The organism is Pseudomonas sp. H3(2019), assembly GCF_007713465.1.
In the GTDB taxonomy this organism is placed as follows: domain Bacteria; phylum Pseudomonadota; class Gammaproteobacteria; order Pseudomonadales; family Pseudomonadaceae; genus Aquipseudomonas.
Window position 1 is genome coordinate 114,709 of record NZ_VMSG01000004.1, and the last position, 56,039, is coordinate 170,747.

Sequence of the window (56,039 nt, forward strand, 5' to 3'; positions counted from 1 at the left end):
TATCAGCGATCACTTTCATTTCCTGAGTTGACTCTTCCAACGCCTTGAGTTGTCCAGCAATGCGCCCAAATGCCAGATGGTCGCGCTCGATATCCTTGACCCGTTGGTGGATCGGTGCCTCAGTCTCCAGCAAGGCCTGCCGGATAAGCTCTTCATTTTCATGGTGGTGCCGTTCTGCTTCACCGTGCAAGGCTTCCAGTACCTGAAATAACTGCTTGCGATCATCCGCACCAGCGGACTCATGCCTGATTTTTCCCAGTAATACTTTGATCTCGGTAATTCTGAGCGCCACCTCATGATGATAGGTGTGCAGTTCATTCAACAGGTTGTTCATATAAAGTCCTCTCTGCTACACCAAGGCATCATGGAAGATTGTTATTAATTACCAACTTTCAGGGTGGCCATATATATAAGATTCATCACTTCCAATGCCTCCATCCAGCGCATTCATCTGCACGCACTAAACCCCTTTTAGTATAGTCGGGCGCCAAACCCTCACCCCGGGAAACGTGCCGCCCTTGGATGAATTTGAAATATCAGGTCAGTGTTGATATGCGCTATTTGATCTGCTGAAGGAGACGCTGCAAATAACAGGGGACGGGATTGTTGGTTTTGGAGGGGGAAGAAGGGGAGGCGTTATCAAGCAGAGCATGAGGTTGCCCCTTGGCCGGTCTTCACAAACCAAGGGGCAAACCCAATGGATCAGGTGAACCTAAGCTTCCCAGCCCGCGCCACTGACCGCTGATTGCACCAGTGGGTGCAAGTCTGCGCCCTGATGCGCTGTCTGCCAGGCCAGCAACTCCTTGCGCATGCCGGGCGTCCAGTACATTTTCAGGTGATTACGCACGTCGAGCACGGCCTGTTGCTGGTCCGGTTCGCTGGCGAAGTACTGGGCGATCTGGTTAGCCATTTTGATCAGGTTGGCGGTGCTCATCGGCGTACCTCGGCTTTTGCTCCGGCGGCGCGTGCCTGGCGGCGTTCGTCGAGCAGGCGTTGTTGTTCGTCGCTGAATTCCTGGTAGCGTTTTTGCCACTCGGAAGGGTGGTAGACGCGGCTGACTTCCACGGCGGTGACCTTGTACTCCGGACAGTTGGTGGCCCAGTCGGAGTTGTCGGTGGTGATGACGTTGGCCCCCGATTCAGGGAAATGGAAGGTGGTGTACACCACGCCCGGGGCGACCCGTTCGGTGATCCGCGCGCGCAGGACGGTCTGTCCGGCGCGGCTGCCGATGCCGACCCAGTCCCCTTCGTTGATGCCACGGCTCTCGGCGTCGGTCGGGTGGATTTCCAGGCGGTCTTCGTCGTGCCAGGCGACGTTTTCGGTACGCCGGGTCTGGGCGCCGACGTTGTACTGGCTGAGGATGCGCCCGGTGGTCAGCAGCAGCGGATAGCGGCTGTTGACCTTTTCCTCGGTGGGCACGTAGCCGGTGAGCATGAAGCGCCCCTTGCCGCGCACGAACTCCTCGATGTGCATGGTCGGCGTGCCGTCCGGTGCTGCGGCGTTGCACGGCCATTGCAGGCTGCCGTGGCGCTCCAGCGAGGCGTAGCTGACGTTGGTGAAGGTCGGCGTCAGGCTGGCGATTTCATCCATGATTTCCGACGGATGCTGGTAGTGCATCGGGTAACCGAGGGCGTTAGCCAGGGCCACGGTGCCTTCCCAGTCGGCCTTGCCGCCCAGCGGTTCCATGACTTTGCGCACCCGGGAGATGCGTCGCTCGGCGTTGGTGAAGGTGCCGTCTTTTTCCAGGAACGAGCTGCCCGGCAGGAACACGTGGGCGAACTTGGCGGTTTCGTTGAGGAAAATGTCCTGCACCACGATGCACTCCATGGCTGACAGGGCCGCGGTGACGTGCTGGGTGTTGGGGTCGCTCTGGGCGATGTCTTCGCCCTGGCAATACAAGCCCTTGAAGCTGCCGCCCAGGGCGGCTTCGAACATGTTGGGAATACGCAGGCCCGGATCGGGTTGCAGCGTAACGTTCCAGGCCTGTTCGAACTGCGCGCGTACCACCTCGTTGGAGATGTGCCGGTAGCCGGGCAACTCGTGCGGGAAGGAGCCCATGTCGCAGGAGCCCTGAACGTTGTTCTGCCCACGCAGCGGGTTCACGCCCACGCCTTCGCGGCCGATGTTGCCTGTGACCATGGCCAGGTTGGCGATGCCCATGACCGCGGTGCTGCCCTGGCTGTGTTCGGTAACGCCCAAGCCGTAGTAGATCGCCGCATTGCCACCGGTGGCATACAGCCGGGCGGCGGCGCGGATGTCGGCAGCGGCGACGCCGCAGATGTCGCCAAGGACTTCCGGCGAGTTTTCCGGGCGGCTGACGAACGCCTTCCACTGGGCGAAATCGTTGCCCTCGCAACGGGCGTCGATAAAGGCCTGGTTGAGCAGGCCTTCGGTGACGATGACGTGCGCCAGGGCGTTGAGCATGGCGACGTTGGTGCCCGGGCGCAGGGCCAGGTGCAGTTCGGCGCGGGCATGCACCGTGTCCACCAGATCAATGCGGCGTGGGTCGATGACGATCAGCCGCGCACCTTCACGCAGGCGGCGCTTGAGCTGGGAGGCGAACACCGGGTGGGCGTCGCTGGGGTTGGCGCCCATCACCAGAATCACGTCGGCTTGCATCACCGAGTCGAAACTCTGGGTGCCGGCGGACTCGCCCAGGGTTTGTTTCAGGCCATAGCCGGTCGGCGAGTGGCAGACCCGCGCACAGGTGTCGACGTTGTTGTTGCCGAACGCGGCGCGCACCAGTTTTTGCACCAGGTAAGTTTCTTCGTTGGTGCAGCGGCTGGAGGTGATGCCACCAATGGAGTCGCGACCGTATTGTTGCTGCAATCGGCGGAATTCGCTGGCGGCGTAGGTCACCGCCTCGTCCCAGCTGACTTCCTGCCAAGGGTCGTTGATGTGCTTGCGGATCATCGGCTTGGTGATGCGATCCGGGTGGGTCGCGTAGCCCCAGGCAAAGCGCCCTTTGACGCACGAGTGGCCGTGGTTGGCCTGGCCGTTCTTGTCGGGGACCATGCGCACGACCTGGTCGCCTTTCATCTCGGCGCGGAACGAGCAGCCCACGCCGCAATAGGCGCAGGTGGTGATCACGCTGTGTTCGGGCTGACCCAGTTCGACCACGCTTTTTTCCATCAGCGTCGCGGTCGGGCAGGCTTGCACACAGGCGCCGCAGGACACGCATTCCGAGTCGAGGAAATTCTCGCCACCGGCGGCTGCGACCCGGGATTCGAAACCACGTCCGGTAATGGTCAGGGCAAAGGTGCCCTGGGTTTCTTCGCAGGCGCGCACGCAGCGGTTGCAGACGATGCACTTGCTCGGGTCGTAGTCGAAGTAGGGGTTGGAGGTGTCCTTCTGGTCGTCCAGATGGTTCTCGCCTTCATAGCCGTAACGCACTTCCCGCAGGCCGACCTGGCCAGCGACGGTTTGCAGCTCGCAGTTGCCGTTGGCCGAGCAAGTCAGGCAGTCCAGCGGGTGATCGGAGATGTACAGCTCCATGACGTTGCGGCGCAGGGTTGCAAGCTTCGGCGTCTGGGTGTGCACGCTCATGCCTTCGCTGACCGGCGTGGTGCAGGACGCCGGATAGCCGCGCATGCCGTCGATCTCCACCAGGCACATGCGGCACGAGCCGAAGGCTTCCAGGCTGTCGGTGGCACACAGTTTGGGAATGGTGGTGCCCAGCAGCGCGGCGGCGCGCATCACCGAAGTGCCTTCGGGCACGCTGATGCTTTGGCCGTCGATGTTCAGGGTGACCTGCACTTCGCTATTGCGGGCAGGGGTACCCAGATCGATATCGGTGTTCGGGTCGAAGAGAGTGATCATTGCTCGGCCTCCGAGGCTTGCAGACCGAAGTCAGCGGGGAAGTGCTTGAGGGCGCTGACCACCGGATAGGAAGTCATGCCGCCCAGCGCGCACAGCGAACCGTATTGCAGGGTGTCGCACAGGTCCTTGAGGATGATCACCTGTTCATCGCGACTGCTCTGGTCAGGCGCGGCCAGCAGGCGGTCGATCACCTCCACGCCCCGGGTCGAGCCGATGCGGCAGGGAGTGCATTTGCCACAGGATTCCTCGGCGCAGAACTGCATGGCGAAACGCGCCATGTGGGCCATGTCGAGGCTGTCGTCAGCCACCACCACACCACCGTGACCGAGCATGGCGCCGATGGCGGCGAACGCTTCGTAATCCAGCGGCGTGTCGAATTGCCCCGGCGGCACCCAGGCGCCGAGCGGGCCGCCCACCTGCGCGGCCTTCAGCGGTCGGTCACTGGCGGTACCGCCGCCGTAGTCTTCCACCAGTTCCCGCAGGGTCAGGCCAAAGGCCCGTTCCACCAGACCGCCGTGACGAACATTGCCCGCCAGTTGGAAGGGCATGGTGCCCAGAGAGCGGCCCATGCCGTAATCGCGATAGAACTGCGCGCCCTTGGCCAGAATCATCGGCACCGAGGCCAGCGTCAGCACGTTGTGCACCAGGGTCGGCAGGCCGAACAGGCCCTGCAACGCCGGGATCGGTGGCTTGGCGCGGACGATCCCGCGTTTGCCTTCGAGCGAGTCCAGCAACGCGGTTTCTTCACCGCAGATGTAAGCGCCGGCACCGACTCGCACTTCCATTTCAAAGGCCAGGCCGCTACCGCCGACATTGGCGCCGAGGTAACCGGCGGCCCGGGCGATGTCCAGCGCCTCGCGCAATGTGGCCACGGCTTGTGGATATTCCGAGCGCACATAGATGTAACCGTAGCTGGCGCCGACGGTGATGCCGGCAATGGCCATGCCTTCGATCAGCAGGAAGGGGTCGCCTTCCATCAACATGCGGTCGGCGAAGGTGCCGGAGTCGCCTTCGTCGGCGTTGCACACAATGTACTTCTGCGCCGCCTGGGTGCCGCGCACCGTGCGCCATTTGATCCCGGCGGGGAAGGCCGCGCCGCCACGGCCACGCAGGCCCGAATCGAACACGGCGGTCGCGGTTTGTTCGCCGCCCAAAGCGATGGCCTGGGTCAAGCCCTCGAAACCGCCGTGGGCCCGGTAATCCTCAAGGGACAGCGGCCGGGTAATACCGGCGCGGGCGAACAGCAGGCGTTGTTGCGTCTTCAGATAAGGCAGCTCTTCCACCAGACCCAAAGCCAGTGGATGGGCGGACGGCTCGCCTTGCAGCGCCTCGAGCACCGAGGGTACATCGGCCGCGGTCAGCGGGCCGAAGCCGATACGGCCTTGCGGTGTGTCCACTTCCAGCAGCGGTTCCAGCCAGTACAGGCCGCGAGAGCTGGTGCGTTGCAGGTCCCGCGGCAGATTGCGTTCGCGGGCCTGAGTGGCCAGGGCCACGGCCACCTCATCGGCACCCACGGCACGGGCCAGCGAATCACCGGGCAGATAAAGACTCGGCATCATGCGTCCTCCAGGCAAGCGTCGAGCAGGGCATCCAGGCGCTCGGCACTGAGCCGCGCATGCACCTGACCATCCAGCTCCAGCGCGGGCGAGCAGGCGCAGGCACCGAGGCAATACACCGGACGCAGACTGATGCTGCCATCGGCACTGCTGCCGTGGTCGTCCAGTTGCAGGCGTTCACGCAATTGCGCCGCGAGCTGCTCGGCGCCACGGCTCTGGCAGGACTCGGCCCGGCACAGACGCAGGATATGCCGCGCCGGGGGCGCGGTGCGGAAGTCATGGTAGAAGCTGATCACCCCGCGAACCTCGGCCTGACTCAGGTTCAGGGCATGGGCAATCTCGGGGACGGCGGCATCGGGGATGTAACCGATGCCCTCCTGGATATCATGAAGGATCGGCAACAGCGCGCCGGGCGAACCCTTGTGGCGCTCCAGCAGGTTGTTGACCATAGACAGGTGCAACATCTCATCAGGCATACAGCATTCCTCACGGTCACGGGCAAACCAGGCGGTTGTCGGTTGTCCGAAAGTGTCGGCTGCGGCACTCACGCCACGTCACGGTATCGTGGCATTTTCAGGCCGTTGGCCAGGCACCCTGAGCGGGCATCTTGTTGGGCCCGGTACGGTCTTTGCCGCACCTCTTCAGGGCATATAGGGCAGCTTGCCACGCCGTCTTTGATTCATCCGCACCAAAGCGACGTGTTCGGTTCTTTCTACGACTACTTATTGAGTCTAGAAGAGTGGAGTCCAAGGCGTCATCCCTGAGTGGCCAGAGCTGATGTGCAGCGCTATCGCGAATCATGCTTGAACCACTTCATCCGTACCCTCACGCGCAATAACTCGATGGACGGCACGATATAAACATCATGAAATTGCGCCACTGCCCGGGCGTGTAGTGAAGCGAGCGGTCAGGAAATTGAGTAGCCTTTTGTCTGATGTCCGTTATCGTGACGGGAAATTTACCTGGCATCGGGGGGCGCTACTCAATGCGAGTGGCCATCCCGGCCAAATTTATTCAGGAGCGTAAACGTGATCTGGTTTCTCGAAGGTCAATCCAGCCAGCGCGATATTCTTATTGGCGCGCGGGAAGCACTGCCAGCGAACGTCAAGATTTTTGCCTCCCACCGACAGGATCGACCTGAAATCACTGGTCAGGCGGATGTCAGCTTTCAAGAGCCCCAGGACAACGAGGCGCGAATCGACTGGGTGATCGCCACGGCGCTTGAGCACGGCATCAAGGTGATTCTTGCCGGCCGTATCGGCAGTTTCTACGAAGCGGTCCGTGAGCGGTTCGAGGCTGCCGGGTTGCAGCTTGTTACCGGCGGTATGTCCATGGACACCTTCCATAACGTCGACGATAAAAGCCGGTTTACGGCAGAGGCCGAGCGGGCGGGACTGGCCTGCATTCCAGCAGTGACAGTCAACAATGCTCAGGAACTGGCCGCGGCCTATGACTTGTTGTCCCGGCAGGGAGAGGTTTGCATCAAGCCTGTCGTCGGTATCTATGGGCAAGGTTTCTGGCGGTTCAAGGCAGATGTCGACCCGTTCCGCTGTCTGGAAAACCCGGACGCGCGCGAAGTCGATTTTGAAACCTACCTGAGCATCTACAAGACCGACACAGAGCGGGCGCCTATGCTCGTCATGCCCTATTTGCCGGGTAGCGAGTGTTCAGTGGACATGGTGTGTGAAGCGGGTAAGCCGATTGCGTTCGTCGGCAGAAGAAAGCAGGGGGTTCACCAGACCTTCGAGCGCGAGTCCGCAGCGGTTGAACTGGCCCTCAAGGCCGCGGCGCACTTCAAGTGTGATGGACTGGTCAATGTCCAGACGCGAGATGACCGCAATGGTGTTCCTCATCTGTTGGAAATCAATCCGCGCTATTCCGGCGGGATCGGATACACACGGGCAACCGGAATAAACCTGGCAGGAATATTCGCCGTTCGTCGACTGGGTCTGCCAGAACCTGCGGGCCAGTGGGTGGACAGAGTCCGGGTGAAGCCAGTCACGGTTGCCGTTGTAGCACCTTCCTGATATTACACCGCCACATAGACAGTGAATGATTGTTGCTGTCTTGGCATAATTGCCAGCTACCGATCAAGGAACGACAGGATGAAGGCGCTTACGCCTGGAGCGAACGCCGCTATTTCGGGCGAAAAATGTGCATGGACGCTAGAGTGCAGCCACTCATCCGTCTTTGGGGAATACGCAGCCGTAGCGCTGCTGCCCGTCACTGAGAAGCGTCTTCCGACAGGTGACCCGGCTCTGTTTCAAGTCACTCAACAGTGGATGGAGTGGAGCGGCACCACGTCGTCTATTGGTTGTTCCCTCGATTTGTCCCGACTTCCTGGCGGCAGCGAACGTCTGCTGCTGGTCGTCTATACCTTCTCCGCTGCCGGCCCGATCAGCGAGCTCAAAGACTTGCGTCTGCAAGTCGACAATCAAGTCGAGTTGTTGCTTGATCTGAAAAGTAATGGCGAGTCAGCGATTGTCATTGGCGAGTTCTATCGCCGCAACGATCAGTGGCGATTCCGCGCACTGGCGGAAGGTTCGGCTTACGGCCTTGCCGCGATGGGCCGTCGTATGGGCATCACGATCGATGATGCGCATCCCGCGCGCCGTCCGTATTCAGGTGATTCACCGAGAAATCGCGGCTCGGCGACGGGGACCGGATTCGCCGTTTCACCCAACCATGTCATGACGTGTGCCCATGTGATCGAGGAGATGCAGGAACTGCATATTTCCTCCTTTGCCGGTCGCTTCTGCGCCGAAGTGGTGGTGGTCGATCGGCGAAACGATATGGCCTTGCTGCGTATTCAGGATTGCCCGCCGCTGTCGCCCGTTGTCTTCAAAGAGGGCGGCGGTAGTTGTGCGCTGGGCGAGTCGGTCATTGTTCTGGGTTTTCCGATGGCAGGCCTGGCGGGCGGTGGCGTTCATGTGACACAGGGCGGGGTGTCCGGTTTGTTCGGATTGCACAATGATGCAAGCCTGCTCCAGTTCACCGCGGCTATTCAGCCAGGGTCCAGCGGCAGCCCACTGTTCGATACCAGTGGCGCGGTCATCGGGATGGTGACATCGACGCTGCCGGATGCGCAAAACATGAACTTCGCGGTCAAGTCCGGGTTGTTAATGGCCTTTTTGGATGCCTGCCACGTCTCGCCACCCAACTCTCCAACGGGTCGGATTTTTTCGACCGCCGAAATGGCTCGTGAAGCTCATTCATCGCTCTGGCGGATCGAAGCCAGAAATCCGTAGAGGCATCCTGCTTTAAAAATAGTGAAGGGTTGTCAGTTCACTACCTCGCCTCTTTTAGGAATGTTGCAAATGGAATTCGCAGTAGAAAAAACCTCGACCACCCGACTCACCGCGCAGCTTAAGCGTGGACTGATGGAAGTCGATGTCGATGAATCATCCATCGAACCCCGTACGTTGTTTGGGTTCGCCGAACGCCGCAATCCAAAACGTGCGTTCCTTTTTGTATCCCGCGTCCTGGGCCGGCATATTCCTGTTCGCCCATCGATCATGCAGGCCAGTTACGAAAGCCTGGCGGCAAAGATTCCCGATGACTTGCCGGGACCGGTACTGGTGATCGGTATGGCAGAGACGGCCGTCGGTCTGGGGGCCGGTGTGCACCGCGCTTACAGCAAGACCCGCCCGGACACCGTCTATCTGGTCAGCACCCGCCATCCGGTCGGCACTGAGCTGTTCACCCGTTTTGAAGAAGAACACAGCCACGCCAGCGCGCACCTGATTCACCAGCCTACCGATCCTGATATCCGCGAAATGATGCTGCAGGCTCGTTCCCTGGTGTTGGTCGACGATGAAGCCTCCACCGGCAAGACCTTTATCAATTTGCATCGTGCGCTCGTGGATGCCGGGCTGAGCAAGGTGGAACGGGTCGTGACCTGCGTGCTCACCGATTGGTCCCGTGGCGCGGTACGTAACGTTCTTGGCGAGACAGCCACTCAGGTTTCCTTGCTGCAGGGGGCTTATCGTTTCTCTGAAGATCAGAACGCGCCTCTACCTGAAATGCCTGATGTGGGCGCCGTTGCCGTAGGCGAATGGCCGATCGACCCGCGTAACGATTGGGGACGTCTGGGCGTGCGTCATGTTGACGACATATTGGCCCTGGATATTCAGGTCAAGCCGGGCGAGCGCGTGATGGTCGTGGGCACCAGTGAATTCGTGTGGCGTCCGTTTCTGCTGGCTGAACGTCTTGAACGAGCAGGGGCTGACGTTCATTTCAGCTCCACCAGTCGGTCGCCGATTGCCTTGGGCCATGAGATCGGTCACGCCTTGTCGTTCTCCGATAACTACGGCCTCGGTATCCCGAACTTTCTTTATAACGTGCGTCCGGGTCAGTTTGACCGTGTGTTGATCTGTACCGAAACGCCTGCACAAGCGGTTCCCCAGTCGCTGATTGATTCGCTGAACGCAGAGGTCATTGTTGATGGGCAGTAAGCGTCCCCTGATGCTCATCGATCTCGATGACACCTTGTTTCAGACAGCCCGCAAGATGCCGCAAGGATCTGCGCGGCACACCGCGACGCTGGATGTCGAGGGTCAGCCCAATGGCTATATGAGTTCCGTACAGAAAAACTTTGTGGAGTGGCTGCTGGCATCGGCAGATGTCGTACCGGTCACGGCGCGTAGCGTTGAAGCTTACAGCCGCGTGAAATTGCCCTTCGTCGCGGGCGCCGTGTGTTCCCATGGTGGGGTGATCCTCCAGCCCGACGGTGCGCTGGATCGGGATTGGCATGGGCAGATGACCGACGCGCTGGCAGCGTATCAGAACCGCCTTCCGGCACTGAGTGCTGCAACCCTGGCCATCGGCAAGGAAATGGGTTTTTCCCTGCGCGGATGGGTTGTGGAAGAACAAGGCCTGTTGAATTACGTCGTGACCAAGCATAACGAGTCGGACGATTCTGTGCTGCAAAAGGTCCTGGCCGAAGTCCAGGCCCGTGGTCTGCTGGACGACATGCATATCCACGGCAACGGCAACAACCTGGCCTTCCTGCCGAACGGCTTGTCCAAGCGTCTGGCAGTTCAAGAGTTGCTTCGCCGCGATCGCGTCGTCAATGGCGAACGCCCTGTACTGGGATTTGGTGACAGTGTCACCGACCTTGGCTTCATGAACGAATGCAACTTCTGGGCGACCCCTTCCAATAGCCAGTTGGCAAAGGTTGTGGAGGCAATGATCCATGGTTAATGCCTTCGCACACCTGACCACGGTTGGCAGTGGCAGCTACGCGCCCGATGACGTGCACTTCCTTTTGCAACCGGTCGAAATCGAAGTGACGGATGTTCAAGAGAAAGAGCGCCTGATCCAGACGCGGCAGAAGCATTACTCCGAGATGATCAGCCTGGAATCGGCTCCGACCGAGGTCCACAAAGGGCTTTACCAGCGCGCAATGTTGCAGAATTCGGCCAGGATGGCCCGTGATGTTCAGTCTTTGGCGCTGGCGCTGGATCAGGCCTGTGACGGCCCTTCGATCGCGCTGGTTTCGTTCGTGCGTGCGGGGCTGCCCCTGGGCGTATTGCTGCGCCGCGCGCTCCTGGACCTGGGGCGTGACGCTCATCATTACGGCATCAGCATTGTTCGTGATCGCGGCATCGACATGATAGCCCTGGAAGCCGTGATCAAGGCTCACGGCGCTGAAAACATAGTTTTTGTTGATGGCTGGACAGGCAAGGGCGCCATCTCTACAGAAATCCAGCGCAGCCTCAAGGGCGACACGCGCTTTCCCGAGCAGCCACGCCTTGTGGTGCTGGCCGACCCTTGCGGGCGCGCCTGGCTGGCGGCTTCGGCCGAGGACTGGGTGATTCCGTCCGGCATCCTAGGGGCCACGGTTTCCGGCCTGGTATCGCGCTCCATCTGGCCCACCAACGGTGGCCTGCATGGATGCGTGGTCTACGACCATTTGCACGAGCACGACGTAACGCGAGAGTTCATCGAGCAGATCGAAGCCGTGCGTCAGGCGCAGGCTCCGGTGGCAGCCGTTGCACCCTGGACGGAGGCGCAGCGCAGCGAACTGCAGTCTTCGGCTCTGAGTGTCATCGACGCCATTGCCGCTCAATGGGGCATCAGCAATCTGAACCGGGTGAAACCCGGCATTGCCGAGGCCACGCGTGCCGTACTGCGCCGCGTACCGGATCACGTTCTGGTCCGCGATCGCAGCGATCCGGATGTTCAATTGCTGATGCACCTGACCGAGCGAGCGAACGTGGCGGTTGAGGAGATGGGGACTGCCCTCGGTCCTTATCGTGCTGTGACCGTCATCCGGAGTTTGAGCTGATGAAAAAACTATCGCCCTACGCCCTCGGAGCAACGCTCTATATGCCGGCCACCCGCGAGGACATCCTCGATGTGGTTCTGCACAAAAAACTGCCCGAACTACGATCGATGGTGGTGTGCCTTGAGGATGCGGTCGCGGAAATCGATGTCGAGACGGCGTTGGCCAATCTTCATCAGTTGCTGCTCTCGATTGAACAGCAGGGCGGCCGCTCGGCAGATGGGCCCCTGCTGTTCGTGCGACCGCGTGATTCGCAGATGGCCGCGGTTCTCAACGAATGGCCGTTGATGGCGCATGTGGATGGTTTTGTCTTGCCCAAGCTAAGCCTGTCCAATCTGCGTTCGTGGGAGTTGGCTGTCACCAATCCCGACATTTTTCTGATGCCAACCCTGGAAACCCGAGAGGTCTTCAACCCTGTCGAGATGGTCGAACTGGGGGCAGCGCTCAAACAGACCCTGGACCATCGCATTATTGCGCTGCGCATCGGCGGCAATGATTTGCTGGGTTGCCTGGGGCTTCGGCGCAACCCGGCTACAACGCTTTACAGCACGCCCATGGGGTACGTGATTCCGATGCTTGCCGGGGTCATGGGGTCGCAAGGGTTTGCCTTGACCGCCCCGGTGTTCGAGTGTTTGGCGACGCCGCATTTGCTGGTGGAAGAATTGAACCTCGACATTGCCCATGGCCTGGTGGGTAAAACGGCGATTCATCCAAGCCAGATCAGCAGCATTCAGGACAGCTTGCGCGTCAGCCTTGAAGATCTAAATTGTGCCAAATTGATGCTGAATGAAGTCGCGCCAGCCGTCTTCAATCACAATGACGCCATGTGCGAACCAGCTACTCACTTCAAATGGGCTACGAATATCCTTGAGCGTGCGAGGTGGCATGGTGTCAGGCATGCGGAGCCGAGCCATAGCGATCAATCGATTCGTCTTGCAGAGACGGGCCGATGACCCAGGAGATGCTCGAGACAGGCCCGGCCAAGGCCAACGTGCTGTCGGTTTTCGATTTCGACGGCACCTTGACCCGGCATGACAGCTTCATTCCCTTTCTCAAGTTTGCGTTTGGCAAGTTCGAGTTCGCCAGGCGCTTGCGCCTGCTTGCCGGGCCGGGGGTGCGTTACCTGACGCGCCGCTTATCGCGAGACGAGCTCAAGGCAAGGCTGATCGCCGTTTTCCTGACCGACACCAAAGAAGAGTGGGTCCGGCACAAGGCCGCAGAATTTTGCGGCCTGTACTGGACCCGCCTGATGCGGCCTGCCGGGTTGATTTCTGTGTCCGCCGAAAGGCAGGCCGGCAATGAGGTCACCCTCTGTTCAGCCTCTCCGGCATTGGTTCTGAAACCGTTTGCCGATCGCCTCAATATCAAATTGATCGCCACTGAACTGGAGGTCGTCGATGGGCGGCTGACGGGGCGGATATCGGGTAACAACTGCCGCTGTGAAGCGAAGGTACAGCGACTTGAAGCGGTGTACGGAGATTTGACGCAATACCGATTGCGCGCCTGGGGCGACACTCGAGGTGACCACGAACTATTGGCTGCTGCGCAAGATGCGCACTGGCGACATTTCCACCCTGCATGGCGTCGAGGACGCCTTCGGGTATCCAGGACCGTGGATCGAGAAGCAGGCGTTGTGCCGATGGCGACTCGACCGGTTGAGGACAGCAACGATACACACCAGCAATTGACGACCAACAAGGAGCGTACCGATGGCCCTAACTCTGACTAAAAACCAATCAATCTCCCTGGAAAAAACTGCCGGCGGTGGCCTCACGGCGATCAGTCTTGGCCTCGGCTGGGATCCAGAGAAAGCCGGGTTCATGGGGCGATTGATGGGTAATAGTGGTGAGGTCGACCTGGATGCTTCGTGCATTCTTTTCGATGCCGACTTCAAGCCAGTAGACCTGGTGTGGTTCCGTCAATTGACGTCCCGCGATGGTTCGATCCAGCACTCGGGTGACAACCGCACCGGCGAAGGCGATGGCGACGACGAAACCATCACGGTTGATCTGCAGCGTCTGCCAGCCACCGTCAAGTCCCTGGTGTTTACAGTGAACAGCTTCACTGGCCAGAACTTCGAGAAGATTGCCAACGCCTATTGCCGCATCGTCAATGCGAGCAACAGGAGCGAACTGGCACGTTTCAATCTCTCCGAAAAGGGCCGTCACACCGGCGTCGTCATGGCCAGTCTGGTTCGCGGGAACGGCGGCTGGGAATTCAAGGCGATTGGTCAGGTGACCAATGGCCGCACGGCTGATGACCTGGTCAACCTGGCTGTTCAGGCGGTGCGTGCATGACGACCCTGGTCCCTGGTGGAAATGCGCCGGTAGCCACCGGCCAGGTGCGGATCGATATCAGCTACTCGGCAATTCCGGGTGCGGATATCGACGTGTCTGCATTCGTCCTGGGGGCCGCGGGTAAAGTCCGCGGCGACACCGACATGTGCTTCTACGGCCAGACCAATGTGCTGGGCGGTACAGTGCAGATGACCGAGTCCTCTGCCGGTCGTGCGGTATTCACCCTTGATTTGTCGCGCCTTGATTCGGCGGTCGAGAAAGTGGCGCTGACTGCGACGATTTACGAGAACAAAGCCTGCTTCGATCGTGTATCCCATCTCGCGCTGATCGTCACCGGTGGTATCGAGGCGCAGATACCAACCGGCGGAATGCAAGAAACCGCCCTGATTCTCGGCGAGTTTTATCGCCGCCAGGGTGAGTGGAAATTCCGTTGTGTCGCTCAGGGTTTTGCCGGCGGTCTGGAGCCTTTGGCCAAGTACTTTGGGGTCGAAATTGCCGCGCCTTCCCCGGCTCCGGTGGCCGCTCCTGCACCTGTTGCGGCGCCTGTCGCGCCACCGAAGTCTTCGGTCAGCCTGAGCAAAATCACCCTCGACAAGACACGCTCCTCGATCAGCCTGGAGAAAACATCGGAAGGCTTCGGCGAGATCAAGGTCAACCTCAACTGGAACAAAGGCAAGGGCGGTGGCTTCTTCTCGCGAAACAACGCCATCGACCTCGATGTGGGTTGCCTTTATGAGTTGCAGGATGGCTCCAAAGGAGTTGTTCAGGCGCTGGGCAACAGCTTCGGCGATCTCGACTACGACCCTTACATTCAGTTGATGGGAGATGACCGTACCGGTGCCGTCAGTGATGGTGAATGGCTCCACATCAACGGTAAGCATTGGGGGGATATCCGGCGAGTGCTGGTTTTCGCCTTCATCTACGACGGTGCGCCGAACTGGCGTGAGACCGATGGCGTCGTGACCATTTATGTCCCGGGTCAGCCACCGATCGAAGTTCGCCTGAATGAAGAAGGCGGCCGCCTTGGCATGTGTGCAATCGCTCTTCTTGAGAATGTGGCCGGCGGCGTCAAGGTCAGTCGACGTGTCGATTTCCACAAAGGCCATTCGGTCATGGACAAGGCTTACGGTTGGGGCATGCGCTGGGCGGCTGGCTCCAAGTAATTATTTGAAAACGGCGGACCGATCCGGTCCGCCCTAGAGGTGAATAACATGTTGTCATGGTTGAAAACAAACGCAGCACTTGCTCGCGAGAAGCTGACCACCGAAGTGGCCAAGTTCAAGAACAGAGAGTTCATGGAAGCTGTTGCCAACAGCTGTGCCATGGTCGCGGCGGCCGATGGAGAGGTCAGCTCGGCTGAAAAAATGAAGATGACCGGGTTCATCAACAACTCGCCCGAGCTGAAGGTGTTCAACCTGAGCGACGTCATCAAGGTCTTCAACGACGCTTGCGGCAAGTTCGAATTTGACTTTCAGATCGGTCAAGCCGAAGCCCTGAAAAACATCAGCAAGATAAAGGGCAAGGATGGGGCAGGCCGCCTGCTCGTCCGTGTTGCCTGCGCCATCGGCGCGTCGGACGGCAATTTCGATAACAAGGAAAAAGCGGTTTGTCGCCTGATCTGCCTGGAGCTGGGTCTTCCCCCGGCTGACTTTGAATTGTAAGGAACGACACCGTGGAAGTTACTCACCTGGGGTTCCCCCCGCTGACCATCGCTGTGTTTGTGGCGCTGGCGCTCGGCGCAATGATCCTCGACATGTTCACCCATCGCGGTGACAAGCCGATCAGCCTTGCCCGAGCGTCGGCCTGGTCGGTGTTCTGGATTCTCATCTCGTTCGGTTTTGCAGGTTTCCTGTACGTCGAACATGGCCCGGAAATCGCCACCCTGTTCATCACCGGCTATGCGCTGGAAAAAGTCCTGAGCGTGGACAACCTGTTCGTGTTCATGGCGATCTTCGCCTGGTTCAAAGTGCCGGATGGCTTGCGCCATCGCGTACTGTACTGGGGCATTCTCGGCGCGATCGTTTTCCGCCTGATCTTCGTGGCAATCGGTACCGGTCTGCTGGCGCTGGGCCCGTGGGTCGAAGTGGTCTTTGCACTGATTGTGGCCTGGACGGCTGTCATGATGCTCAGAGGCGGCGGTGACGACGAAGAGGAAGAGGATTACTCCACGCACATGGCTTACCGCTTTGCGAAGAAGCTGTTCCCGGTGTGGCCGAAATTGCATGGTCACGACTTCTTCGTACGCCGCAAGACGTTGGAAGTTGAACTGACCAAGCCGGAAAACAAAGGCATGTCGTTGGCGGCCAAAGGTGGTCTGTTCGCGACGCCTCTGTTTTTGTGCCTGGTGGTCATGGAAGTGTCCGACGTGTTGTTTGCCTTCGACTCCGTACCCGCAGTCATCGCCGTCAGCCGCGAACCCCTGATCGTGTTCTCGGCAATGCTCTTCGCCATCCTTGGCCTGCGGACCATGTACTTTGTACTGGAAGCGCTGAAACGTTACCTGGTGCATCTGGAAAAGGCCGTCATTGCGCTGCTCTTCTTTATCGCTGTAAAGCTGGGCCTGAATGCGACTGACCATCTGTTTCATCACGGCTACAACATCGATCCGAACACCAGCCTGATCATCGTTGTTGTGGTGCTGGCCATCGGCATCTTCGCCAGTGTGCTCTTCCCGCAAAAGGAAGTTGCGCAGGCCGAAAATCAGTAATTCCAAACGCATCAACCACAAGGAGCTGTACTCATGGCACTGACTCTTCAAAAAGGCGGCAACCTGTCCCTATCGAAGACCGATCCTTCTCTGACCAAGATCCTGGTCGGTCTGGGTTGGGATCCACGCGCAACTGACGGCACGGAGTTTGACCTGGACGCAAGCGCGTTCCTGCTGGGTGCCAACGGCAAAGTACGTGGTGACGCCGACTTCATTTTTTACAATCAGCTCAAAAGCGCTGATGGCTCCATCGAGCACACCGGTGACAACCGCACCGGTGCGGGCGATGGCGACGACGAAGTGCTGAAAATAGATTTGAGCCGCGTTCCGGCCGATATCGACAAGGTCGCATTCACCGTCACCATCCACGACGCTGACGCACGCAAGCAAAACTTCGGTCAGGTCGGCGGTTCGTTTATTCGCATTGCCAACGAAATCACCGGTACCGAGATTGTTCGTTACGACCTGGCAGAAGACGCTTCTACCGAAACCGCGATGATCTTTGCCGAGCTGTACCGCAACAACGGCGAGTGGAAATTCCGTGCCGTCGGTTCGGGCTTTGCCGGTGGCCTGAAGGCGCTGGCCAACTCGTACGGTATGAACTTCTAAATCCCTCGGTCTATCGAATAAGGAAATTAATCATGGCTGTAAGTCTTTCCAAAGGCGGCAACGTATCCCTGTCCAAAGAAGCACCGGGCCTGAGCGATGTGCTCGTGGGTCTGGGCTGGGATCCTCGCGTTACCGACGGCACCGAGTTCGACCTCGATGCGTCGATTTTTATCGTGGGCGAAAACGGTAAAGTGCTCGACGACAACAGCTTCATTTTCTACAACAACAAAAAATCCGCTGACGGCTCCGTCGAACACATGGGCGACAACCGCTCCGGTGCCGGCGAAGGCGACGATGAACAAGTGACGGTCAAACTGACTTCCCTGGCTCCGCTGGTGAAGAAGCTGGTGTTCGCGGTCACCATCCACGACTCCGATGCTCGTAAACAGAACTTCGGCCAGGTCTCCAACGGCTACATTCGTGTGATGAACAAGGCTGACGGTAAAGAACTGGCGCGTTTCGACTTGAGCGAAGACGCTTCCACCGAAACGGCCATGATCTTTGGCGAACTGTATCGCAGCGGTGAAGAGTTCAAGTTCAAGGCGATCGGCCAAGGTTTCGCCGGCGGCCTGAAGCCTCTGGCTGAAGCCCACGGCGTCAGCATCGGCTAACCCTTTCGGGTTCAAAAAGCCCCGCTTTTCAAGCGGGGCTTTTTCTTGCTTGGCTATTTCATGATCCGACGATTAAAAGAGAATCCCTTTAGCCTTCGCATCCTTCAGCCATAGTGGAAACTCTTCCATCAGCTTGTCGTACAGCTGCTCTTCGGTGATGTCGTGCAGGTCATCCAGCGCGAAGAAGCCACAGTTATCGACGACTCGGCCGGCCATGGTGTCGAGTTTTTCCAGAATGCCGTAGTTGTTTCCGCCGATCCCAACGAATTGCCAGAAGATCGGCAGTTTTGCTGCCTCAATCATCAGCTTTTTGATCGCACCACTTGCCGAAACACCACCATCACTGATGAACAGAATGTAGATCGGTGTGGTGTCCCGGGACTTTTTGTAAAAGTCGATCACCTTCTTGATGGCTTTGGGCTCGTCGTTGTAGCGAGCGCCCACCGCCCAATCCTTCCAGCCATGACTATCGGTGTTGATGAAGTCTTTGTGATTGGCCAGTGTCACGGCAGACAGTTGCAGTGTCTCGGCGCCAAAGGCCCAGCAGTCGAGGGTGCCGTCGTCGTCGAAGTGCAACGCCAGGGGCAGCAGCCGGTTGACGACTTCCTGGACGCGGCCACTGGTGTATTGGTTATGCATGGAACCGGATGAATCCAGCACTAGGCCGACCCGCGCTTTAACCTCCGTCAGCTTGGCTTTTTCAAGGCTGATCTGGGCTTTCTTCGCCAGGCTGACCAGATGAGGAGCGGCGTTGCCGATCTTTTTCTCAAGAGAAATTGTGTTTGACGCGGGTGCTGGTGTCGGTATCGGAGCTGGAGCTGGAGCTGGAGCTGGAGCGGGCGCCGGTTCGTCAACGACATCCCCGCCGAAGTGTTTTACCAGCGCTTCCAGACCTGCGTTGAACCCTTGCAGATTGGAAGCCAGGCGCCATTCGCCTGACTTGCGATAGAGCTCGACCACCATGATTGCCTTTTCGTCGGAGAAGCTGGATCCCGAAAAAGGGCATTGCGCCAATACATCGCCGTACAGGCTCTTGATGCTGAAACTGCTGGCCTGAATGTCCCGCATCGCGCCGGCACCATCGATCGAGGTGGTGAAAACCAGACGATCGATGCTGGCAGGCAGTTTCGAAAGGTCGAGCGTGAAATCACCGCCGTTCGACATTCTCACACTATTGCACGGCGTCGCGGGTTGGTTGAAAAACACCATATAGCGGTCATCGGAAAGCTTGCCCTGTGCATCGATGCCAAAGCACACAAAATCGAGCACGTGGGGTGACTGAACGTTGATCGAGAGGATTAGTTGCGTGCCCTGCATAAGGCTGGACAAGGGTAACCGTTGTCCTTGGCTGATTTGCATGTTGCGTCCTTGTAATGGGTGCGCCGACGTTATGGCATTCATTGGGAGTCAGGGGAGGATTATGCGGGAGTAAGAGATCGATGGGGGATGATTATATGCGGGAGAGGGTAGGCGCTGCCCCGATTGTCTGTGCGGCATGACCACGCTACCCTTCTCATCGCTCGGTAGGTCGACTTTCAAACAGGGAAACATAATATGGACATTAAACGCTTCTATCCTTCAGTGCGCCGCTTCATACAGATGGACGCGGCTATCTTGCTTCTGATGACACCGTTTTTTGCTCAGGCGGATATTACCGAAGAACAGGCGATGGCCAACTGTTTGAAAATAAGTGAGTACTCCGCCGAGGGTGGGAAGTATTACAAGCTCAAACAGTATGCCAAGGCTCGGAAACAGTATGAGCAGCAGGTCGGCTGGTCTGAAAGTTGTCAGCTGGACGAACAGAAGATTGCGCTGGCCTACAACAACGTTGCACTCACCTACGTACATGAAGGCAATTACCTGAAGGCCCGTGCGTGGCTGAGTATTCTGCCAAACGACAAGAAATCGATCTTCAATCTTGGCAAGATCAGTGATGATGTAAAAAATGCACTGGAGAAGCTGCCGAATCAGTCAGAAGGGCAGTATTGGCAATATGCCGGGGCTGCTTTATGGAAATCCATGACTATAAAACCGCAGGGTCGGAAATACAGAGTTGATTTTCAGGGTTATTATGCTGGCCTGATGGCGATGTATTACGGTCCCAATATAGGTGAATTCTCAACGGTATTAGAAATTGATAACGGGAAGGCTAATTACACCATGAGTGGAGAGGACGAAGGCGACTGTGTCTATGACTTCGATATTAAAAAAGAACGGATGACGGTAAAGCGCACGGCGGGTGAGTGGTGCGGCTTTGGTCATAATGTGGGTGCTGAAGGTATTTATCACAGAGTCGAGTTTTAGCCGCTTTCGGAATTTGCGTAACCCCAGTCACCCTGATCCGTACAGAGGACGTAAACAACTTTCCGGGTCCACTCAAGCTCCGCTCATAGCCCTAAGGACGGTGGTACATGCGGCATGTTCAAATGTAGGATTGACGCAAAATGGTGATGGATATCCATATGAATCTTGCGACGCTAGCGTTATTCCTGCCCGCCTGCTTTGCCCTGAATATGGCGCCAGGGCCTAACAACCTGCTGTCTATCAGCAATGCAACACGCTACGGATACCGCACATCATGCATGGCAGGTGTTGGTCGCTTGCTGGCGTTCGCGGTGATGATTGCGCTGGTTTCGGCAGGCTTGGCCGTAGTGTTGCAAACTTCAGAGCTAGTCTTCTATGGGATCAAAATAGTTGGCGCGGCCTACCTTTTTTACTTGGCATACCAGTTGTGGAGGGCTGAACCACGAGTGGAAGCCGAGTCAAAAAACGCCCCGTTAGGTCTTTTCGCGCTGGCAAGGCAGGAATTCCTCGTCGCCGCAGGCAACCCTAAAGCCATCCTGATTTTTACCGCGTTCTTACCTCAATTCGTCGACCCAACGGCAGACATGGGTTCTCAGTTTGCGTTGCTAGGTCTTCTGTTTTTGGTATTGGAGTGGATTGCCATTGGCATCTATGCGTACATCGGATTGTATATGCGACGTTGGTTTGCCCTGCCTCAGGGTAAGCAAATTTTCAACCGTTGCTGCGCTGGTTTGTTGTCGGCTGCCGCCTCGATGCTATTGATGGCACGTCGAGCTTGATTCGCAGTTAGCAGATGATGCTAAGCGTCTGCGACTCATCTGCGTGGTTGGACGGGTTGCCAGTCCTATGCTGGTTCTCCTACCACGCCTCCCGGCATGAAATCCGTACTTCGATCTCGAGAGTGGCCGATTATTAATGAGCACCTGGCTCATTCCACATACCGGGCCCGACTAAAAAACAGCGCCGTCCCGCTACCGATGGCATAGATCGAAGCGATGCCCAGATCGAAACCAGCAATGAAAGGCGGCAGCATAAAAATAATCACAAGCCCCAGAGCGACCAGGGTGATGCCCAGCCATTTTCTGAGGCGGTAGGATTTCAGATAAAAGAACAGCAGCAGGAACACCGCGTAAGCACCGGCATACAAGCCATATTCGCTCATGGTCTATCCGCCTTGATTCTTGATGATCATGGACGATACGGAATGCTGGGGGCCTATGCCGCCGCTGACCTGCGCATTCAGACTGACGATGACATCGCCGGCGTGATAAGTCGGCAATTTGCTCAGCGTGAACTCGCGGACTGTCCATCCCACCGGAAAGGCCAAAGCAGGCATTAACCTGCCTGCCGCTGCGGCGAAAACACCACTGGTGAGGATGGCGATACTCGTTCGTTGGGCATTGAGTAAATCCCCCTGTTGCCGGGTCAGGGGTTTGGAGATCCCGACCATCATTTGGCAGGGCAAATCCTTGGCGAGCATCTTGTCGTAGAGCTCCACCACCAGATTGCTCACTTCATAGTGGGCGGCTTTCGCTTCACCAAAATGCAGCGTTCTGAGGCTACCCCGTTCACTGGCTGACAGGGTGAAGCGCGATACGTTGAAGACAATTCCATGGTTGCCGGAAAACTGGTCGCTCTCAAACTTCAATGCTCGCATCCTTGTCGAGTCTGGAAAGGCGGGGAGTCTGTCTTAGCCCATGGGCTTTCGCAAGCGCTTGGCAAGACGCTGAAAAAGACGTTCATCTCGGGTGAAAATGGAGGCGCTTTAAACCAGCCATTCGAAAAAACGGGGGACAGACCACGTTTTACTCGCACCCGTAATTGTGGTCTGCCCCTGTATTCCCAACAACTTCGCTATCGAACGCTAGCGATGAAACGCAGGATTTCCCGCTCGACCTTTTCGGGCTGGTCGAGCTGTATCCAGTGTCCCGTATCAGCCACCACGGCGTGGGGTAACTCCGGTCGTAACGCGTAGAGCGCATTGGGATTGTCGTTCGCGCTACTGACCAGGAGAAAAACAGGACCTTTCCATGCATCCAGCGCGGGTTCGGGGTTCCAACTGGCGAACGCCACTGCAAACCCCAGCCGCGCCGCTGCATCGACCGCCGCACAATCTTCCAGAACTCTGGACGTTACCTTTACGTTATTGCCCGCGATCGTGGCATAGAACCCCTGTTGCACATCAAGGCTCGCAGGCCCGGCAAGCGCTTCCAGCATTCCGGCGCGAACCTCATCGGGAAGTGCCCTTGGATCGGTCGCGGGATCAAGCAGGAACAAGCCAGCCACGCGGTCGGCGTATCTGGCGGCATAGTCCAGCGCTGCGGCGCCACTTCCGCTGTGGGCCACGATGATGAAACGCTCAAGCTTGAAGGCGGCGGCTGTATCGATGATGTCCTGCGCACGCCCTGCATATGAATAGTCACCATCCGCAGCCGGGGAGCTGTCTCCGCTGCCCCGTGAATCAAGGGCATAGACTTTCCTGTCTCGTCCGATAGGTTCGAGCATTTCCGCCCACTGGCTTGCTCGACCGGAGTCCGCATGGAGGAAGAGCACCGGCAAACCTTCGCCGTGCCCTGCTTCAATCACAGCAAGATTGCCCTGCGTTCCAGCGAATAGTGTCTGCTTCATAGTGTTCTCCTTTGTTTGTTCCGTACCGTCCGTGGAAAAAGATAAGCCGACGACAACGCCGATCGGCAGCGTAGGGCAAAGAAGGGGGGCAGGCTACGTTTTCTCATACCCATGATCGTGGTCTGTCCCGTATTCCCCAAATCCCAGTCAGCACGCACAACCCCTGTGGGAGCGAGCTTGCTCGCGATAGCGCCAGATCAGCCAACACCAATGCTGAATACCCAGCCATCATCCCAAACAATCCGCCCCCACAAACTTCATACCTCATCGACCGGTATCAGGGAAGAAACGGGGACAGACCACGATCATGAATGTGATGAAATCTTATCTGTCCCGCGTTTCCCCCCGTCCTAGGACATTTCCCGCAAACCGTAGCGCCTTTCATGAACTGGCAAGCAACATTCCTGGAAGATAATCTCCTGTCTTCGCTGCAGCCGAGCGGACGGTTTTGACAGGCCGAAAAAAACGCAGGGATCCTGAAAATCCTGGAGATTCCTTATGAAAAAGACAACCCGAAATCCACTTGAAACCCCGTCGCTCTCTACATCAGAAGACCTCAATCCAATAGAGCTTTCCGAAACCGTCCAACGCGCCGTCAGTGCCCGTTTGCGTAACCCCAGTCACCCTGATCCCGTCAGCCATGTATTCACCATTGTCCCCGACGTAGACACGGCAACCTTACTGGTCCACGCCAGCGAAACCCTCGCCTCGATCAACGCCATGACCACCGACCTGGCGTTCGAACTCGAAGGCTCGCGGCGCAATGTGGCACTGGCGATTCAGCAGTTAGCCGTGTTGGCCGAGTTGCTGGTAAACCGAGCGCTGGACCACCTCGACCCGCCCGATGAGGCGGTTGAGAGTCAGCCCACCGTCCACCACTGAGTGGCCGCGCTCGTTTACCCAATGGAGGTTTGTCATGGATCGATACATGCCAGTCACCGGCATTGACTGCACCATCCCGTCACTGCTGATTGATACCCAAGCACCGCTCGACGTACTGCACGAAACCGCGGCCTACCGCATCCGCACCGCGACCCAACTGCTGGAGAACATCGCCATGGGGGAGGGGGTTCACAGTGAACTGGCGAGGGTGCTGGTGACTTCACTGCGCGATGGTTGTGATTTGCTGGATGTGGTTGGGCGACGATTGCAGGTGGAGGTGTTGTTGGTGTGAAAAATGGGCGGCCTTCTGCAGGTCGCCCATTTTTTTGGTGGAAAAACGAGTATGAAAATAAAACTGTCCCGTTTTTTCAGAAAAAAAAGACCTTGAATCTCAAGGTCTTTTTTTATTTAGTGCCCGAGGGAGACTGTAGTGTTCCAGTAAACTCAAGGCCTCCAGAGAGGTTTGCTATCTCGGGATACATGTAGGGATACATGATCGCGTTTGCTGGCCAAGTATGAAGAGTCTTTACGGCATCATGCAAACCCTTCGTAAGCTTGGCGTCGTTCGTCTCTCTTTAAGGGGCGATACTAAGTATCGTTAGCCCAGAGAGCGGAGATCTGCTTCGAACGTCTCATAACAATCCCATCCCAGCAAAGTCACGACCTCAAATGCAAGATTCTGAGTTTTGTAGGGGGCGAACTGTTCGCCAGCTTCTGCAATGAGCAGATCGAAACAAGTCGTAACCGCTTTGTGAGGCTTACCTTCCTCCCAGTGTATGGATTGATTCCTACCCTGCCAGATCACTTGCTTCAACACCTGGGTGCCGATGGCGTAACCGTCAGGACAAGCATCTAGGCTCGATTGAGCGATCGAAATTCCCTGTTTTGCATATTGCAAAAGGCTGGCGGCCATTGAGGATCGTGAAAATGCTCGCGCGGCGAGCTGGTCGTGCGCCTGGGTTAGACGATCCGTCACACCGTGACGCTGTTTATCTGGGCCAAAGTAGGTTCCCCACTGAATCCCTGCTCCCGCCATGACATCGTCAGGGTCTTCAGAATCCTTCCAAGCTGCGGCTCTTCGATAGCCATCACGAGCTTCAGCGTTGAGCTTCTCAACTTGAGCTCGAAGCTCTTCAACCTGTCGATGCTCCTCCCAGAGAAGGCCTATAACCGAGCGAGCAGCGTGCTCAATTTCTGAAAGGTAAGAATTGATGTTCATTGTTCTCGTTTCTTTCGAGGTTTCCGGCGAGCCAATTTTCGAGCCGCTAGCTGCCGGATAAGTGAGGAAGGCACTGAGAGCACATCGCTAGCTCTCAGAGCGAGATCGCAGTGCTTTGCGGAAAGCTACGGTTTTTCTGACCGAGTGTCTATCGACAGCTCTGCGCACGAGGTCGCTCTGCACTCTTCAGGTTTGTAACGGGTTTGGGCACTCAGCGTGAAGGATAGGGGTGGCAAATTCTGCCGGGGCCCCTGAGGAGTTCTAACCAATACGGGGTCGGAAACCCGCGGGGCTTTGATAGCGGAAGGTGCCCCAGCTTACTGAAATACAATCGTTGAAATTGAAAGGATCTTGAAGAAAAAGGGAGATCGTTACCGGAACGGTAACGGTGAGCTCTGATCGGTCATTTCGTAGGGCAAATGCATAGGTGAACAGGCAGTCCACCGGGTTCACCTGTTCACTAAGCTGGGAGTTCTCCCGCTAACAAGATCCCGCGGGTTTCCGACCCCGTATATGCCTCTTACGCTCAGGGGCCCCCGGCTCCCGCTGGAATCCTCCGCTGGTGGAAGCTATTGCTGATGGGGTGTGGGGGGATACATAGAAAGCAAGGTGTAACTGATGTTACAAGTGTAACGAAACCGCATATCATATTGATTTTATTGAATAAATTACGCGTTACACTGGCTGATGTTTCCTGGGATAAAAGGTGTAGCAATCACGCGAGGTGTAACGTATTCGGTCAACCTGCCGAATCAAACGGGGTACCCTGCCGGTCAGACAGAACAGTACACCTGTCAATTAACGCCCAGGATCGGGCGCTCGATTTCGTCTGCTCACGACCCAAACTTGTCATTGGAAGCCCTCAAAATTAGGAAGTGTTGATACACCTGGACGTCCGCCAGCCACCGCTACACTAGCCTTTCAAAACGAGCTTTGCCCCTCTTGATCCCACATCCGTTGGAACGAGCCCCCATCAGCTCCCTTTGCAAAGCTTGGGTCATTCCAATCGCTCCATGGATAACGGCTTCGGGCCAGCGTTCATTTCATCGTAACGTCTTAAGTAACATTGCGGCGCTCCTTGACGCGCATTTACTCTAAAAGGCGTGCTCGCGCTCATGCGAAATAATTAAAAGCAGAAAAAGGTCAGCGCATGGGACCGAAGGATTCGCAGATCGATTCAGCTTCATCAATTCAAGCATTGAATACCGGAAAAAATGGCGGCTGGCAATAGTCCATGCAAGCGTCGTATCGCGTTATGGGGTAGCCCAAACGGTAGGGATGCCGTAACCACTCAAAAAGTAGAAATGAGTGATTTTTTGATCAGCGCATTTGTGTAAAAAATGGTCCTCCACAGAGCCACGACCGAGCGTCCAACCCTCACCAATGATAGGATGCGTTCCAAAATGGTGGCTCTGACTACATCGAGTCTTGCTAAGCGTATTTTACAAACGATCAAACAAACGGAAAAAACCTTGCCAGCTTCTTTTGAGTGCTTCGCTAGAGCAAACGGGAATGAATAAATTCGTCCAGTGGCGAGGTAAGGGGTATCCGTTCTCCACTGATGCCATCCTTGACAGCTTACTCGCGAACTTCATAAATTCGGGAGAGGCTCAGGAGGTCTCATTCCGGGAGCTCGTGCCATGGATGAAGGTCGGAGAGCGTGCGACGCACTACATTCATAGCTACCCAGCGAAGCTCTTGCCGCACATTGCGCATTTCTTCTTGGCGTCAGATCGGGTCTGCCCCCTAGCAGGTCGAGTACTTGACCCTTTTTCAGGCACAGGAACAGTTGCGTTAGAGGCAATGCTATCCGGTCGTGAAGCGTTCTACGCAGATGCTAATCCATTAGCGCGTTTGATTACCTCAGCAAAGACGACCCTTGTTTGTGAAAAGGATCTTAACGAGGCGTTCAAACAGTGCCTCTCAGACTTCAAAAAAAATCGTACTCGGTCTCATCCTGAAATCGTAAATATCGAGCATTGGTACACTCCTGAAACCATCAAACATCTTAGTCGACTTAAAGCAGCTATAGGCCATCAACCTAATGGCATCATTAAAGACTTTCTCCTAGTCACTTTTTCATCGATTACAAGAAAAAGCAGCTTGGCGGATCCAAGGTTATCCGTCCCAGTAAAAATCAAAGACTATCCCGGTCGAAGGGATCGTAAGTCTACAAGCGTAATTGATTTTTTCTCGGAACAGTTCGAATCAAACCTAAAACGCATGCGCGAATTGTCCGCCATGGACAGTGGCACGCATAGACCCTGTCTGGCGGGGAAAGATGCGCGCAGATTAGTTGTTGAGTCTGGACAACCCTTACCTTCTAGCTCTATAGACTTAGTGATAACTTCTCCGCCCTATGCAGGAGCGCAAAAGTACATTAGGGCGACTAGTCTTAACTTAGGCTGGCTAGAATTTGCGAAGCCTTGCGAGCTTCGCGGTCTCGAAGACCAAAATATTGGTAGAGAGCATATACCAAAGCAGAAATACATGAGCTTTTCGAGTACTGGCATAAAAGATGCTGACAAGATCTTAAAGTGCGTATACGAAGTAAACCCTCTGCGAGCATCTATCGCCTCCACCTATTTGATCGAGATGCGACAGGCTCTGACAGAAGTATTTAGAGTTTTGAAGCCAGGCGGACAACTTGTCTTGGTGATTGGGAATAATATCGTATGCGGGCATGAGTTTATGTCTTCAGACTATTTGCTAGAGATTTGTGAAAGTTTGGGTATGGAGCTAAGGCTGAAGCTGATCGACTCGATCAAATCAAGAGGTTTGATGACTAAGCGCAACAAAACCGCCAGCCTTATAACTCGTGAGTGGGTCTTGGTTTTGAGGAAGATTATTTAATGGAACTAAAAGACATACTAAAGCGTAAGATTGAAGTTCTTTCTCAGCAAGCTTGGGACTCTCGCCTAACTTGGCCCGATGTTGAAGCTTGGCTAGAAAATTTTAATGGCCAGTTCAAAGATGAAAGCAATGAAAAATTGCACGCGTTACACCTGCTTTCACAAGTTAACTATTTTGGGCTTGACTTGCTTAGAGAGATGCTTAAGTGTGTATACCAGACACTATACCGACACCCAATAACATCTCAAATCCGTCGTGCTAATAACGACACTCTAGACCCCGGTATTATCGAGCCGCTTTTTTTAGAAGAGCGTCTCAAGACCCGATTCGTCGGGGTAGGCAATCCTTCAGAAAGCGGCCCTCATCTTCTGTACTATTTCAGGCAGATAAATAATCTAGGGAAGGATTTGTTTATTGATAGCGGTGATATTTTCAAATTGTCCCGTGACAATCAAGGGCAAATTCAAATTTCACAGCACGATAAAAGTATAAAGCGGTATGTATTTATTGATGATTTGCTAGGGTCTGGCTCGCAAATTGAACAATATCTCTCGCACAAACTTAAAGAGATTCGCCGCTTTCCAGGTGTAGAATGTCACTACTACGCTTTATTTGCTACGACAAAAGGTTTGGAGACGGCTAGAAAACCAGAATACTTTGGGGATAATGTTTCTTGTGTATTTGAATTGGATGAAACATTTAAATGTTTTTCGCCGAATGCAAGAGCATTCGCTAACCTTCCCAGTGGCCTAGACAAGCAAAGTGCGCAAGATATCGCTGCTGGATACGGCGCTAAGCTACTACCTAGCGATCATGTTTTAGGTTATAAAAATGGTCAGCTGTTACTCTCATTCTTGCACAACACCCCTGATAATTCTTTGCCAATTATGTGGTTCGATAATCCATTATCAACCTCTTGGGTGCCGATTTTCAAACGATTCGATAAAAAATACGGAGTGTGATCATGGAAAATAATACTAATCCATTTGATCTTATTCGGGCTGCTGACTATTCCGACCTCCAGATAAAAGATTTTTGGGTTGATTTTAAAGGGCAAGAACTACAGGCCTTGCTCGAGCCAACTTCGATTACATCAATGCATATTCTCGGAGGTAAGGGGAGCGGTAAGACACACCTGATGCGATATTGCTCCTACCCAGTGCAAAAACTTCGATTCCCCGATCGTTCGATAGAAGGGCTGGTAAGCGAAGGTTATATCGGAATTTTCCTCCGTGCTAACACTCTAGATACGGGAAAGTTTTCCGGGAAAGGCCAGGACGGAGAAAAGTGGGGGACGCTGTTTAATTATTATTTTGAGCTAAGATTGGTTGAAAACTTGATACTTACTCTGATAGATCTATCAAAGTTCGATCACAAATTAATGCTAGAGCTCAACTCCTTGGTCGGCGATGTGTTGCTGCTGCTGGACGAGCAGCCAACCCAAAAACCAAATACCCTAACTGGTCTTTTGGATTTTATAGTTTCACTTCGGAAAGCCGTCGACCTGAGTGTAAATAACTGTGTATTCACTAGAGCGCTCAATGTAAATATATTACTAAGTCCTGGGTCTTTGCTCTTTGGCGTGCCAGCGCTCGTAACGAAGCGAATAAAGATATTCGAGAAGCTTCGATTTATATATTTGGTGGATGAGGTTGAGAACTTAACCGTAGATCAGCAAAAGTTTTTGAATACGCTAATTCGTCATTCAATGGATCCTTGCAGCTTTAGGCTTGGTGCTCGATTATACGGCATCAAAACGCTTGCTAATTACGGTACTGATGAAGAAAACAAAGAAGGTTCAGAATTTAAAGCGTTGTATTTAGATCAAATTCTGAGGTCTAAAGGTGAGGCGTTCAAAGAGTTTTCAAGGGAGTTGTGCGCCAAGCGTTTAGAGGACGGCGGTTTCGCGAATAAACCGGGCGAACAAAAACTTAAGGGGCTACTGCAGAGTTTTTTTGAAACGTATAGTTCAGACGATTACTATCGTAGCCACACTAAAGAATTAGTCGGAATAGCCAAGTCATCCGAGCGCCCGTACTTTAAAAAGCTTCGTGATCAGCTTCATTCAAAAGGTACAAATAATGCCGTCGCAACTGCTTCTGACGCTAAAAGAATAATCTCTTTGCTCAGCATCCATGAGCATCCCCTGGTTGAGAAAGCTAACATTTTCATGCTTTACCAAGATTGGTATCGCGGAAAAGACCTAATTAAGTCAGCGGAATTAATTTCCGAAGAATGCAAAGGTTTTCTTGCAGGTGAGCCCGGTCGGCACAAAACTTTATATGGGCACTTCGCTATAGATTTGTTGGCTCAGTTATATCGAGATTACAAACAGTCACCGACTCCAATGTATGCTGGGTTTGACTCGTTCGTTAGAATGTCAGCCTGTGTCCCGAGAAATCTGTTGGTAATACTGCAAAATGTTTACAAATGGGCATCGTTCAATGGTGATCGCCCATTCCGAGACGGGCCTATTCCAATCCTGACTCAAGCTGAAGCTGTCATACAAAGTGCCGGGTTTTTCTTTGACGAAGACGCTAGGCCAGGTGCGGACGTTCCTAACGTTCAGCGTGCAGTAGAGCGTTTGGCCGAATATCTCCGCGAAGTACGCTTTTCCTCCAAACCAGTTGAAGTATCTCCATTAGCCTTCAGCTTGGATGTGTCTAAGCTGTCAGAAGCCGCCAAATACAATCTCAAACGAGCAGAAAATTGGTCATATATTTTTCGCCATCCCAAAGGGCGTCCCAACGCAAACTCCAAGCGCGTCGATGAAAAATATCAACTGAACCCTATGCTTTCGCCCAAGTGGGATCTTCCCGTATCTGTTCGCGGAGATGTCCGCTTGCCCCACGGCGTAGCGGAAGCCATATTCGGTACGCTTGACAGCTCAGGCTTTCAAAAGGAGTTGAACGAGGCAACCTTAGGCATGAAGGCTCCTAATTTTGGCAAGTCAAGAGCTCAGTTAAATCGTCCGCATATGGAAGAGCTATCCACCAACAATACTCTTTCATTGAATTTTGGTGACGATGATGCGATTTGATTATTTTTACAAAACTCGCTTGCCCATAGAAGGAAGCTGGCCGCTTGATGCTCAGTATGATGTATTCATTTCTGCATATAATTTGAGCGATCGAATAAAAGTCGTATTCGATAAATGTCAAGCGCCGCTAAAACTATGGCTAATTTTTCCCCAATACCAGTTTAACGAATCTGAGTACCCTGTAAGCGGAGAGGTGTTCTACTCGTCGCAGATGGAAGAATCTGAGTATTTAAACGAGTTTTTTGAGAAGTACGCTGAGTCGCTGACAGGCAAGCGACTGTGCATTGATATAACCGGCTTTATGCGACCGCACTTATTATTTCTGATCAAGTTGCTACAGTATTATGGTCTTCTGAAATTTGACGTAATTTATTCTGAACCTGTTCGATATCAGAAAAAAGACGATACCAAGTTTTCTGCAGGTCCTGTAACGCTAGTTCGATCAATCGCCGGATTTGAAGGTGAACCAAACAATGAAAGCTCGAATGATATTTTGCTCCTCGGTATTGGCTATGATCACGAGCTGCTCAAACAAGTGGCTGAGCATAAAGACTTCGCAAATATAGTTACATTGTGGGGGTTTCCTTCTCTTAGAGCAGATATGTATCAAGAGAGTGTTGTTCGGGCTAGTAAGGCTCCAGAAGCAGCATTTCCGACTGGGAGAGGCAAGCAGCGATATTATGCTCCCGTCAACGATCCATTCTCTACCGCTGAGCGAATCCACGAAGTAGTGCAAACTGAGTCGTTAAAAAAGCCCATCACTAATTTATATTTGAGTCCTCTTTCTACTAAGGCTCAAGCACTAGGCTTTGCTTTATATTACCTCTATGCAAAAAATAATGCTTCGAGCATAGTATTCCCTTTTGCTAATGGCTATGAACAAGAAACATCTATAGGTACCGCCGAAATATGGAAATATTCGATAGAACTACCAGCTTGGACGATTTAACATGAGTTAGCAGTGGCGGTACGCTAAAGTTTCGATGAAAGTCAAAGAGCTGCCATCACGGGTTTTTTTGAGGAAGAGGGCGCTAATCTTGGTAGCCCTGAGGGTGTCCGCTTCACTTCGATTTTGGCCCTCTGTGAAGAGAAATCGGTTTTAAGCAGCCGGGTCGCTAACGACTGCTTCCGGCGGAAAGCAGTCCTTAAATTTTGTTGCAGAACAATATGACCCCCTATGTCTTTCCTTAAATGACGCAGGTCTGAGATGTGATTTTGTGGCTTGAAACCAATAGCAAAAAGGGCCCCGCATGGGCCCTTTTTCAGGTGAAGCAGATTTACTTCTTCCGCCATCCTTCGACGACATTGGCTCCGTGTTTCGCTTTCCACTCTTTCAAAGCTTTGTGGTTGCCACCTTTGGTTTCGATCACTTCACCAGTATTCGGGTTTTTGTAGACCTTGAGTTCGCGTGGTTTGCGTGTGGTGACGGCCGGAGCTCCGTTTGGACGCCGCGTCGTGGTTTGCGGCTCTAGAATGTTGATGATGTGCTTCAGGCTAAACCCATAGTGTTCGAGCAGCTTGCGCAGTTTCGTTTCGAACTCAATTTCTTTCTTCAGTCCATCATTACCTTTCATCGCTTCCAGTGCCTGGAGCTGCTCAGCGAGGTGTTTTTCCAGCTGGCGGTACTCTGCGAGTTTGGACATTTTCTTTCCCTTGTTTGGAGTGGTCGTGCGTAGTTATTAAGATAAAACGGGCTGGTTAGAAGTTCAGCGCTATTTTCGACGGTTCAGTTGGCTGTCAATGTGCGTCATTTCCGATTTAATCGCGTTGATGGTTAGCGTTTGTATCGGACTAGTTTTGCCCGGCCCTGCGTTGATGGTTTTCAACAGGGCATTGAGATGGGCCTTCCGAGTTTTGAGCGTATCAGACCAACTGGCGCTGTTCTGTATCGGCTTGTTCATTACGTTCATCCTTACGTTGTTCCAGATTGCTCATGACTTCAGGCTGGTGCGGTGTCGGTAGGCTGTCGAGCTGGAACAAGTCCCGCGCGCGGTACTGGCGCGAGCGAGCTGATAGCTCTTCCCACGTCCACTTCCCAAAGTTCTCGCCTTGCTCTGGAACGGCAAGCTTCATAAGTCCGATCTGGTCACGGCCGAGCAGGTTGTAATTCGCCCATAGTTTTCCGCCTACCTCGAACAACGCTTTAGCGGCCTCGTTCCATCTCTCCTCGAATAGCGTCTGCGAAAGCAACAGGGCGGTGCGCTCTATCTCTTTATGTTTTACCTGTGCTTCTGAGATGTATTTATCGACGGTGACCAGCTCCTGCTCCAGCGCGGCCATGATCAAATGTTGTCGACGGTTATGTTCGGCGGCGGTTGTCAGGTTCTTCGCGGCCTTTTGTGCGTCGGCGTTGGCGTTCTTCTCGCCTTCAGTATCGCCCCATGCGACTGCCTGCGCGTACGCAGTGGCGGCGTCCGTTTCGGCCTGACGAGCTTTCGCCATGTCCTCTTCCGCCTGCTGCTGAATTTGCTCCAGGCGGGTGCTGAGGCTCTGACGCTTCTCCTTCAATTCCTGCTCATCAGCGGTCCAGTTGTCCATCGCGTCGATGTATCCCGCCATCAGGCAATTGCAGTCGGCGAGGCTCTCACGGCGACTGATCTTTCTGTCCAAAAGGTCGGCATTGTTTTTGCGTGAATCGAAATTCCGTTTCAGCTCGTTGTACTTGTCGCGTAGTTCGCGCTCCTGAGTCGGCTCGATGGTTTCCTCACTTTCCAGCACGGCCTCAATAGGCAGCAGTTGGGCATGCACTTGATCGGCGTCGCTCAGCAATTGGTCGCGACGGTCTTTCAGGTCTTGAATCTCGTTCATTGTCTGGTCTCTCTCAATTCGATTGTGGGTTGGTTGAGTGGCTGGCGAGGCCGGGAATAAGCCGGCGCTACCTCGATCAGCAAAGATGCCCTTAGGCAGCCCGAGCCTCGCTCTCATCCATTCCCGGAATCGTCTTTACGATGTAGCAGCGTTGCGTGCCGAGACCGGGCAACCGGATGAGACTCGACGCCTTACCGTCCTTCCCCGGTTCCAGAACACCGCGCTGTAGCAGTTCCTTGTTCACCGCGTTGATGTTCATGCCTCGGAAGATCTCCGAGCGCCATAACTCGGGCAGCACGTAGTAGGTGTTGGTGGTGTGAAGGGCGTCGCCCAGTCCGTGCTCGAGCGTCTTACGAAAGCCGAGGCGGTCTATGGTGCGCGGGCCGTGTTCGTCGATCTTTGCCGCCGTCGATTCCCAGCGTGTAAAACGGCTTTCGCCGAAGCGCTCGATGACTTGGCGCAGCCGCGCCAAGATCGCATCGCCCTCGAAGTTACCGGCGCCGCCACGCTCGTTCATCCAGGCGTTGAGGCACACGCGAGCGGCGGTAGTGGCAGTCCCATCGGGCCAGCCGGTAATCCCCATGGCGGTGGCCAACTCACCCGCTGCGGCCGCGAGGCCGAAGCGAGCGGCCGCACGGTGTGCTTGTCCGCTGGCCGATGCGGGTAGCGATTGGGCGATAAACCCTTCCAGCGTGCGGCGCAGGATGGCGGACCAACCGTGACGTTTGCCCGGTTCGCACAGCGCCGTGAGAAACGCTGTAAGCGGTGTGCCGTAATACTTCGCTACCCGCGCCTTGAGCGCGTCGGCGAGTGACGCCGCATCCTCAAAGCCGTTCAACGCATCGAACATGCCGAGGCCTTTGCTCGCATCGGCCGGAACGGCGAGCATGCGTACCTCCATGCCCGCTTTCAGCTCCTTGTTGGCTTCGGCCATGTGCTGAGCCAGCGTCTTCTCTCCGGTGGAGAGAAACAGCAGACGCCACTCCTGTACCTGGCGGCCTGCTTGCCCTCGATCATTGGCGCGTGCCTTGCCAGTGCCGTTGCCGAGCATGTACACCGTCTCGCCGATGATGCGCGGATCGCACATGCCGATTTCATCCAGCACCAGAAGCCCATCGGAATGCGCGGCGGCGATGGATTCCAGCGCGTTGTCGGTGGAACGCCACGACCGCACCAGACGCGGTCCGCCGTAGATCGAGGCAGCAACTTGCAGGTGCGTGGTCTTGCCGCCTGAACTGTCGCCGTACAAGTGGAAGCCGCCCGACTCATGGCCGAGCATGTGCAGCAGCGGGCCAGCAAAGGCCACGCCGACGACGAACGCCAATCGATGATTGCCGACGCAAAGTGCGCCGATCTGCTCCTGCCACTGCTCAAGCGAGCCTGCTTCGCTGATTGGCGGAAGCTGAGAACCCGCCTCGTAAAAGTGTAGGTGTTCGCTGTGTGCGCCGACCTGTTGCTCTGGCAGCAGAAAGGCGCTGTCGTGCCAGCCCAAGCGGGTGACCAGTCGTGCCCGTTGCGCGCTGTCGAAGCCGCCGAGGTAACTCTGCAGGTCGTTGCGTGCGTTGCGTCCTGAGCGGCTGCCCGCGAGGCGAAGTCCCATATCTACCAACGGTCCGAGTACGTCCTTGCCGAAGTCGCCGGTCATGGTGCGCGCCGGGATATTCCAGCGTTTCTTGGCTCCGTCGGGATCGTCGAACTCGACCAATAGGCCCCAGTTCTGGCCTTTGTCGTCGCGGGTGCGAGCCAGGATTTCCAGTGGCGAACACACCGGCCGCGCCTCGCCGTCGTCGCCCGCATAAAACACGCCTTCGGACGTGAGGCGAAAGCCACCGGGCATCAGGTCGTTTTTCGATTTTGCGGGGCGCTTGGCGGCGGTTTTTGTCTTCGGTTCTGGTTTGGTCTCGGCCTGCTCAGGCTCCGTCTTTTCGACAACCAAACCGAACATTTCTCCGCTGCTTTCCAGCTCGGCGAAGTGCGCCGCCGTCCAGCCTTTCGCGAGCGCATCGGCAGCATCGTCACCGTCGACCCATTGACCACCTTTGGCGAAGGCGGCGCGGTCGTTCTTCAGTGTGGGCTTACGTTTGAACACGTCCAGCGCGATGAGCCGGACCGAGGCGGCGCCGATTTCGCGCAGCTTGTCGGCCACGGCTTCCATGCAGGCTTTACCGCTGACATCGTTGTCCGGCCACAACAGCACTTCGCGACCCTTGAGCGGTGTCAGGTCGGCTTTGTGCCAGGAGTTGGAGCCGTTCGGCCAGCAGGTGGCCGCGTAGCCGGGCAACAGTTCGGCGGCGGCGTCGGCAGCTTTCTCGCCTTCGCAGAGAATAACCGGTGCGTCAGCGCGCTGGGTCAGTTCGTCAAGGCGCAGCAGTGGACGCGGATCGGGCAGACCCTGCCAGCGCCATTGCGTGGTCTGGCCATCAGCGCGCTGACACCATGTCAGGGGAGCAAAGACTTTCTTCGGTTTGCCGTCTTCTTCCGGCGCGAGGTCGAAGCGGTATAGCGCCATAAGCGGCTGGCCCTGCGCGTCGCGGTAGATCCACACCTTGGACGGCGCGCCATGTTGCCGATGCTTGGCCGGGCACTTATTCATGGCCTCGGCCGGGATCGGCTGAATGGCAATCCACTCAGGTGCTTTTGTCTTGGCAGACGCTGGCTTGGTCTGGGCGGCGCCGGGCGATACGTTGAACAGGTCTGCCAGCTTTTTGCAGGCCTCGACGTCGGTGCCGCCGTCCAGATAGCGCACCAGATCGATCAGGTCGCCGCCCTTGTCACCGGTGGCGAAGTCGGCCCATGTGCCCTTGCTCAGATTGATCTTGAGCGAACCGGCGCGTTTGTCGCTGCGGGTCGGATTCGGTGCGGTGTATTCCTTGCCGCCGTCCACGCGCTTGCCGTTTGGCAGCCAGTGCGACAGGACACGATCAATGTCTTTCAGTGCGGCGGTTTTCACGTCGGCGAAGCTGGGACGTTTCGCTGAGTTGCTCGGGCGTTGGCTCATGCGTCAGCCCTCGCCAAAAACAGCGCGTCGTTGATGTCATCGATCAATGCTTTGGCCATCTCGCCCAAGTACAGCGCAGGCCAACTGAAACGCTCGCCGCTGTCGCTCATGGCGGCGTCGAAGTTGAGCTGGTTTGCGTGATGTTGCAGCAGCGAAACCATCTCCAGTGCATCCTCGACCGGTATTCCGGCATTGACCCGGAACAACTTCAAATCGGTGGCATTCACACGAGTAAATGTTGCGTGGCCCAGCGTGGTGGAAGTGGTCATAGCGCACCGCCTTTCTGCGCGGCCGGAACGGAGGTGTTGTCACCGTGCAAGGTGAGGGTTTTGATCAGGCCGAGAGTGCCGCGAACGTCCCAGAGGACGGCCGCGATGACGTGGTTAGCAAGGCGCGAGGAGTCGTTTTCGAAGTGATCCTCCAGCAGCGTCAGCACCGAGTCGGCGCGAGCAATGGCGCAGGTGATGGCGTCGATGGGCACACCGGCTTCTGCGGTCGGATTCACGCAGAGCAGGTCTTCAGGCAGGGCGAAACTCAAAGCGTTGTTCATTGGGCACCGCCTGCGGTTTCGAGTGCGCGGGCTTTGGCCATGTGGTCGTTGTAGCGGGCAAGACGTGTAGCGAGGCTGGAGTTGGCGTGTAAAGCGGCGAGAGCCATTGCCCGATGGGCAGCGGCGCGAAATTTGGACGGATTGAGAGCAGGCATAGGTGACACTCCAAGTTTGAAGATGGAGCTGCCACTGATCGTCGCCAAACGATATAAGGTGGCAGCTGTGCGCAGGTTGGCGAACCGGGAACTTGGAACCCGGCAGACCCGAAGGTCTCCCACGCACAGCTGCCATAACACGAAACGGCGGGCACAAAAAAAGCGCCTGCTGTCGGTTGGGGCGCCTGTGCGCCAAGTAACTCGGGTCGCCAAACCCGGTCGCTGAATTTGCAGCGACGACCAGAGAGTAACGTCCGTTTTTTGAAAGTGCAACTGTGTTCATGACTTGCGGTTTTTTCAGGTGCGGCATAAATTGTTCGTGCATGTAGATTTACCTCAACGCCTCCGGATCGCTCCCGGAGGCGTTTTCGTTTCAGGCATGGGCTTCCCAGCGCAGGGACAGGAGGGGCAGGAAGCCACCGTTGAGCATGGATCGTGCGTCTTCGTAGGCTTGAGTTTGCTGGCCTTCATCGACGATCACGGTTCCGGTCTTTTCGCAGTGGAGGGAGAGGGCACACCAGGTGCCGTCGGCCCAGCTGAGTACGCTGACCACGCGACCTTGCTTGTCCTGTTGGCTGCGATAGCGCTCAAGGCGCTGCATGAGGCGGGGCGAAAAGCCAATTCGGCGCAATACCGAAAACGGGTGCATGAAAGCGCTGTTCGCGATCTTTCGGCTCATGCTGCCTCCTGCGCGGAGGCAAACAGCGGCGGCGGTGTTTCGCCTTTGAGCCAAGCCAAGATCTTGCTGTCTTCGGCGCAACGTCGGCGGTGTTCGACAGCCAGCGAATCACGGCTCTGTGCGAGGCATTCATCCACATACTGGGTAAGATCCGAGGTCAGGCGCATGTCGTGGTGAAGGCGCTCGGTTGCGGTTTTCTCCACGGCGAGATCCTCATCCGTGATGCGTTGCCATACCGCCGGATCGTTCGCGTACCCCGCCGATTGATCCACCAGCCAGTAGGTGACCCAGTCGGTCATACCACGCGTTTTCAGTGAGGCGAGGCGGCTGCCGCTCATTGCGAAATAACCGGTGCCGTGGACGCTCGAAAACTCTCTGCGCACCGCGTTTTTGCGGATCAGTTCGGGCAATTCCCAAGAATTGGCTTTGAGCGGGAGAACGAGGCCGTCAGGGCTAAAAAAGAACGCTTCTTGCTCTTCGCCGTTCCAGCTCACACCGGCGATGGTGCGGTGGCGCCAGTTGATTGCTCCCGCTTGATAGAGGCGAAATCCGATGCTGTAGGAGTCGAGAAACGGCCCCTTGAAAGGGCAATAATTGCGCTTCATGCGGCCACCTGGTCACGCGCCTCGATGCGGCTGCGTGTCCATGCCTGCACTTCGGAAAGAACCCAGGCGACAGGGGCGCCGCGCGCGTTGCTGTTGCTCAATTTGACGGGCTGGGGAAAGCCAATGTCGGGGCGCTGCATGAGTTTGTAGATGGTGGAGCGCTTCATTCCAACGATGCCCTCCAACTCTCGCATTCGGATCAAAGTCGAAGAAGCATCGAAATGTGAAGGGGCGTTCGCAGGTGACCTGCGGGGAAAATCGGTGACAGAGGTGTTCATAGGTATTGCTCTCGATTGATTTGGACTGACGAGAGCAATGGTCTAGAGATTGAATGGCGGTGAGCAGTTCACTTCCAATTGAAATTTCAGTTACAGCACGAAGTTGCGCTCGAGAATGGCTTCCACGCTTTTGCGAGTCAGCACCTTTTCAGTCTCGGGGGTGACCCACTCAGGGCGCTGTTTGAGAGGCTTAGCGACTTCACGTTTCAGCCAGGCATGCACGGCTGTTTTGACGTTCTTTCTTGGCATGCCCATCGCCAAATAATGGTCAGCCTGACTAACGATTGCAGCGTCTCGGGCGTTGACGTCTTGGCTTCGCTCCATCCCGCTGATAATGCCACCTTTGCTGCGGATAGCTGACCTCATTGCCTGATCAGCGAGGGGTGTCAGTTCGTCATCAATCAAGCAGGGCAGGGAAGTGATCGGCTGCAAATAGAAGACATACTCGTCGAGCGCCCTCGTGCGCTCGGCTGTATCAACCTGAGATTCCACAAACCGGCAGTACAGATCCCATGGCCAGTCGGTCGGTATTTCCTTGATATGCAACCAGGCCGCGTTATCGGCGGCGCGCATCCAATCGTTAAGAATCTCCAGCGCTTTGACAGCACAGGCCATGATGTAGGCCGCATGCGCTTCGCGGTCCGAAGCCGAGTAGCAGTTGCTGTATTGACGAACCCAATGAGCGAGGCGCGCTCTGTTGTCAGTAGAGGCGTACTGGAAAATAATCTCCTCATGCATCGTCGTTTTGATGCACATGCTGCTCAGATCACTATCGATGCCAGCGGTTTGGATTCGCTGGCAACACTGATCGATCAAGTGGCACGCAGCAGCGAGTTGTTCGCGGCAGAGTCCGTAAAGCGGTTGGGCGGAGAGGTACTTGATCAGCCCAGCGCTTAGCATTGAGTGTGAAGTGGGTTGCTGATCAGTCATCGCCAAGTGTCTCTGGCAACGTGTAACGCCCTATCCCACGCCCTGTGTTTTGCAGGCGTAACCAGCGAGAGTCCCGCTGTATGAGCGTGCGCCGGACGTCGGCCCGCAGTAAACGAGGGCTTTTTTTGGCGTTACACGTTTGAACGGCGTTACATCGGGTGTACGAGAAGACGTGCAATCGTGTAACAGGCGTGGGAGCCAATGAATTCGGGCGTTCGCCACAGGTCGTTACACGAGTAACACCTGTAACACGGATTTTGGAGGGGATATGGATATACGCGCTCATACCACCTCATCGAACTGTCCGTGGAGGACATTTCCAACAGCCAACTGATCAAGGTAATCGGCGTACCACTGCATCATCTTCACTCTGTGATCAAAATATTGAGCCTTGTTGTAGATCCCAGAGATCCCCTCTTCTTTATGAGCGAGCTGCGCTTCGACGTGCTCTTTCGGCCAACCGTGTTCTCTAAGCAAGGTGCTGGCGGTATGGCGAGTTCCGTGGCCGACCAAGCGACCTTTGTAACCAACCGTCGCAAAGACTTTGTTGATGGTGTTTTCACTGATTGTCGGGTTCTTAGCTCCGACGCCGGGGAACAACCACCGACTGCGCCCTGTTAGACACTGGAGTTCCTTTAAAGCGAATAACGCCTGCTTAGGGAGTGGGCACACGAAATCTCTCCGCATCTTCATCTTGGCGGCAGGTGTCGTCCAGGTGGCTTTATCAAGGTCGAACTCTTTCCATTCAGCTAAGCGGACCATTCCCGGTCTCGATGCCGTCCATATGCAGAGCCACGCCGCAGTTCGGGCCGTTAGTCTGCTTGGGGTGTGTTTTAGCGCGGTCAGAAAGTCGCCAAGTTCAGGTTCCAGCAAATGAGGATGCTGTTGAGTTTTGGGGGCTTGGGCAGCGATATCGCGAAGTCGGCTTCCCGGGTCGTTTTCGGTCAAGCCTAATCCAATGGCTCGACCGAAGATCTGATTTATCCAGGTGCGACACTTTTCAGCCACGTTGTGTGCGTCCCTGGCTTCGATGGATGCTTGGAGTTCCGCGCAGTCGGTACGGGTGATTTCGTCTAGAGGCTTATCTCCCAGTGCCGGGAGTATGTCTTTGTCGAGGTAGGTGCGGATTTTGTTGAGAGTGGAGGGTGCGAGACCCTTTTCCTCTTTTGCCTTCAGCCAGGCATCAGCGGCAGCTCGAAAGGTTCGGGTTTTGGCCGCATCGATAGCAGCTTTCGCGGATCGCTTTTGTTCAAGGGGATCGGCACCGCCACTCACTACTTTGCGTAGATCGGCAGCTTTGTCCCGTGCCAACGCACCACTTACTTCCGGGTAACCCCCGAGCCCCATCCAAGCCCAATTGCCAGCCGGACGTTTGTAGCGGAGCTGCCAGGATTTACCACCATCCGGTTTGACCCTGAAGTAGAGGCCGTTTCCGTCGAGCTCCCGGTATTCCTTTGATTCCGGCTCCAGCCCCGCAAGTGTCGTGTCAGCGAGAGGGCGGCGCTTGATGTCTGCGCGCTTCATCCTTGTATCCCAAAGTTCGGTATTTTTCTCAGGATACAAGCAGGGATACAGGGATACAACGTATAGGGAGAGACAGGGATAGATAGACAGGCACAAAAAAACCGGCCAAGTGGCCGGTTTCTCTGGGTCTGAAAGCCTGGTAGAGACTTTCAGATACTGCTATATGGTGCCCCGAGGGAGACTCGAACTCCCACTCCTTTCGAAAACGGATTTTGAATCCGCCGCGTCTACCAATTCCGCCATCAGGGCTCAATGGCGGCGAAGTATAGAGATGAGATAACCGTTGGTCAATCAGGTACATGGAGAATTTTTGATTATTCCGCTAGACTTCCCGGCCCTGCTAGACGAACCCCATCATGCGCGTTGCTGACTTTACTTTCGAACTCCCTGATTCGCTGATCGCTCGCCACCCTTTGGCTGAGCGGCGCGGTAGTCGCCTGTTGACCCTGGATGGGCTCAGCGGCGCTCTGGCACACCGTCAATTCACTGATTTGCTTGAGCATTTGCGCCCAGGCGACTTGATGGTGTTCAACAATACCCGGGTGATTCCGGCGCGGCTGTTTGGCCAGAAAGCTTCCGGCGGCAAGCTGGAAATTCTGGTCGAGCGGGTGCTCGACAGTCATCGCGTGCTGGCCCATGTGCGCTCCAGCAAGTCGCCGAAGCCGGGTTCGAAGATCCTCATCGATGGTGGTGGCGAAGCTGAAATGCTCGCGCGTCATGATGCGTTGTTCGAACTGGGGTTCGCCGAAGAAGTGCTGCCGTTGCTCGACCGCGTCGGGCACATGCCGTTGCCTCCTTATATAGACCGCCCGGACGAAGGCTCGGACCGCGAGCGTTATCAGACGGTCTACGCCGAGCGCCTGGGCGCGGTGGCGGCACCGACCGCTGGGCTGCATTTCGATCAGCCGTTGCTCGAGGCGATTGCCGCCAAGGGTATCGAGACTGCGTTCGTGACCTTGCACGTCGGTGCGGGCACCTTTCAGCCAGTGCGTGTCGAGAAGATCGAAGATCACCACATGCACAGTGAATGGCTGGAAGTCGGCCAGGACGTGGTGGATGCGGTCGCTGCGTGCCGTGCGCGGGGTGGGCGCGTGGTGGCGGTGGGGACCACCAGCGTGCGTTCGCTGGAAAGCGCGGCCCGCGATGGCGTGCTCAAGCCGTTCAGTGGCGACACCGATATCTTTATCTACCCAGGCCGGCCGTTCCATGTGGTCGATGCCCTGGTGACCAACTTTCATTTGCCCGAATCCACGCTGTTGATGCTGGTTTCGGCGTTCGCCGGTTATCCCGAAACCATGGCCGCCTACAAGGCCGCTATCGAGCATGGATACCGCTTTTTCAGCTACGGTGATGCGATGTTCATCACCCGTAATCCCGCGCCACGCGGCCCTGAGGAAACAGCATGAGTCGCACCAGTCGTATGTCTTTCGAATTGCTGGCCACTGACGGCAAGGCTCGTCGCGGTCGCCTGACCTTTCCGCGTGGCACTGTCGAGACCCCGGCGTTCATGCCGGTCGGCACGTACGGCACGGTCAAGGGCATGTTGCCGCGGGATATCGAGGCGACGGGCGCCGAGATCATTCTGGGCAACACCTTTCACCTGTGGCTGCGTCCTGGCACTGAAGTGATCAAGAAGCACGGCGACCTGCACGATTTCATGCAGTGGAAAGGCCCGATTCTGACCGACTCCGGCGGTTTCCAGGTGTTCAGCCTGGGCGCCATGCGCAAGATCAAGGAGGAGGGCGTGACCTTTGCCTCGCCGGTGGATGGCGCGAAAGTGTTCATGGGCCCGGAAGAGTCGATGCAGGTTCAGCGCGACCTGGGCTCCGACATCGTGATGATTTTCGACGAATGCACGCCGTACCCGGCCGATGAAGATGTGGCGCGGGTGTCCATGGAGTTGTCGTTGCGCTGGGCTCAGCGTTCGAAAAACGCTCATGGCGATAACACGGCGGCGCTGTTCGGCATCGTTCAGGGCGGCATGCACCAGGACCTGCGCATGCGCTCGCTGGAAGGCCTCGACAAGATCGGTTTTGATGGCCTGGCCATCGGCGGTCTGTCGGTCGGCGAGCCCAAGCACGAGATGATCAAGGTGCTGGATTATCTGCCGGGCCAGATGCCGGCTGACAAACCTCGTTACCTTATGGGCGTTGGCAAACCGGAAGACTTGGTTGAGGGTGTGCGCCGCGGTGTGGACATGTTCGATTGCGTGATGCCAACCCGTAATGCCCGCAATGGGCACTTGTTCATTGATACGGGCGTGCTGAAGATCCGTAACGCGTTTCATCGCCATGATGATTCGCCGCTCGATCCGACCTGCGATTGCTATACCTGCCAGAACTTCTCCCGTGCTTATCTGCACCATCTGGACAAGTGTGGAGAAATGCTGGGTAGCATGTTGAATACAATCCACAATTTGCGCCATTACCAGGTGCTTATGGCTGGTTTGCGCGAGGCTATTCAACAGGGTACATTGGCCGCCTTTGTCGATGCCTTCTACGCCAAACGCGGGTTACCCGTACCGCCTTTGGACTGAGTTTTCTGACCCCAAGATTCAACATTTGCAACTGGAGTGCTAAATGAGCTTTTTTATCTCTAATGCCATGGCTGATGCTGGTGCCCCTGCGGCAGGCCCGATGGGCGGCGGCTTTGAGTGGATTTTCCTGGTCGGCTTCCTGGTCATCTTCTACCTGATGATCTGGCGTCCACAGGCCAAGCGCGCCAAAGAGCAGAAGAACCTGCTGAGCAGCCTGCAGAAAGGCGACGAAGTTGTGACCACCGGTGGTATCGCCGGCAAGATCACTAAAGTGGCAGATGATTTCGTTGTTCTGGAAGTTTCCGACACGGTCGAAATGAAATTCCAAAAGGGCGCCATTGCCGCCACGCTGCCAAAAGGCACGCTAAAAGCGATCTAAGTTTCAACTTCTACTCAATCGACGGGGCGCGCAAGGCGCCCCGCGTCATAAGCGGGCGGCGTGATGCTGAACAAATACCCTCTGTGGAAATACATTCTGATCCTGGCGGTGCTGGCGGTCGGTCTGATTTATTCCGCTCCCAATCTTTATCCTGACGATCCGGCCATTCAGGTCAGCGGTGCAAGCACTGCGCTGCAGGTCAATCAGGCTGATCTGGATCGTGTAAGCAAAGCGCTCAACGATGCCGGGATCAACGTCAAGGCGGCCACTCTTTCGGCCAATGGCAAGGGCGGTTTGTTGCGCCTGACCAAGGCGGAAGACCAGCTGCCAGCCAAGGACGTCGTGCGCAAGGCGCTGGGTGATGACTACGTCGTCGCACTGAACCTGGCACAAACGACTCCGCAATGGCTGCGCACCGTCGGCGCGCATCCGATGAAGCTGGGTCTGGACTTGTCCGGTGGTGTGCACTTCCTGCTCGAAGTGGACATGGAAAAAGCCCTCGACGCCCGCCTGAAAGTTTACGAAGGCGACGTCAAGAGCCTGCTGCGCAAAGAGAAGCTGCGCTATCGCAGCCTGCCGCAGATCAATGGCGCCATTCAGCTGGGTTTCAGTGATGAGGCTTCCCGCGAAGACGCTCGTGCGCTGATCCGCAAGAACTTCAACGATTTCGACATTGTTCCGGCCGACCTCAATGGTCAACCGGTACTGCGTCTGGCGATGACCCCGGCCAAGCTGGCGGAAATCCGCGAATACTCCATCAAGCAGAACTTGACCACGGTGCGTAACCGCGTCAACGAGCTGGGTGTTGCCGAACCGATCGTTCAACGTCAGGGTGCCAACCGCATCGTGGTTGAGCTGCCAGGCGTGCAAGACACTGCCGAAGCCAAGCGTATTCTCGGCAAGACGGCCAACCTCGAGTTCCGTCTGGCGGCTGAGCCGGGTGCTTCGAAAGCCACTTCCGAGACCTTCGAGTTCCGTGAGGGCAAGCGTCCTCCTGCGCAAATCGAGCGTGGCCTGATCATCACGGGCGACCAGGTGACTGACGCCAAGGCTGGTTTCGGTGAGCACGGTACGCCGGAAGTGAACATTCGTCTGGACGGTCACGGCGGTGAGCTGATGAACCGTGCGACGCGCTCCAACGTCGGTCGCAGCATGGCGGTGATCTTCATCGAGCAACGCCCGGTGACGACTTACGTCAAGCAGATGGTCAACGGCGTCGAGAAAGACGTGCCGGTCCAGAGCTTCAAGGAAGAGAAGAAGATCATCAGCCTGGCGACCATTCAGTCGCCGCTGGGTGCTCAGTTCCGCATCACTGGCCTGAACGGTCAGGGCGAATCCTCGGAGCTGGCCTTGCTGCTGCGCGCCGGTGGCCTGGCGGCACCGATGTACTTTGCTGAAGAGCGCACCATCGGTCCAAGCCTGGGTGCTGACAACATCACCAAGGGTATCGATGCGTCGCTGTGGGGCATGCTGTTCGTGTCGCTGTTCATCATGGCCATCTACCGCTTCTTCGGCCTGATCGCCACGGTTGCACTGGCGGTGAACATGGTGCTGCTGCTGGCCTTGATGTCTCTGCTGGGGGCAACGCTGACCCTGCCGGGTATCGCCGGTATCGTCTTGACCATGGGTATGGCGGTCGACGCCAACGTACTGATCTTCTCGCGGATACGTGAAGAGATCGCGGCCGGCATGACCGTGCAGCGGGCAATCAACGAAGGCTTCGGCCGGGCATTCACCGCGATTCTCGACGCCAACCTGACCACTCTGTTGGTCGGCGGCATCCTCTTTGCGATGGGCACCGGCCCGGTCAAAGGTTTCGCAGTGACCATGTCCCTCGGGATCTTTACCTCGATGTTCACGGCCATCATGGTGACCCGCGCGATGGTCAACCTGATCTTCGGCGGTCGTGACTTCAAGAAGTTGTGGATTTAAGGGGCTGCCATGTTACGTACTATCAACTTCATGGGCGTTCGCAACGTTGCGTTCGGCGTCACATTGTTCCTTACCGCTCTGGCGTTGTTCAGCTGCTTCCACAAGGGCATGAACTACGGTTTGGACTTCACCGGCGGTACGCTCATCGAGCTGACCTACGAGCGTCCGGCCGACGTCTTGAAAGTTCGTTCCCAGCTGACTGAGGCGGGTTATCACGAAGCGATCGTTCAGAGCTTCGGCGCCACCACCGATTTGCTGGTGCGCATGCCTGGCGAAGACCCGCAACTGGGTCACCAGGTCGCTGAAGCGCTGCAGAAAGTCGGCGGTGACAACCCGGCTGTGGTCAAGCGCGTCGAGTTCGTCGGTCCGCAGGTCGGTGAAGAACTGCGCGACCAGGGCGGCCTCGGCATGCTGATGGCGCTGGGTGGCATTCTGATCTACCTGGCTTTCCGCTTTCAGTGGAAGTTCGCGGTCGGTGCGATTGTCTCGCTGATCCACGACGTGATCGTGACCATCGGTATCCTGTCGTTCTTCCAGATTACCTTCGACCTGACGGTGCTGGCGGCGGTACTGGCGATCATCGGTTACTCGCTCAACGACACCATCGTGGTATTCGACCGGGTTCGTGAGAACTTCCGGGTACTGCGCAAGGCCAGCCTGATCGAGAACATCAACATCTCGACCACGCAAACCCTGCTGCGGACCATGGCGACGTCGATCTCCACCTTGCTGGCGATCTCTGCGCTGCTGTTCTTCGGTGGTGACAACCTGTTCGGTTTCTCCATCGCGCTGTTTATCGGTGTTCTGGCGGGTACTTACTCGTCGATCTACATCGCTAACGTGGTGCTGATCTGGCTGAACCTGAGCAGCGAGGACCTGATTCCTCCGGTCAATACCGAGAAGGAAGTGGACGACCGTCCTTGAGGCGTTATTTCCTCTCGTTATAACCAGAAGGCGCGAGTATTGAACTCGCGCCTTTTTTTATGCTCCAAGGTTTGGAAAGGCGCGGGCACGTCCCGCATGTGATGGTCAGGAGGTTCATGTGAACAAGTCGTTACTGGTTGGTGCGGTATTGGGTGCTGTCGGTGTGACTGCCGGAGGCGCTGTTGCCACCTACAGCCTGGTAAAAAGCGGCGGACCTGAGTATGCGCAGGTACTGGCAGTCGAGCCGGTCAAAACTCAAATCAAGACGCCACGTGAAGTGTGCAGGGATGTGCCTGTGACCCGGCAGGCGCCGGTGAAAGACCAGCATCAGATCCTCGGTACGGTGATCGGTGCGGTCGGCGGTGGTTTGTTGGGCAACATGGTCGGTGGCGGTAATGGCAAGAAGCTCGCCACGGTCGCCGGTGCAGTGGGCGGCGGTTACGCGGGTAACAGGGTGCAGGAAGGCATGCAGGAGCGTGATACCTCTACCACGATGCAAAGACGTTGCGAGACGGTCAATGACGTCAGCGACAAGCTCGTAGGCTATGACGTTCGGTATTCGCTGGGCGGCAAGGAAGGCAAGGTGCGGATGGATCGTGATCCGGGTAACCAGATTCCGGTCGACAAGGACGGTCATCTGATCCTTGGACAGAACCAGCCTGCTCAGAAATAAGCTGAATGCCAGATTCAAAAAGAAGCACCCGAACGGGTGCTTTTTTTATACCGGGATTTATGCCCGACCACCCATCCTCCTGTGGGAGCGAGCTTGCTCGCGATGACCCTCTAACATTCAACATTGATGCCGACTGACATACAGCTATCGTCGGAACGCCGCCCGGACCAAGCTCGCTCCCACAATGGGGATGTAGTGTTTTCGAGATCAAATTCAAGGCATAAAAAAAGCACCCCGAAGGGTGCTTTTTTGTGCCTGGCGTTTAGCGTTTCAGCGAGGCTGGCAGGTGCGGCTGGATGGCCGTCAGTACTGCTTTGAAGCATTTGGTGTTGCCGGCAACGATGTGGCCTTTTTCAAGGAAGTCGTGACCGCCGGTGAAGTCGCTCACCAGGCCGCCAGCTTCCTGGATCAGCAGGGCGCCTGCTGCCATGTCCCACTCGGATAGGCCCGACTCCCAGAATGCGTCGAAACGGCCGGCAGCCACGTAGGCCAGGTCCAGGCTCGCTGCGCCAGCGCGGCGGATGCCGGCGGTCTGGCCAACCAGGGCGCGGAACATGCCCAGGTAGTTGTCGAGGTTGTCCATCTGGTCGTCACGGAACGGGAAGCCGGTACCCAGCAGGGCGCCGTCCAGGCTGGTGCGACCGCTGACGCGCAGGCGACGACCGTTCAGTTGCGCTCCACGACCACGGCTGGCGGTGAATTCTTCCTGGCGAACCGGGTCCAGAACAACAGCGTGCTCCAGGCGACCGCGGTATTTGCAGGCGATACTGACAGCGAAGTGAGGAATGCCGCGCAGGAAGTTGGTGGTGCCGTCCAGTGGATCGATGATCCACAAGTATTCTTCACCTTCGATCCCGGTACCGGCGTGCATGCCGGTCTCTTCACCCATGATCGAATGATTCGGGTAAGCCTTGCGCAGTGCGTCGATGATTTTCTGTTCGGCAGCGCGATCCACTTCGGACACGTAGTCCTTGGCGTCTTTTTCGTCGACCTTGATGGTATCCAGGCGCTCGATGGAGCGGAAAATCAATTCACTGGCGCTGCGGGCGGCGCGCAGCGCGATATTCAGCATGGGCTGCATGGATGTGTCACCTAAGGTTGTTAAAGAAAGCCGAGCATTCTATCAGAAAGTTTCTACAGGTGAAGGTCGACGTTCGCTTTCATAGCTTAACGGTAGGATGGGCTGTAAGATTTGCTCCCCATTTCCCTGTCAGAGAGCGCCTCCCTTGCTGCAGAACATTCGTGTCGTCCTGGTCAATACCAGCCATCCGGGGAATATCGGTGGAGCTGCGCGTGCCATGAAGAACATGGGGCTGTCGCGACTGGTGCTGGTCGAGCCGCGGTTGTTCCCGCACCACGAAGCCGATGCACGAGCCTCCGGTGCCGGTGACATCCTGGAAAACGCCCAAGTCGTCGCCACGCTGGAAGATGCGCTGGTCGGCTGCAACCTGGTGCTGGGCACCAGTGCACGTGATCGTCGCATCCCTTGGCCGCTGCTCGATCCCCGTGAATGCGGGACGAAGGTGGTCGAGGAAGCAGCGCAAGGTGCCGAGATTGCGTTGGTCTTTGGTCGTGAAGATTCCGGTCTGACCAATGAAGAGCTGCAGCGATGTCATTATCACGTGCACATTCCATCAGACCCTGAGTTCAGTTCGCTGAACCTTGGGGCGGCGGTGCAGGTGTTGAGCTATGAAGTGCGCATGTCCTGGTTGGCGGCCCAAGGTCAGCCCAGCAAGATCGAGAAGGAAGAAGTGGCGTCGACCAAGAGTGGCGAGCTGGCGACCATGGATGAGCTGGAGCGATTCTATGAGCACCTGGAGCAGACGCTGGTCGCCATCGAATTTCTCGATCCGGAAAAGCCACGGCACTTGATGGCGCGCCTGCGTCGGTTGTACGGACGAAGCTCGGTCAGCCGGGCGGAAATGAATATTTTGCGTGGCATCCTCACGGAAACCCAGAAAGCGGCCCGTGGTGAGCTTCTTAAACGGAAGGATTAATGATGTTCGAGCGTTTGCGTGAAGATATCCAGAGCGTTTTCCACCGTGACCCGGCGGCACGTAATGCGTTTGAGGTGTTGACCTGCTACCCGGGCATGCACGCTATCTGGATTCATCGACTGTCGTCGGCGTTATGGGGCATGGGCTGGAAATGGCTGGCGCGGTTGGTATCGAACTTCGGCCGCTGGTTGACCGGGATCGAGATTCATCCGGGCGCCAAGGTCGGTCGTCGCTTCTTTATTGACCATGGCATGGGCATTGTCATCGGCGAAACCGCTGAAATCGGCAATGACGTGACGCTGTATCAGGGCGTGACCCTCGGCGGTACCAGCTGGAACAAAGGCAAGCGCCATCCGACGCTGGAAGACGGCGTAGTGGTGGGGGCGGGCGCCAAGGTGTTGGGGCCGTTCACCGTGGGTGCCGGTGCCAAGGTGGGTTCCAATGCGGTGGTGACCAAGGCTGTGCCGGCAGGGGCGACGGTGGTCGGGATTCCGGGGCGGATTATCGTCAAGTCCGATGATGAGCTGGAAGCCAGGCGCAAGGCCATGGCCGAGAAGATCGGCTTTGATGCCTACGGCGTCAGTGAAGACATGCCGGACCCGGTGGCGCGTGCCATCGGTCAGTTGCTGGATCACTTGCAAGCGGTCGACGGCCGACTGGAAGGCATGTGCGGTGCGCTCAAGGACCTGGGCAGCCCTTACTGTGCCAAGGACTTGCCTGAGCTGCGCGAAGAAGACTTCGCCTGCGTCAAAGGCAAGGATGAAAGCCAGGCCAGTTGATCGCACGGTTTCTGTAGCTGCTGGCGCAGGCTGCGCCAGCAGCTACGGGTGGGTGTCGTGCGTCGCTGGTGTGCTATTGCGCCGCAGATCCTGCTATAGTACGCGCGCTCTTTTGCGGGTAAACCTGACTAAAGTACTAGGTCTTATAGTTGACTTGAATACTCGGGAATTGCATACTCGCCCCCATCCCGTAACTCCGTGGTAATTGTCCATGCGACTGACTACAAAAGGCCGATACGCTGTCACCGCCATGCTTGATCTGGCGTTGCACGCGCAACATGGCCCGGTGTCCCTGGCCGATATCTCTGAGCGCCAAGGCATTTCCCTGTCCTACCTCGAACAGCTCTTCGCCAAATTGCGCCGCAGCAATCTGGTTTCCAGTGTCCGTGGACCAGGCGGTGGCTACCAGCTATCGCGTGACATGCAGGGCATCCAGGTCGCTCAGGTGATCGATGCGGTAAACGAATCGGTCGACGCAACCAAATGCCAGGGGCTGGGTGATTGCCATGGCGGCGACACCTGCCTGACCCACCATTTGTGGTGTGATCTGAGCCTGCAAATCCACGAATTTCTGAGCGGTATCAGCTTGGCTGACCTTGTCACTCGCCGTGAAGTGCAAGAAGTAGCCCAGCGTCAGGACCAGCGTCGTTGCAACAGCAAGGCGTCGCGTCTGGACAAGATCGAAGCGTCCGCCGTCGAATGACAGCCAAAGAGCTAGCGGCACGCCAGCCAGCCTGATTAGGAGATAGTCCATGAAATTGCCGATTTACCTTGATTACTCTGCGACCACCCCGGTTGATCCGCGTGTCGCGCAAAAGATGAGTGAATGCCTGCTGGTCGACGGAAACTTCGGTAACCCGGCGTCCCGCTCCCACGTGTTCGGCTGGAAAGCCGAAGAGTCGGTCGAGAACGCTCGCCGCCAGGTCGCCGACCTGGTCAACGCCGACCCGCGTGAAATCGTCTGGACCTCCGGTGCCACCGAGTCCGACAACCTGGCAATCAAGGGTGTCGCGCATTTCTACAGCACTAAAGGCAAGCACCTGATCACCACCAAGATCGAACACAAGGCGGTCCTCGACACCATGCGCCAACTGGAGCGCGAAGGTTTCGAAGTCACCTACCTCGATCCTCGTGAAGACGGTCTGGTAACGCCTGAGATGATCGAAGCCGCGCTGCGCGATGACACCATCCTGGTGTCGGTCATGCACGTGAACAACGAAATCGGCACCATCAACGACATCGCAGCCATCGGCGAACTGACCCGCTCCAAGGGCATCCTGTTCCATGTCGACGCTGCACAGTCCACTGGCAAGGTCGAGATCGACCTGCAGAAGCTGAAAGTCGATCTGATGTCCTTCTCGGCTCACAAAACCTATGGTCCTAAAGGCATCGGCGCACTGTATGTAAGCCGCAAGCCGCGTGTTCGCCTTGAGGCGGCCATGCACGGCGGCGGTCACGAGCGCGGCATGCGTTCCGGCACCCTGGCTACTCACCAGATCGTTGGTATGGGCGAAGCGTTCCGTGTGGCCAAGGAAGACATGGCTGCCGAAAATGTTCGGATCAAAGCCCTGAGCGACCGTTTCTTCAAACAGGTCGAAGGTCTCGAGGAGCTGTATGTCAACGGCAGCCTGACTGCCCGCGTTCCGCACAACCTGAACCTGAGCTTCAACTACGTTGAAGGCGAGTCGCTGATCATGGCGCTCAAGGATCTGGCGGTATCGTCCGGTTCGGCCTGCACCTCGGCGTCGCTTGAGCCTTCGTACGTACTGCGCGCCCTGGGCCGCAACGACGAACTGGCACACAGCTCGATCCGCTTCACCTTCGGCCGTTTCACCACCGAAGAAGAAATCGATTATGCCGCGCAGAAAGTCTGCGAGGCCGTCACCAAGCTGCGCGCTCTGTCGCCGCTGTGGGACATGTACAAAGACGGCGTCGACATTTCGAAGATCGAGTGGGCGGCACACTAACGAATTAAGTCGCCGCACAGGGGCTTTGCAGACCGGTTGAAAAGCTGGCTTGCAGGGCCCAAAGAGCGACTCTCTGATGAGTGAGGATTAAGAACCATGGCTTACAGCGAAAAGGTCATCGACCACTACGAGAACCCGCGCAACGTCGGCAAGATGGACGCGGAAGATCCTGATGTCGGCACCGGCATGGTCGGCGCTCCGGCGTGCGGCGACGTGATGCGCCTGCAAATCAAGGTCAACGAGCAAGGCATCATCGAAGACGCCAAGTTCAAGACCTACGGCTGCGGCTCTGCCATTGCTTCCAGCTCCCTCGCTACCGAGTGGATGAAGGGCAAGACGCTGGACGAAGCAGAGACCATCAAGAACACCCAGCTGGCTGAAGAACTGGCCTTGCCGCCAGTGAAAATCCACTGCTCGGTACTCGCTGAAGACGCCATCAAGGCGGCCGTTCGCGATTACAAGCAGAAGAAAGGCTTGATCTGACTTTCAAGTATTGGCGACGAGTAAGGAGTCACCGATGGCTATCAGCATGACAGAAGCGGCTGCTCAACACGTGCGACGCTCCCTTAATGGGCGCGGCAAAGGTGAGGGGATTCGTCTGGGTGTTCGCACCACGGGCTGTTCCGGCCTTGCCTACGTGCTGGAGTTTGTCGACGAGGTGGTTGCAGACGATCAGGTATTCGAAAGTCACGGCGAGAAAGTGATCATCGATCCGAAAAGCCTGGCGTACCTGGACGGCACCGAGCTCGATTTCGTCAAGGAAGGGTTGAACGAAGGCTTCAAGTTCAACAATCCCAACGTGCGCGGTGAATGTGGCTGCGGCGAAAGCTTCAACATCTGAGGCTGCTCGTGGGTACTCCTTGTCATTTCGCTTTATTCGAGCTGCAACCGAGCTTCAATCTGGATCTCGATCAGCTGGCTACGCGCTACCGTGAGTTGGCGCGCGGCGTTCATCCAGACCGCTTTGCTGACGCTTCCGAGCGTGAGCAACGGCTGGCGCTAGAGCAATCCGCGAGCCTCAACGAGGCCTACCAGACGCTCAAAAGTCCCCCCAAGCGCGCGCGTTACCTGCTCGCCATGGGTGGTCGCGAGCTGCCGCTGGAGGTCACGGTGCATGATCCGGAATTTCTTCTGCAGCAGATGCATTGGCGCGAAGAGCTCGAAGACCTGCAAGACAGCGCCGATCTGGCCGGGATTGTGGTATTCAAGCGCCGCCTGAAGGTCGCTCAGGATGAACTGAACGAAAGCTTCGCGGCTTGCTGGAATGATGCAGCGCAACGCGAGCAGGCCGAACGCCTGATGCGGCGCATGCAGTTCCTCGACAAGCTCACCTACGAAGTGCGCCAGTTAGAAGAGCGCCTCGACGATTAACCCAGTGCCGCCTCGGTCGCACGCCTGATATACAGATAAGTCCTGATAACGATGGCCCTACTGCAGATCGCCGAACCCGGCCAAAGTCCTCAACCGCACCAGCGTCGTCTGGCTGTGGGGATCGACTTGGGCACTACCAATTCGCTGGTCGCTGCGTTGCGCAGTGGTCTTTCCGAGCCACTGGCCGACGCTGACGGGCAGGTTATTCTGCCGTCTGCGGTGCGCTATCACGCTGACCGTGTCGAGGTCGGCGAGTCCGCCAAGCTGGCAGCCGCTACCGATCCGCTGAACACGGTGTTGTCGGTCAAGCGCTTGATGGGTCGTGGTCTGTCCGACGTCAAGCAGCTTGGTGAGCAATTGCCGTACCGCTTTGTCGATGGCGAGTCGCACATGCCGTTCATCGACACCGTGCAAGGGCCGAAAAGCCCGGTCGAAGTTTCCGCCGATATCCTCAAGGTGCTGCGTCAGCGCGCCGAGTTGACGCTGGGCGGCGAACTGGTGGGCGCGGTGATCACCGTTCCGGCTTACTTCGATGACGCACAGCGCCAGGCAACCAAGGATGCGGCCAAGCTGGCCGGTCTGAACGTGCTGCGTTTGCTCAACGAGCCGACCGCTGCGGCGGTGGCTTATGGTCTGGATCAGCATGCTGAAGGCCTGGTTGCCATTTATGACCTGGGCGGCGGCACCTTCGATATTTCGATTCTGCGTCTGACCGGCGGTGTGTTTGAAGTGCTGGCCACCGGTGGCGACAGCGCCCTGGGCGGCGATGACTTCGATCACGCGATTGCTGGCTGGATCATCGAGAGCGCGGGCCTGTCCGCCGACCTCGATCCAGGTGCGCAACGTCATCTGCTGCAAACCGCCTGTGCGGCCAAAGAAGCCCTGACGAATGCCGCGACGGTTGAAGTCGCCTATGACGGCTGGAAATCCGAGCTGACCCGTGAAGTCTTTGATGCGCTGATCGAGCCGATGGTTGCTCGCAGCCTGAAAGCCTGCCGCCGCGCCGTGCGTGATTCCGGTGTCGAGCTGGAAGACGTGAAAGCGGTGGTGATGGTCGGCGGTTCGACCCGTGTGCCGCGTGTTCGCGATGCGGTGGCTGAGGCCTTTGGTCGTCAGCCGCTGACCGAGATCGATCCGGATCAAGTGGTGGCCATTGGTGCTGCGATCCAGGCCGATACCTTGGCGGGCAACAAGCGCGATGGCGGCGAACTGCTGCTGCTCGACGTGATTCCGTTGTCCCTGGGGCTGGAAACCATGGGCGGCCTGATGGAGAAGGTGATTCCGCGTAACACCACCATCCCGGTCGCCCGCGCTCAGGACTTCACGACCTACAAAGATGGCCAGTCGGCCATGATGATTCATGTGCTGCAGGGCGAGCGTGAGCTGATCAGCGATTGCCGTTCCCTGGCGCGCTTCGAATTGCGCGGCATTCCGGCGATGGTCGCGGGTGCGGCGAAGATTCGCGTGACCTTCCAGGTCGATGCCGATGGCTTGCTCAGCGTGGCTGCCCGCGAATTGGGTTCGGGCGTCGAGGCGAGCATTCAGGTCAAGCCGTCCTATGGCCTGACCGACGGCGAAATCGCCCGGATGCTCAAGGAATCGTTCCAGCACGCCAACGACGACAAGGTCGCCCGCGTACTGCGTGAGCAGCAAGTCGATGCCCAGCGTTTGATCGAAGCGGTGCAAGGCGCCCTTGATGTCGACGGCGAGCGCCTGCTCGACGCCGAAGAGCGCATGGTCATCGAATTGCAGATGCAGGAACTGACCGAATTGATGAAAGGTACCGATGGTTACGCCATCGAGCAGCAGACCAAGCGTCTGTCGCAAGTGACCGATGCCTTTGCTGCCCGCCGCCTGGATTCGACGGTGAAAGCCGCTCTGGCGGGGCGCAACCTGAATGAAATCGAGGAATAACTGATGCCGCAGATCATTTTTCTGCCACACGCCGAGCATTGCCCGGACGGTATGGTTGTAGAGGCTGAGACCGGCAAGTCCATTCTCGAAGTGGCCCATGACAACCATATCGAGATCGAGAGCGCCTGCGGCGGCGTCTGTGCCTGCACCACCTGTCACTGCATCATTCGCGAAGGCTTCGACTCGCTGAATGAGGCCGATGAGCTGGAAGAGGACTATCTTGATCGGG

General features: G+C 56.6%; 58 protein-coding genes and 1 tRNA gene (2 of these 59 only partly in view). 36 read left to right on the top strand and 23 right to left on the bottom strand.

What is annotated here, in order from left to right; translation table 11 throughout:
• From FPT12_RS06055 to FPT12_RS06075, 5 genes are all read right to left on the bottom strand, one after another.
• Window positions 1-334, bottom strand: the 5' portion of a protein-coding gene (locus FPT12_RS06055) for a hemerythrin domain-containing protein (RefSeq protein WP_145015085.1). 125 nt of this gene lie to the left of the window's left edge; the window shows 334 of its 459 coding nt (coding positions 1-334); its start codon is at window positions 332-334; the stop codon falls past the left edge of the window.
• 378 nt (window positions 335-712) lie between these two features.
• Window positions 713-934, bottom strand: coding sequence for a formate dehydrogenase subunit delta (locus FPT12_RS06060; RefSeq protein WP_145015086.1), 222 nt, complete (start codon window positions 932-934; stop codon window positions 713-715).
• Window positions 931-3,819 carry a formate dehydrogenase subunit alpha gene (gene fdhF / locus FPT12_RS06065; RefSeq protein WP_145015087.1) on the bottom strand — a complete coding sequence of 963 codons (2,889 nt, stop codon included), beginning with the start codon at window positions 3,817-3,819 and terminating at the stop codon, window positions 931-933. The genes FPT12_RS06060 and fdhF overlap by 4 nt, the downstream gene beginning before the upstream one ends.
• Window positions 3,816-5,378, bottom strand: coding sequence for an NADH-quinone oxidoreductase subunit NuoF (locus FPT12_RS06070; protein ID WP_145015088.1), 1,563 nt, complete (start codon window positions 5,376-5,378; stop codon window positions 3,816-3,818). The genes fdhF and FPT12_RS06070 overlap by 4 nt, the downstream gene beginning before the upstream one ends.
• Window positions 5,375-5,851: a formate dehydrogenase subunit gamma gene (locus tag FPT12_RS06075; protein ID WP_054595777.1), complete on the bottom strand. Its 477-nt coding sequence runs from the start codon at window positions 5,849-5,851 to the stop codon at window positions 5,375-5,377. Before FPT12_RS06075 ends, FPT12_RS06070 begins: the two co-directional genes overlap by 4 nt.
• A 552-nt stretch (window positions 5,852-6,403) precedes the next feature.
• Here FPT12_RS06075 and FPT12_RS06080 point away from each other — a divergent pair.
• From FPT12_RS06080 to FPT12_RS06140, 13 genes are all read left to right on the top strand, one after another.
• Window positions 6,404-7,402: an ATP-grasp domain-containing protein gene (locus tag FPT12_RS06080; protein WP_145015089.1), complete on the top strand. Its 999-nt coding sequence runs from the start codon at window positions 6,404-6,406 to the stop codon at window positions 7,400-7,402.
• A 78-nt stretch (window positions 7,403-7,480) separates the two neighbouring features.
• Window positions 7,481-8,623: a trypsin-like peptidase domain-containing protein gene (locus FPT12_RS06085; RefSeq protein ID WP_145015090.1), complete on the top strand. Its 1,143-nt coding sequence runs from the start codon at window positions 7,481-7,483 to the stop codon at window positions 8,621-8,623.
• A gap of 69 nt (window positions 8,624-8,692) precedes the next feature.
• Complete coding sequence (locus FPT12_RS06090) at window positions 8,693-9,829, top strand: phosphoribosyltransferase domain-containing protein (protein WP_145015091.1); 1,137 nt, start codon at window positions 8,693-8,695, stop codon at window positions 9,827-9,829.
• Window positions 9,819-10,577, top strand: coding sequence for a trehalose phosphatase (locus FPT12_RS06095; protein ID WP_145015092.1), 759 nt, complete (start codon window positions 9,819-9,821; stop codon window positions 10,575-10,577). Before FPT12_RS06090 ends, FPT12_RS06095 begins: the two co-directional genes overlap by 11 nt.
• The gene (locus FPT12_RS06100) at window positions 10,570-11,664 is read left to right on the top strand and encodes a cysteine protease StiP family protein (protein WP_145015093.1); all 1,095 of its coding nucleotides are present in this window, start codon (window positions 10,570-10,572) and stop codon (window positions 11,662-11,664) included. The genes FPT12_RS06095 and FPT12_RS06100 overlap by 8 nt, the downstream gene beginning before the upstream one ends.
• Window positions 11,664-12,614, top strand: coding sequence for an HpcH/HpaI aldolase/citrate lyase family protein (locus tag FPT12_RS06105; RefSeq protein WP_145015094.1), 951 nt, complete (start codon window positions 11,664-11,666; stop codon window positions 12,612-12,614). The genes FPT12_RS06100 and FPT12_RS06105 overlap by 1 nt, the downstream gene beginning before the upstream one ends.
• Window positions 12,611-13,390: an HAD family hydrolase gene (locus FPT12_RS06110; protein ID WP_145015095.1), complete on the top strand. Its 780-nt coding sequence runs from the start codon at window positions 12,611-12,613 to the stop codon at window positions 13,388-13,390. Before FPT12_RS06105 ends, FPT12_RS06110 begins: the two co-directional genes overlap by 4 nt.
• Window positions 13,371-13,958 (top strand): TerD family protein, encoded by a 588-nt coding sequence (locus FPT12_RS06115; protein WP_145015096.1) that lies wholly within the window; start codon window positions 13,371-13,373, stop codon window positions 13,956-13,958. The genes FPT12_RS06110 and FPT12_RS06115 overlap by 20 nt, the downstream gene beginning before the upstream one ends.
• The gene (locus tag FPT12_RS06120) at window positions 13,955-15,121 is read left to right on the top strand and encodes a TerD family protein (RefSeq protein ID WP_145015097.1); all 1,167 of its coding nucleotides are present in this window, start codon (window positions 13,955-13,957) and stop codon (window positions 15,119-15,121) included. Before FPT12_RS06115 ends, FPT12_RS06120 begins: the two co-directional genes overlap by 4 nt.
• A gap of 48 nt (window positions 15,122-15,169) precedes the next feature.
• On the top strand, window positions 15,170-15,619 hold the full coding sequence (locus FPT12_RS06125) for a tellurite resistance TerB family protein (RefSeq protein ID WP_145015215.1): 450 nt from the start codon (window positions 15,170-15,172) through the stop codon (window positions 15,617-15,619).
• A gap of 11 nt (window positions 15,620-15,630) precedes the next feature.
• Entirely contained in the window at window positions 15,631-16,665 is a 1,035-nt protein-coding gene (locus FPT12_RS06130) for a TerC/Alx family metal homeostasis membrane protein (RefSeq protein ID WP_145015098.1), read from the top strand.
• A 33-nt stretch (window positions 16,666-16,698) separates the two neighbouring features.
• Window positions 16,699-17,274 carry a TerD family protein gene (locus FPT12_RS06135; protein ID WP_145015099.1) on the top strand — a complete coding sequence of 192 codons (576 nt, stop codon included), beginning with the start codon at window positions 16,699-16,701 and terminating at the stop codon, window positions 17,272-17,274.
• Between the two features lie 32 nt (window positions 17,275-17,306).
• Window positions 17,307-17,885: a TerD family protein gene (locus tag FPT12_RS06140; RefSeq protein ID WP_145015100.1), complete on the top strand. Its 579-nt coding sequence runs from the start codon at window positions 17,307-17,309 to the stop codon at window positions 17,883-17,885.
• A gap of 72 nt (window positions 17,886-17,957) precedes the next feature.
• Here FPT12_RS06140 and FPT12_RS06145 read toward each other — a convergent pair whose 3' ends face one another.
• Complete coding sequence (locus FPT12_RS06145; RefSeq protein ID WP_145015101.1) at window positions 17,958-19,244, bottom strand: VWA domain-containing protein; 1,287 nt, start codon at window positions 19,242-19,244, stop codon at window positions 17,958-17,960.
• A gap of 195 nt (window positions 19,245-19,439) precedes the next feature.
• On the opposite strand from FPT12_RS06145, the gene FPT12_RS06150 reads away from it, so the two are divergent.
• Window positions 19,440-20,189, top strand: a complete 750-nt coding sequence (locus FPT12_RS06150; RefSeq protein WP_145015102.1) for a type IV pilus biogenesis/stability protein PilW — start codon at window positions 19,440-19,442, stop codon at window positions 20,187-20,189.
• A 158-nt stretch (window positions 20,190-20,347) separates the two neighbouring features.
• Window positions 20,348-20,968 carry a LysE family translocator gene (locus FPT12_RS06155; RefSeq protein WP_145015216.1) on the top strand — a complete coding sequence of 207 codons (621 nt, stop codon included), beginning with the start codon at window positions 20,348-20,350 and terminating at the stop codon, window positions 20,966-20,968.
• 149 nt (window positions 20,969-21,117) lie between these two features.
• Here the strand turns inward: FPT12_RS06155 and FPT12_RS06160 are convergent, their stop codons facing one another.
• From FPT12_RS06160 to FPT12_RS06170, 3 genes are all read right to left on the bottom strand, one after another.
• Window positions 21,118-21,351: a hypothetical protein gene (locus tag FPT12_RS06160; RefSeq protein WP_145015103.1), complete on the bottom strand. Its 234-nt coding sequence runs from the start codon at window positions 21,349-21,351 to the stop codon at window positions 21,118-21,120.
• 3 nt (window positions 21,352-21,354) lie between these two features.
• Window positions 21,355-21,837 (bottom strand): hypothetical protein, encoded by a 483-nt coding sequence (locus FPT12_RS06165; RefSeq protein ID WP_145015104.1) that lies wholly within the window; start codon window positions 21,835-21,837, stop codon window positions 21,355-21,357.
• Window positions 21,838-22,043: 206 nt separating this feature from the next.
• Window positions 22,044-22,817: an alpha/beta fold hydrolase gene (locus FPT12_RS06170; protein ID WP_145015105.1), complete on the bottom strand. Its 774-nt coding sequence runs from the start codon at window positions 22,815-22,817 to the stop codon at window positions 22,044-22,046.
• A 498-nt stretch (window positions 22,818-23,315) separates the two neighbouring features.
• Here FPT12_RS06170 and FPT12_RS06175 point away from each other — a divergent pair, with 498 nt between their 5' ends.
• Together FPT12_RS06175 and FPT12_RS06180 are read left to right on the top strand one after the other, a co-directional pair.
• Window positions 23,316-23,699, top strand: a complete 384-nt coding sequence (locus FPT12_RS06175; RefSeq protein ID WP_145015106.1) for a DUF6124 family protein — start codon at window positions 23,316-23,318, stop codon at window positions 23,697-23,699.
• Window positions 23,700-23,733: 34 nt separating this feature from the next.
• Window positions 23,734-23,991: a hypothetical protein gene (locus FPT12_RS06180; protein ID WP_145015107.1), complete on the top strand. Its 258-nt coding sequence runs from the start codon at window positions 23,734-23,736 to the stop codon at window positions 23,989-23,991.
• A gap of 306 nt (window positions 23,992-24,297) precedes the next feature.
• On the opposite strand, the gene FPT12_RS06185 is transcribed toward FPT12_RS06180, so the two are convergent.
• A complete protein-coding gene (locus FPT12_RS06185) occupies window positions 24,298-24,918 on the bottom strand; it encodes a hypothetical protein (protein ID WP_145015108.1) in 621 nt (206 codons plus the stop codon).
• Between the two features lie 1,512 nt (window positions 24,919-26,430).
• Between FPT12_RS06185 and FPT12_RS06190 the strand changes: the two genes are divergently transcribed.
• Genes FPT12_RS06190 through FPT12_RS06205 form a run of 4 tightly spaced genes read left to right on the top strand, consistent with a single transcriptional unit; the run spans window position 26,431 to window position 31,760 of the window.
• The gene (locus tag FPT12_RS06190) at window positions 26,431-27,771 is read left to right on the top strand and encodes a hypothetical protein (protein ID WP_145015109.1); all 1,341 of its coding nucleotides are present in this window, start codon (window positions 26,431-26,433) and stop codon (window positions 27,769-27,771) included.
• Window positions 27,771-28,733: a hypothetical protein gene (locus FPT12_RS06195; RefSeq protein WP_145015110.1), complete on the top strand. Its 963-nt coding sequence runs from the start codon at window positions 27,771-27,773 to the stop codon at window positions 28,731-28,733. The genes FPT12_RS06190 and FPT12_RS06195 overlap by 1 nt, the downstream gene beginning before the upstream one ends.
• A 2-nt stretch (window positions 28,734-28,735) precedes the next feature.
• Complete coding sequence (locus FPT12_RS06200) at window positions 28,736-30,811, top strand: hypothetical protein (RefSeq protein WP_145015111.1); 2,076 nt, start codon at window positions 28,736-28,738, stop codon at window positions 30,809-30,811.
• Window positions 30,801-31,760 (top strand): hypothetical protein, encoded by a 960-nt coding sequence (locus FPT12_RS06205; protein WP_145015112.1) that lies wholly within the window; start codon window positions 30,801-30,803, stop codon window positions 31,758-31,760. The genes FPT12_RS06200 and FPT12_RS06205 overlap by 11 nt, the downstream gene beginning before the upstream one ends.
• 328 nt (window positions 31,761-32,088) lie before the next feature.
• Here FPT12_RS06205 and FPT12_RS06210 read toward each other — a convergent pair whose 3' ends face one another.
• The 12 genes from FPT12_RS06210 to FPT12_RS06265 all read right to left on the bottom strand — a co-directional run bounded on the left by FPT12_RS06210 (window position 32,089) and on the right by FPT12_RS06265 (window position 41,587).
• Window positions 32,089-32,454, bottom strand: a complete 366-nt coding sequence (locus tag FPT12_RS06210) for a histone-like nucleoid-structuring protein, MvaT/MvaU family (protein WP_145015113.1) — start codon at window positions 32,452-32,454, stop codon at window positions 32,089-32,091.
• Window positions 32,455-32,674: 220 nt separating this feature from the next.
• On the bottom strand, window positions 32,675-33,619 hold the full coding sequence (locus FPT12_RS06220) for a chromosome segregation protein SMC (RefSeq protein WP_145015115.1): 945 nt from the start codon (window positions 33,617-33,619) through the stop codon (window positions 32,675-32,677).
• Between the two features lie 91 nt (window positions 33,620-33,710).
• On the bottom strand, window positions 33,711-36,617 hold the full coding sequence (locus tag FPT12_RS06225) for a DUF927 domain-containing protein (protein ID WP_145015116.1): 2,907 nt from the start codon (window positions 36,615-36,617) through the stop codon (window positions 33,711-33,713).
• Window positions 36,614-36,886, bottom strand: a complete 273-nt coding sequence (locus tag FPT12_RS06230) for a DUF3077 domain-containing protein (protein WP_145015117.1) — start codon at window positions 36,884-36,886, stop codon at window positions 36,614-36,616. Before FPT12_RS06230 ends, FPT12_RS06225 begins: the two co-directional genes overlap by 4 nt.
• Window positions 36,883-37,167, bottom strand: a complete 285-nt coding sequence (locus tag FPT12_RS06235) for a hypothetical protein (RefSeq protein WP_145015118.1) — start codon at window positions 37,165-37,167, stop codon at window positions 36,883-36,885. The genes FPT12_RS06230 and FPT12_RS06235 overlap by 4 nt, the downstream gene beginning before the upstream one ends.
• Window positions 37,164-37,322 (bottom strand): hypothetical protein, encoded by a 159-nt coding sequence (locus tag FPT12_RS27620; RefSeq protein WP_177412281.1) that lies wholly within the window; start codon window positions 37,320-37,322, stop codon window positions 37,164-37,166. The genes FPT12_RS06235 and FPT12_RS27620 overlap by 4 nt, the downstream gene beginning before the upstream one ends.
• Window positions 37,323-37,695: 373 nt before the next feature.
• On the bottom strand, window positions 37,696-38,001 hold the full coding sequence (locus FPT12_RS06240) for a hypothetical protein (RefSeq protein WP_109787571.1): 306 nt from the start codon (window positions 37,999-38,001) through the stop codon (window positions 37,696-37,698).
• Entirely contained in the window at window positions 37,998-38,606 is a 609-nt protein-coding gene (locus tag FPT12_RS06245; protein WP_145015119.1) for a hypothetical protein, read from the bottom strand. The genes FPT12_RS06240 and FPT12_RS06245 overlap by 4 nt, the downstream gene beginning before the upstream one ends.
• Complete coding sequence (locus FPT12_RS06250) at window positions 38,603-38,884, bottom strand: AlpA family transcriptional regulator (protein ID WP_109787573.1); 282 nt, start codon at window positions 38,882-38,884, stop codon at window positions 38,603-38,605. Before FPT12_RS06250 ends, FPT12_RS06245 begins: the two co-directional genes overlap by 4 nt.
• Window positions 38,885-38,974: 90 nt before the next feature.
• Complete coding sequence (locus tag FPT12_RS27900) at window positions 38,975-39,814, bottom strand: hypothetical protein (protein WP_256676628.1); 840 nt, start codon at window positions 39,812-39,814, stop codon at window positions 38,975-38,977.
• A gap of 282 nt (window positions 39,815-40,096) precedes the next feature.
• Entirely contained in the window at window positions 40,097-41,338 is a 1,242-nt protein-coding gene (locus FPT12_RS06260) for a tyrosine-type recombinase/integrase (RefSeq protein ID WP_145015120.1), read from the bottom strand.
• A gap of 164 nt (window positions 41,339-41,502) precedes the next feature.
• Window positions 41,503-41,587, bottom strand: a tRNA-Leu gene (locus FPT12_RS06265).
• 107 nt (window positions 41,588-41,694) lie between these two features.
• On the opposite strand from FPT12_RS06265, the gene queA reads away from it, so the two are divergent.
• From queA to FPT12_RS06295, 6 genes are all read left to right on the top strand, one after another.
• Complete coding sequence (gene queA / locus FPT12_RS06270) at window positions 41,695-42,744, top strand: tRNA preQ1(34) S-adenosylmethionine ribosyltransferase-isomerase QueA (protein WP_145015121.1); 1,050 nt, start codon at window positions 41,695-41,697, stop codon at window positions 42,742-42,744.
• Window positions 42,745-42,758: 14 nt separating this feature from the next.
• A complete protein-coding gene (gene tgt, locus FPT12_RS06275) occupies window positions 42,759-43,874 on the top strand; it encodes a tRNA guanosine(34) transglycosylase Tgt (protein ID WP_162130405.1) in 1,116 nt (371 codons plus the stop codon).
• A 43-nt stretch (window positions 43,875-43,917) separates the two neighbouring features.
• The gene (gene yajC, locus FPT12_RS06280) at window positions 43,918-44,253 is read left to right on the top strand and encodes a preprotein translocase subunit YajC (protein ID WP_019693477.1); all 336 of its coding nucleotides are present in this window, start codon (window positions 43,918-43,920) and stop codon (window positions 44,251-44,253) included.
• 63 nt (window positions 44,254-44,316) lie between these two features.
• Window positions 44,317-46,185 (top strand): protein translocase subunit SecD, encoded by a 1,869-nt coding sequence (gene secD / locus FPT12_RS06285; protein WP_145015122.1) that lies wholly within the window; start codon window positions 44,317-44,319, stop codon window positions 46,183-46,185.
• Window positions 46,186-46,194: 9 nt separating this feature from the next.
• Window positions 46,195-47,109 (top strand): protein translocase subunit SecF, encoded by a 915-nt coding sequence (secF, locus tag FPT12_RS06290; RefSeq protein WP_145015123.1) that lies wholly within the window; start codon window positions 46,195-46,197, stop codon window positions 47,107-47,109.
• Window positions 47,110-47,227: 118 nt separating this feature from the next.
• Window positions 47,228-47,782, top strand: coding sequence for a glycine zipper 2TM domain-containing protein (locus FPT12_RS06295; RefSeq protein ID WP_145015124.1), 555 nt, complete (start codon window positions 47,228-47,230; stop codon window positions 47,780-47,782).
• 262 nt (window positions 47,783-48,044) lie between these two features.
• Here the strand turns inward: FPT12_RS06295 and suhB are convergent, their stop codons facing one another.
• Window positions 48,045-48,863: an inositol-phosphate phosphatase gene (suhB, locus tag FPT12_RS06300; RefSeq protein WP_123582276.1), complete on the bottom strand. Its 819-nt coding sequence runs from the start codon at window positions 48,861-48,863 to the stop codon at window positions 48,045-48,047.
• Window positions 48,864-49,008: 145 nt separating this feature from the next.
• Between suhB and trmJ the strand changes: the two genes are divergently transcribed.
• From trmJ to fdx, 9 genes are all read left to right on the top strand, one after another.
• Window positions 49,009-49,779 (top strand): tRNA (cytosine(32)/uridine(32)-2'-O)-methyltransferase TrmJ, encoded by a 771-nt coding sequence (gene trmJ, locus FPT12_RS06305; protein ID WP_054595795.1) that lies wholly within the window; start codon window positions 49,009-49,011, stop codon window positions 49,777-49,779.
• A gap of 2 nt (window positions 49,780-49,781) precedes the next feature.
• The gene (gene cysE / locus FPT12_RS06310; RefSeq protein WP_145015125.1) at window positions 49,782-50,558 is read left to right on the top strand and encodes a serine O-acetyltransferase; all 777 of its coding nucleotides are present in this window, start codon (window positions 49,782-49,784) and stop codon (window positions 50,556-50,558) included.
• A 211-nt stretch (window positions 50,559-50,769) separates the two neighbouring features.
• Window positions 50,770-51,261 carry a Fe-S cluster assembly transcriptional regulator IscR gene (gene iscR, locus FPT12_RS06315; protein WP_054595797.1) on the top strand — a complete coding sequence of 164 codons (492 nt, stop codon included), beginning with the start codon at window positions 50,770-50,772 and terminating at the stop codon, window positions 51,259-51,261.
• A 49-nt stretch (window positions 51,262-51,310) separates the two neighbouring features.
• On the top strand, window positions 51,311-52,525 hold the full coding sequence (locus FPT12_RS06320; protein WP_145015126.1) for an IscS subfamily cysteine desulfurase: 1,215 nt from the start codon (window positions 51,311-51,313) through the stop codon (window positions 52,523-52,525).
• Window positions 52,526-52,621: 96 nt separating this feature from the next.
• Window positions 52,622-53,008, top strand: a complete 387-nt coding sequence (iscU, locus tag FPT12_RS06325; RefSeq protein WP_003443374.1) for a Fe-S cluster assembly scaffold IscU — start codon at window positions 52,622-52,624, stop codon at window positions 53,006-53,008.
• Between the two features lie 34 nt (window positions 53,009-53,042).
• Window positions 53,043-53,366, top strand: a complete 324-nt coding sequence (gene iscA / locus FPT12_RS06330; protein ID WP_145015127.1) for an iron-sulfur cluster assembly protein IscA — start codon at window positions 53,043-53,045, stop codon at window positions 53,364-53,366.
• An 8-nt stretch (window positions 53,367-53,374) separates the two neighbouring features.
• The gene (hscB, locus tag FPT12_RS06335; RefSeq protein ID WP_145015128.1) at window positions 53,375-53,896 is read left to right on the top strand and encodes a co-chaperone HscB; all 522 of its coding nucleotides are present in this window, start codon (window positions 53,375-53,377) and stop codon (window positions 53,894-53,896) included.
• A 51-nt stretch (window positions 53,897-53,947) separates the two neighbouring features.
• A complete protein-coding gene (hscA, locus tag FPT12_RS06340; protein WP_145015129.1) occupies window positions 53,948-55,810 on the top strand; it encodes a Fe-S protein assembly chaperone HscA in 1,863 nt (620 codons plus the stop codon).
• A 3-nt stretch (window positions 55,811-55,813) separates the two neighbouring features.
• Window positions 55,814-56,039, top strand: partial view of an ISC system 2Fe-2S type ferredoxin gene (fdx, locus tag FPT12_RS06345; protein WP_103319244.1) — the 5' portion only. 116 nt of this gene lie beyond the right edge of the window; the window shows 226 of its 342 coding nt (coding positions 1-226); its start codon is at window positions 55,814-55,816; the stop codon falls past the right edge of the window.

Coding starts and splice junctions, on each gene's coding strand:
- iscR (WP_054595797.1), top strand. CDS start 50,770: ATGCGACTGACTACAAAAGGCCGATACGCTGTCACCGCCATGCTTGAT.
- FPT12_RS06120 (WP_145015097.1), top strand. CDS start 13,955: ATGACGACCCTGGTCCCTGGTGGAAATGCGCCGGTAGCCACCGGCCAG.
- FPT12_RS06090 (WP_145015091.1), top strand. CDS start 8,693: ATGGAATTCGCAGTAGAAAAAACCTCGACCACCCGACTCACCGCGCAG.
- FPT12_RS06185 (WP_145015108.1), bottom strand. CDS start 24,918: ATGAACATCAATTCTTACCTTTCAGAAATTGAGCACGCTGCTCGCTCG.
- FPT12_RS06145 (WP_145015101.1), bottom strand. CDS start 19,244: ATGCAAATCAGCCAAGGACAACGGTTACCCTTGTCCAGCCTTATGCAG.
- FPT12_RS06150 (WP_145015102.1), top strand. CDS start 19,440: ATGGACATTAAACGCTTCTATCCTTCAGTGCGCCGCTTCATACAGATG.
- FPT12_RS06155 (WP_145015216.1), top strand. CDS start 20,348: ATGAATCTTGCGACGCTAGCGTTATTCCTGCCCGCCTGCTTTGCCCTG.
- FPT12_RS06100 (WP_145015093.1), top strand. CDS start 10,570: ATGGTTAATGCCTTCGCACACCTGACCACGGTTGGCAGTGGCAGCTAC.
- FPT12_RS06095 (WP_145015092.1), top strand. CDS start 9,819: ATGGGCAGTAAGCGTCCCCTGATGCTCATCGATCTCGATGACACCTTG.
- FPT12_RS06085 (WP_145015090.1), top strand. CDS start 7,481: ATGAAGGCGCTTACGCCTGGAGCGAACGCCGCTATTTCGGGCGAAAAA.
- FPT12_RS27900 (WP_256676628.1), bottom strand. CDS start 39,814: ATGACTGATCAGCAACCCACTTCACACTCAATGCTAAGCGCTGGGCTG.
- FPT12_RS06070 (WP_145015088.1), bottom strand. CDS start 5,378: ATGATGCCGAGTCTTTATCTGCCCGGTGATTCGCTGGCCCGTGCCGTG.
- FPT12_RS06220 (WP_145015115.1), bottom strand. CDS start 33,619: ATGAACGAGATTCAAGACCTGAAAGACCGTCGCGACCAATTGCTGAGC.
- FPT12_RS06190 (WP_145015109.1), top strand. CDS start 26,431: ATGAATAAATTCGTCCAGTGGCGAGGTAAGGGGTATCCGTTCTCCACT.
- FPT12_RS06205 (WP_145015112.1), top strand. CDS start 30,801: ATGCGATTTGATTATTTTTACAAAACTCGCTTGCCCATAGAAGGAAGC.
- secF (WP_145015123.1), top strand. CDS start 46,195: ATGTTACGTACTATCAACTTCATGGGCGTTCGCAACGTTGCGTTCGGC.
- FPT12_RS06170 (WP_145015105.1), bottom strand. CDS start 22,817: ATGAAGCAGACACTATTCGCTGGAACGCAGGGCAATCTTGCTGTGATT.
- secD (WP_145015122.1), top strand. CDS start 44,317: ATGCTGAACAAATACCCTCTGTGGAAATACATTCTGATCCTGGCGGTG.
- FPT12_RS06200 (WP_145015111.1), top strand. CDS start 28,736: ATGGAAAATAATACTAATCCATTTGATCTTATTCGGGCTGCTGACTAT.
- FPT12_RS06235 (WP_145015118.1), bottom strand. CDS start 37,167: ATGAACAACGCTTTGAGTTTCGCCCTGCCTGAAGACCTGCTCTGCGTG.
- iscU (WP_003443374.1), top strand. CDS start 52,622: ATGGCTTACAGCGAAAAGGTCATCGACCACTACGAGAACCCGCGCAAC.
- hscA (WP_145015129.1), top strand. CDS start 53,948: ATGGCCCTACTGCAGATCGCCGAACCCGGCCAAAGTCCTCAACCGCAC.
- FPT12_RS06175 (WP_145015106.1), top strand. CDS start 23,316: ATGAAAAAGACAACCCGAAATCCACTTGAAACCCCGTCGCTCTCTACA.
- yajC (WP_019693477.1), top strand. CDS start 43,918: ATGAGCTTTTTTATCTCTAATGCCATGGCTGATGCTGGTGCCCCTGCG.
- FPT12_RS06210 (WP_145015113.1), bottom strand. CDS start 32,454: ATGTCCAAACTCGCAGAGTACCGCCAGCTGGAAAAACACCTCGCTGAG.
- fdhF (WP_145015087.1), bottom strand. CDS start 3,819: ATGATCACTCTCTTCGACCCGAACACCGATATCGATCTGGGTACCCCT.
- FPT12_RS06320 (WP_145015126.1), top strand. CDS start 51,311: ATGAAATTGCCGATTTACCTTGATTACTCTGCGACCACCCCGGTTGAT.
- FPT12_RS06115 (WP_145015096.1), top strand. CDS start 13,371: ATGGCCCTAACTCTGACTAAAAACCAATCAATCTCCCTGGAAAAAACT.
- FPT12_RS27620 (WP_177412281.1), bottom strand. CDS start 37,322: ATGCCTGCTCTCAATCCGTCCAAATTTCGCGCCGCTGCCCATCGGGCA.
- FPT12_RS06260 (WP_145015120.1), bottom strand. CDS start 41,338: ATGAAGCGCGCAGACATCAAGCGCCGCCCTCTCGCTGACACGACACTT.
- tgt (WP_162130405.1), top strand. CDS start 42,759: ATGTCTTTCGAATTGCTGGCCACTGACGGCAAGGCTCGTCGCGGTCGC.
- FPT12_RS06105 (WP_145015094.1), top strand. CDS start 11,664: ATGAAAAAACTATCGCCCTACGCCCTCGGAGCAACGCTCTATATGCCG.
- queA (WP_145015121.1), top strand. CDS start 41,695: ATGCGCGTTGCTGACTTTACTTTCGAACTCCCTGATTCGCTGATCGCT.
- FPT12_RS06225 (WP_145015116.1), bottom strand. CDS start 36,617: ATGAGCCAACGCCCGAGCAACTCAGCGAAACGTCCCAGCTTCGCCGAC.
- FPT12_RS06250 (WP_109787573.1), bottom strand. CDS start 38,884: ATGAACACCTCTGTCACCGATTTTCCCCGCAGGTCACCTGCGAACGCC.
- FPT12_RS06230 (WP_145015117.1), bottom strand. CDS start 36,886: ATGACCACTTCCACCACGCTGGGCCACGCAACATTTACTCGTGTGAAT.
- FPT12_RS06060 (WP_145015086.1), bottom strand. CDS start 934: ATGAGCACCGCCAACCTGATCAAAATGGCTAACCAGATCGCCCAGTAC.
- FPT12_RS06110 (WP_145015095.1), top strand. CDS start 12,611: ATGACCCAGGAGATGCTCGAGACAGGCCCGGCCAAGGCCAACGTGCTG.
- FPT12_RS06135 (WP_145015099.1), top strand. CDS start 16,699: ATGGCACTGACTCTTCAAAAAGGCGGCAACCTGTCCCTATCGAAGACC.
- suhB (WP_123582276.1), bottom strand. CDS start 48,863: ATGCAGCCCATGCTGAATATCGCGCTGCGCGCCGCCCGCAGCGCCAGT.
- FPT12_RS06195 (WP_145015110.1), top strand. CDS start 27,771: ATGGAACTAAAAGACATACTAAAGCGTAAGATTGAAGTTCTTTCTCAG.
- FPT12_RS06180 (WP_145015107.1), top strand. CDS start 23,734: ATGGATCGATACATGCCAGTCACCGGCATTGACTGCACCATCCCGTCA.
- FPT12_RS06160 (WP_145015103.1), bottom strand. CDS start 21,351: ATGAGCGAATATGGCTTGTATGCCGGTGCTTACGCGGTGTTCCTGCTG.
- iscA (WP_145015127.1), top strand. CDS start 53,043: ATGGCTATCAGCATGACAGAAGCGGCTGCTCAACACGTGCGACGCTCC.
- FPT12_RS06240 (WP_109787571.1), bottom strand. CDS start 38,001: ATGAGCCGAAAGATCGCGAACAGCGCTTTCATGCACCCGTTTTCGGTA.
- cysE (WP_145015125.1), top strand. CDS start 49,782: ATGTTCGAGCGTTTGCGTGAAGATATCCAGAGCGTTTTCCACCGTGAC.
- FPT12_RS06125 (WP_145015215.1), top strand. CDS start 15,170: ATGTTGTCATGGTTGAAAACAAACGCAGCACTTGCTCGCGAGAAGCTG.
- FPT12_RS06140 (WP_145015100.1), top strand. CDS start 17,307: ATGGCTGTAAGTCTTTCCAAAGGCGGCAACGTATCCCTGTCCAAAGAA.
- FPT12_RS06245 (WP_145015119.1), bottom strand. CDS start 38,606: ATGAAGCGCAATTATTGCCCTTTCAAGGGGCCGTTTCTCGACTCCTAC.
- FPT12_RS06075 (WP_054595777.1), bottom strand. CDS start 5,851: ATGCCTGATGAGATGTTGCACCTGTCTATGGTCAACAACCTGCTGGAG.